Consider the following 57,671-nt stretch of genomic DNA (forward strand, 5'->3'; position numbering starts at 1 on the left):
ACGTTGCGATGCGGAATCGCCACACCCTTGGGCGTTCCCGTAGTGCCGGAGGTGTAGATGATGTAAGCGATATCGCCGGCGTTCGGCCCGGGTAGCGGTGCACCGGTATCGACGGCCGGGGCAAGGAGCTCGCTCGCGTCGATGACTGAGAGGTCGTGTCCGTCAAGCAGTTCGGCCAGCCCGGCGGTGGTGACAGCGGCGACCGGCTTGGCGTCACCAAGCACGAACTGTCGCCGCGCCTCGGGCACCGAGGGATCGATCGGCACGTAGGTGGCTCCGGTCTTGACCACCGCCACCATTGCCACGATCGCCTCGGCCGAGCGCGGCAACAGCAGCGCGACCCGTTGTCCGGGACCTGCGCCGCGGCTGGCCAACATGCGCGCCGCACGATCGGCCGCCTCGTCGAGTTCACGGTACGTCATCGACACGCCCTCGAACGTGACCGCCGCCGCGTCGGGGGTGCGTACGGTCTGCGTGGCGAACATCGACGCGATCGTCTCCGGGGTGCTCACCGACTGAGTCAGTACCGCGCGGTTGCCGACCTGGTCGAGGCGAGCGTGCTCGTCAGTGTCCAGAACATCCAGCGCCGACATCCGCCGAGTCGGGTCGGCGGTCATCTCGGCCAGCACCCGCTGCAACCGGTCGACCAAGTTCTGGATGCTGGCAGCATCGAAGACGTCGGTGCGGAATTCGACGCCGCCCCCGATCCCAGCAGGGTCACCCGCCTCGTTCCAGCGTTCCGCCAGATTGAAGGTCAGATCCATTCGAGCCGTCTCGGTGTCCACCGCCATCGGCTCGACCTGCAGATCGCCCAGCGACAGCCCTGCGGCGTCGCCGGCCTGCCAGCCAAAGTTCTGCCACGCCAACACCACCTGCACCAGCGGATGATGGGCCATGCTTCGGGTTGGCTTGAGCCGCTCCACCAGCACCTCGAACGGCACATCCTGATGCTCATAGGCGGACAGGCTCCGTCTGCGCACCTGCGCCAGCAGATCGGCGAAGGTGGGATTTCCGGTCAGGTCGACACGCAACACCAACGTGTTGACGAAGAAGCCGACGAGTTCGTCCAACGCGGTGTCACCACGTCCGGCGATCGGGAAGCCAACCGCCACATCATTGTTGGCACTCAGGTTCGACAGCAGCACCGCCAGCGCGGCCTGAATCACCATGAAGCTGGTCGCGTTGTGCTCGCGGGCCACCCGGGCGACCTGCTGCTGCAACTCAGCCGGCCACTCCACCTCCAGCCGGGCCCCACGATAGTCGGCAGCCACGGGATACGGCCGGTCGGTGGGCAGCTGCAACTGCTCGGGCATCCCGGCCAGAGCGTCTTCCCAGTAAGCCAGTTCGGCGGAAATGCGGCTGTCGGTATCGGCCAGATCACCCAGCCTCGAACGCTGCCACAGCGTGTAATCGACGTACTGCACCGCAAGGTCGGCCCACCCGGGCGCCACCCCGGCCGACCGGCTGGCATAGGCGACGCCCAGATCACGCACCAGCGGTGCGATGGACCAGCCGTCGGCAGCGATGTGGTGCACGACGGCCACCAGGATGTGTTCATCGTCCGCGACGCGGAAAAGCCTGGCCTGCATCGGGATTTCGGTCGCCAGGTCAAAGGTATAGCGCGTCGCCGTTTCGATGGCGTCCATCAACTCGGCGTCCGACCAGCTGGTGGCATCGATGACGGCCCAGCCGAAATCCGCGACATCGGCGGCCACAACGAGCTGCTGGGGTACGCCTTCGACCGCCGGGAACCGCGTGCGCAGGCTCTGCTGGTGGTCCACGACGTCGGCGAGCGCAGCACCCAACGCGTCGGGGTCCAACTGTCCGCGCAGCCGCAATGCCACCGGCAGGTTGTAGATCGGCGACGGCCCTTGGAGCTGATCAACGATCCACAACCGGTTCTGAGCGAACGAGAGCGGCACCACGTCCGGCCGCGGGCCGGCCACCAGGGGCTCGGACTTGCTCTCGTCCCCGGTGACCCGGGGCGCCAGCTGGGCAACGGTGGGTGCCTCGAACAGCGCGCGCACCGCCAGACCGGAACCCAGACTGTTGTTGACCGCCGCGACCAGGCGCATCGCCGACAGCGAATCCCCACCCAGGTCGAAGAACGAGTCGTCGACCCCGACTCGGTCGGTACCCAGCACCTGGGCGAAGATTCCGGCCAGAATCTCCTCGGTGGGAGAGCTTGGCGCACGGTAGTTTTCCGCGTCTTGGTAGTCCGGCGCCGGCAGTGCCCGCCGGTCCAGTTTGCCGCTGACGGTGAGGGGCAGCGCTGCCAACTCCAGCACCGCGGCCGGAACCATATAGGACGGCAGCTTTTCGGCGAGCGCGACCCGGATCTTGACCGGATCCGCGGTGCCGGTGAAGTAGCCCACCAGACGCGGGTCACCAGCACGATCCTCGCGGGCGATCACCACCGCCTGGTCGACCCCGTCGAGGCCGGCCAGCACGGCTTGAACCTCGCCGGGCTCGATGCGGTAGCCGCGGATCTTGACCTGCTCGTCGGCGCGCCCGAGATATTGCAGCTGTCCATCGGCACGCCAGCGCACCAGGTCGCCGGTGCGATACATGCGCGCGCCGGGCTCGCCGAACGGGCATGGCACGAACCGGGATGCCGTCAAACCGGTGCGGCCGATGTAGCCGACGCCAACGCCGCGGCCCGCCACGTACAGTTCGCCGACCACCCCCTCCGGCACGGGGCGCAACCGTTCGTCAAGGACGAACAATGCGACGGTCGGTGGCGGTGCGCCGATCGGCACCTCGGCTCCCACTGTCAACGGCGCACTCATCGACGCGTACACCGTGACCTCGGTGGGACCGTAGGCGTTGATGACCACCCGGCCGGGCGCCCACTGTTCCACCACTTCGGGTGGACAGGCCTCGCCGCCGAGCAGCAGCGCCACCGACTCGAGCCCCTCCGGGCGCAGTGCGGCTACCGCCGACGGCGTTTGGGTGAGCACGTTGACGTGTTCGCTGACCAACAGGGCGTGGAACTCGTCCGGTGAGCGGACCACCGCGTCGGGCACGACCAGCAGCCGCCCGCCACCGAGCAGCGCGGCCCAGATCTCCCACACCGAGAAGTCGAACGCATACGAGTGGCATTGCGTCCACACCTGGTTGGCTGGCAAAGCCGGATGCGCCGAGGCCGCCAGATGGGCCAGGTTGCGGTGGGACAGTGCAACACCCTTGGGGGTGCCGGTCGTGCCCGAGGTGTAGATGAGGTACGCGATGTTGTCCGGGGACGGCGCCGGCAGCGGCGTGCTGGGCTGGCGACCAACACCCTCGTCATCGATGTCGATGACGGCGACGTCGTGCCCGTGCAGCCGCGACCGCAGGACGGCGGTGGTGACGACGGCAACCGGCGCGGCATCGGCGAGCATGAACTCGACGCGGGTCTCCGGCAGCGCGGGATCGATCGCGAGGTATGCCGCCCCGACTTTGAGCGCGGCCAGCATCACGACGACGGCGTCGGCGGATCGGTCCAGCAATAGTGCGACACAATCGCCAGCTTCGACGCCGCGGCCAGAAAGCAGGTGCGCGTATCGGTTTGCCGAGTCTTCGAGCTCTTGATAGGTCATCGACACGTCACCGGAGGTCAGCGCGACGGCCCGCGGGGCGCGATTGACCTGCGCGGCGAACAACTCCGGAACCGAAACGGACTCTGACACAGACTCGCTCAACACTGCACGGTTGCCGATCGCGTCGAGATGCGCATGTTCAGCGGAGTCGAGAACATCGATCGACGACACGCGCTGGGCGGGGTCAGCGGTCATGGCCACCAACACCCGCTCGAGCCGCTTGACCAACGTCTCGATGCTCGCGGCATCGAAGACGTCGGTGCGGAACTCGGCCATGCCAAAGACCCCGGTCGGCTCGCCGGCGTGGGTCCAGCGTTCGGTCAACGAGAATGCGAGATCCACCCGGGCGGTATGGGTGTCGAGCGGCAGCTGGGTAACCTGCAGGTCCCCTAGCGCCAGCGCAATGTCTTCGCTGGTCTCACCCGGCAAGTTCTGCCAGGCCAGCATCACCTGGACCAGCGGATGGTGGTTGAGCGATCGAGTGGGGTTGATCCGTTCGACGACCACTTCGAACGGCACGTCTTGATGCTCGTAGGCGGCCAGACTGCGCGTACGCACCTGCGCCAGCAGGTCGGCGACAGTGGGGTCACCGCCGATGTCGACCCGTAGCACCAAGGTGTTGACGAAGAAACCCACCAGAGCGTCGAGGGCGGGGTCGTTGCGGCCCCCGATCGGGAATCCCACCGCCACATCGGAACTCGCGCTCATCTTGCCCAGCAGCAACGAAAGCGCAGCCTGAACCAGCATGAAACTGGTCGCATTGTGCTCGCGGGCCACCGCAGCGATCCGCTGCTGCAATTCGACGGGCCATTGCCACCCGACAGTGGCGCCGCGCTGGTCCGCTACCGTCGGATACGGCCGGTCGGTCGGCAATTGCAGCCGCTCCGGCATGCCGGCCAGTGCGTCTTGCCAGTACGCCAGCTGTGCAGCAATGAGACTGTTGCCATCGTCCAAATCGCCGAATTGCGCACGCTGCCATAGCGTGTAATCGACGTATTGGACTGGCAATTCGGGCCAGACGGGGTTCAAGCCAGCCCCGCGACAGACGTACGCTACCCCCAGGTCGTTCACCATCGGGCCCATCGACAACCCGTCGGCTGCGATGTGGTGAGCCACGGCCACCACCACATGGTCGTCGTCGGTGACCCGGAATAGCCGGGCCTGCATTGGAATCTCGGTCGACAGGTCGAATGAATGCAACGCGACCTTGCTCACGGCCTCATCCAGCTGGGCTTGTGACCAGCCAGCCGCATCGACGACGTCCCAACCAAAGTCAGCATCAGCGACGGGTACCACAACCTGCTGAGGTATCCCCCCTGGTGCGGCGAAGATCGTGCGCAGGCTCTCGTGGCGGCCCACCACGTCGGCAAGTGCAGCGCCGAGTGCCGCCGTGTTGAGCGGTCCGCGCAACCGTAGGCCCACCGCCATGTTGTACGTCGGCGACGGCCCCTGCAGCTGGTCGAGGAACCACAATCGGTTCTGCGAGAACGACAACGGGATGACCGAGGGCCGCTCCACGGGCCGCAACGGCTTCAGCCGATCGTCATCCCCGCCGATACGCGGCGCCAACTGTGCGACCGAGGGCGCCTCGAACAGGGCTCGCACCGAAAGGTGAGTATTCAGGCCGGTATTGACGGCGGCGATCAGACGCATCGCCGATAGCGAATCCCCGCCCAGATCAAAGAACGAGTCGTCCACGCCGACACGACTCAGGCCCAGGATCCTGGCGTAGATGCCAACCAGGATCTCCTCGACCGCTGTGGCCGGGGCACGGTAGGAGTCGGTGCCCGCGAACTCCGGCGCCGGCAATGCCCGGCGGTCGAGTTTCCCGTTGACCGTCAAGGGCAGTTCATCGATCACCATGATCGCGGCCGGAACCATGTACTCCGGCAGGCGTTCTGCCACCGCCGCGCGCAAGGCGGCGGGGTCGGGGACAGCCGAAGCACTGGTGACGTAACCAACCAGTCGCTTGTCACCGGGGCGGTCTTCGCGGGCGATCACGACCGCCTGCGCAACTCCGTCAAGCTCCGCGAGCACGGCGCGAACCTCACCCAGTTCGATCCGGTACCCACGGATCTTGACCTGCTCGTCGGCGCGCCCGACATACCGCAGCTCGCCATCGGCGCCCCACCACACCAGATCCCCGGTGCGATACATGCGCATCCCCGGCGCACCGAACGGGCAGGCGACGAAGCGCGACGACGACAACCCCGGCCGCCGCCAATACCCCAAACCAGCCTGCGGCCCGGCCACATACAAGTCACCGACAACGCCTGTCGGCACCGGGCGCAACCACTGGTCCAGCACGAAGAACGCCAAGTCCGGCAGCGGCCCACCGACCGGGCTGACGTCGGCGCCGGTGTCTTCCTTGACGATCTCCCGGAACGACGCGTGCACCGTGGTCTCGGTGGTCCCGTACAGGTTGAGCAGACGTGGCGAGCCGGGGTGACTGTCCAGCCACGCCCGAAGCCGCTGTGGTTCAAGCCTTTCACCGGCGAATATCACCGCATGCAGCTTCAGCTGACAGCTGACGTCGGGCTGCAGGGCGTCCGCGGTTTGTAGCGCATAGAAGGCCGACGGCGTCTGGGACAGGACGGTGACCTGTTCGGCAGCCAACAGGGCATGGAATTCCTCCGGTGCGCGGGCCACCGATTCGGGCACCACCACCAATCGGCCGCCGTACAACAGCGCGCCCCACATCTCACACACCGAAACATCGAAGGCCAGGGAATGCCAGAGCGACCACACCTGTCCCGCCATAGCGATATTGGCGTCCATGGCGGCTAGCAGCTGGGTCACGTTCTGGTGGGTGATGGCAACACCTTTGGGGACACCGGTGGTGCCCGAGGTATAGATCAGATACGCGATGTCATCGGGTGCCGGACCGGGCAGTGCCGTACCGGGTTGACCGGCAATAGCGGGGTCGTTCGCGTCGATGATGTGCAGATTCGCACCCGCAAGCCGCCCGGCCAACTCCGCGTTGGTGATCGCAGCCACCGGCGCGGCATCATCGAGCACCAACTGCATCCGCGCCGAAGGCACCGCCGGATCGATCGGCACATACGCCGCCCCGGTCTTGAGCACCGCCAGAATCGACACGATCGCCTCCGCCGACCGCGGCAACAACAACGCCACCCGCTGACCCGGACCAATCCCCCTGCCCACCAACATATGAGCGAACCGGTTCGAAGTCTCCTCCAACTCGCGATACGTCCAGGAACGCTCACCCCAGGTCAGCGCCAGCGCCTCGGGAGCGCGTGCCACCTGGGCGGCGAACATAGCCGGGATCGACGGCTGAATCGGAGCCGGTTGTTCCAGCGCAGCCCTGTTGCTCCACTGAACCACGTTCCCGATCTCGGCCTCGTCGAGCACGTCGAACGAGGACAGCGCACGGCCCGGGTCGGCGATCATGGCCGCTAGAACGCGCTTGAGGCGGCTGATCAAGGCTTCGACATCGGCAGCCTGGAACACATCGGTGTCGTACTCGGCGCGCAGCGTCAGTTCGACGCCGGGCAAGGCTTGTATCGCAATGGGGTAATGGTTGTATTCGCGGTGCGCGAAGTTCGTGACAGCCAATCCGTCGGTGCCGGACAGCTTCGCGGCGTCGATCGGATAGTTCTCATACACGAAGAACGTGTCGAACAGGTGATCCTGACCAGTCACCCGATGAATCTCGCTGAGCGCCAGATGCTGATGATCCAACGTCTGAGCGTGATCATTCTGCAGCTGATCAAGCAGATCGGCGGTCGTGGTCGCCCTGGAAATCCTGACCCGAACCGGCACCGTGTTGATCAACAGACCCACCATCGAGTCCGCACCCAACACCTCATCGGGCCGACCCGACACCGTCGTGCCGAACGCGACATCACGCTGACCGGTCAACGACATCAACACCCGCGCATACGCGCCCTGCAACACCGTGCTGACCGTCGTGTGACACGACCGCGCCAATGTGCCGAGCGACCGGGTCATCTCTTCGGACATGGCGGACGAGACCACGTCGCGCCGCCCCAGACTCGCCCGGCCCGCCGCACCCAACAACGTCGGAGTTTCGAAGCCGGCCAGCACCCGCCGCCATGCGGCACGGGCAGCATCGAGATCGCGACCGGTCAACCAACTGACGAACCGCCGATACGGCGCAGCCGGACCCAACCGCTGTCCGTAATAAGTGGCGAACACCTCGCCCAGAAGGATCGGCAGCGACCACCCGTCCAGCACGATGTGATGATTGGTCAACACAAACCGGTACTGATCAGCCCCGGTCCGAATCAACGCCGCCCGAAACGCCGGCTCATTGACCAACTCGCACACTGCAACACGTTCGGCCGCGCACACCTGCGCGATCTGCTCCTCGACGTCGTCGCCGTCGAGCTCGAAATACTGCCAGGGCACCACCGGATCGGCTGGGATGACCTGCACCGGCTCATCGAACCGTTGGGAGAAGCGGGCTGCAAGGTTGGGATGCCGGGCAACCACCTCCTGGACTGCCGTGCCCAGTCGCTCCTGATCCAGCGGACCACTCAAACTGACATACAGCTGAACCGCATACACATCGTCGCCACCCAGCGCCGCGCTGGCGTGAAACAACAACCCCTGCTGCAGCGGAGTCAACGGCAGAACATCGTCGATCCGCATCGGGCCACCGAAGCCCGTCGAGCTGCTCTTGGCGACGACAGGCTGCGGCTCGGCGGCAACCGGCTCCAGCTGGGCTCTTTCCCCACCGATCAGCACCGCCAACTGGGCGACCGTTGGCGACTCGAACAGTGCGCGCACCGAAAGCCGAGTATTCAGAGCGGTGTTGACCGCGGCGATGAGGCGCATCGCTGAGAGTGAATCCCCGCCGAGGTTGAAGAACGAGTCGTCCACGCCGACGCGCTTCACGCCAAGCACCTTGACGTAGATGTCGGCCAGCGCCTCCTCCACCACGGAGGCCGGGGCGCGGTATTGACCGGTGTCGGTGAACTCCGGTGCCGGTAATGCCCGCCGGTCGAGCTTGCCGTTGACCGTCAATGGCACCGCATCGATCACCACGATCGCCGCCGGAACCATGTACTCCGGCAAGCGTTCTGCCACGGCCGCGCGCAACGCGGCCGGGTCGAGGGCAGCCGGCGCTCCGGTGACGTAACCAACCAGTCGCTTCTCGCCGGGCCGGTCCTCGCGAGCGATCACAATCGCCTGGTCGACGCCGTCAAGCCCGCCCAGTACCGCTTGAACTTCGCCGAGTTCGATGCGATAGCCGCGGATCTTGACCTGCTCGTCGGCCCGCCCCACATACCGCAGCTGGCCGTCGGCACCCCACCACGCCAGGTCACCGGTGCGATACATCCGCGTCCCGAAACCGCCGAATGGGCATGCCACAAAACGTGATCCGGTCAACCCCGCGCGATCCAGGTACCCGACGCCCACGCCGTTACCGGCGACATACAACTCGCCGACCACCCCTGCGGGGACCGGGCGCAACCAACTATCGAGGACGAACAAAGCAGCCCCGGATATCGGCGGTCCGATCGGCACCGCACCGGATCCCGCCGCCAGCGGTGCGCTGAGTGCCACATCGACGGTCGTCTCAGTCGGACCGTAGGCGTTGATCATGACTCGCCCGGGCGCCCACTGATCCATCAGCTCGGTCGGGCACGGTTCAGCGCCGATGATCAGCGCCACCGAGTCGAGAACCTTGGGCGACAGCATCCCCACTTCGGACGGGGTGGTACTGAATACGCTCACGTGTTCGGCGACCAGCACCCTCTGCAGATCTTCTGGTGCACGGGCCACCGATTCTGGCACCACCACCAACCGCCCGCCGCCCAACAGTGCGCCGAAGATCTCTTGGACCGAGACGTCGAAGCCGTAGGACCGACACTGCGACCAGACCCGGGTCCGCGGCAGGGGTGCTGCATGCAGGGATTCCACCAACTGGGCAACGTTGCGATGCGTGATGGCAACACCTTTGGGGACACCGGTGGTGCCCGAGGTGTAGATCAGGTACGCGATGTCATCGGGTGCCGGACCGGGCAGTGCCGTACCGGGTTGACCGGCAATAGCGGGGTCGTTCGCGTCGATGATGTGCAGGTTCGCACCCGCAAGCCGCCCGGCCAGCTCCGCGTTGGTGATCGCAGCCACCGGCGCGGCATCATCGAGCACCAACTGCATCCGCGCCGAAGGCGCCGCCGGATCGATCGGCACATACGCCGCCCCGGTCTTGAGCACCGCCAGAATCGACACGATCGCCTCCGCCGACCGCGGCAACAACAACGCCACCCGCTGACCCGGACCAATCCCCCTGCCCACCAACATATGAGCGAACCGGTTCGAAGTCTCCTCCAACTCGCGATACGTCGTCGAGCGGCCATCGAAACTCAGTGCTGTCGCTTCCGGGTCCCGGGCGACCTGGGCGTCGAACAACGCGGGAATCGACAGTGCCACGAGCGCCGGCTGGGCCAGCACCGCCCGATTGCTCCATCGATCGAATTGGGCGTGCTCGTCCGCACCCAGCAGATCCATCGAGGCCAACGGCACCGTCGGGTCGGCGATCATCGTTGTCACGACACGGTTGAGCCGATCGATAAGCGCGTCGACGCCGGCCGCGTCGAACACATCGGTGCCGTACTCGACGCGCAGCGTCAGCTCGTCGCCCGGAATAGCTTGCAGTGAAAGCGGATAGTGGTTGGTTTCGTGGTGCGCGAAGTTCGTGACAGCCAATCCGTCGGTGCCGGACAGCTTCGCGGCGTCGATCGGATAGTTCTCATACACGAAGAACGTGTCGAACAGGTGATCCTGACCAGTCACCCGATGAATCTCGCTGAGCGCCAGATGCTGATGATCCAACGTCTGAGCGTGATCATTCTGCAGCTGATCAAGCAGATCGGCGGTCGTGGTCGCCCTGGAAATCCTGACCCGAACCGGCACCGTGTTGATCAACAGACCCACCATCGAGTCCGCACCCAACACCTCATCGGGCCGACCCGACACCGTCGTGCCGAACGCGACATCACGCTGACCGGTCAACGACATCAACACCCGCGCATACGCGCCCTGCAACACCGTGCTGACCGTCGTGTGACACGACCGCGCCAGCTCACCCAACGCCCGCGTGGTGTCCTTGGACAGCTGAAACGACGCGACGCCCCGCCCAGCCGGCACCCGGCCCGCCGGGCCGACCAACGTGGGGGTATCGAAGCCGGCCAGCACCTGGCCCCACGCCGCACGGGCGGCATCGAGATCGCGACCGGTCAACCAACTGACGAACCGCCGATACGGCGCAGCCGGACCCAACCGCTGTCCGTAATAAGTGGCGAACACCTCGCCCAGAAGGATCGGCAGCGACCACCCGTCCAGCACGATGTGATGATTGGTCAACACAAACCGGTACTGATCAGCCCCGGTCCGAATCAACGCCGCCCGAAACGCCGGCTCATTACCCAACTCGCAGACCGCAATTCGCTCCTCAGCACAGAGTGCTGCGATCTGCTCCTCGCCGTCCAGCTCGACGTACTGCCAGGGCACCTCCGGATCGGCGAGGATTATCTGGACCGGCTCGGCGTACTGCTGGGAGAACCGTGCCGCCAAATTGGGATGCCGGGTGACCACCGCCTGAACCGCGGTGCGCAACCCGTCCGGATCCAGCGGACCACTCAAACTGACATACAGCTGAACCGCATACACATCGTCGCCACCCAGCGCCGCGCTGGCGTGAAACAACAACCCCTGCTGCAGCGGAGTCAGCGGCAGAACATCAGCTATCCGCATACTGCCGCTGAAGCTCGTCGATCTGTTCCTGGGTCAGACAGGCCGCGATATCCGACGGCGTCAGCCCGCCGCCACCGCTTTGCACATGCGCGCAGATGCCGGTCAGCGCGTCAAACCACAACTGACTCAACCGGTTAACCTGCGCTTGATTCAGCGCCGACGGCGCCCACGTCCACGCTGCGGACAAGCACGGCCCGGCATCTGTGTCCACCGTGCCGGCATTGAGTTCCAAGGTGTGCATCAGCGGTATGGGCGGTTTCACGCTCGGACTGATGTTCGCCAAGCCGTCCCAGCAGATCTGCCAAGCTTCACCGGATGTTTCGGCCGACGTCGCACCCTGACGCCCCAAATAGTTGAAACCGATCACCGGATCGGCTCCGTCCAAGTCGACCTCGGTGTTCAGGTAGCGCAAGGTCCCGTAGTTCAGGCCCTCGGGGAGGTTTCGCAGCTGTTCCTTTGCGGCCTTGACAACCGCACCCAGCCTCGCATCGCCTGCCACCACCTGCGCCCAGCTCAACCCACCGACTTCCAGCGCCACCGGATACTTGGCGGTGAACCAGCCCACCGTGCGCGACAGGTCGACTGACTCGCCCGGGGCGGCCACCAACTCCTCGTCGCGCCCGTGACCCTCGACGTCGATGGAGATCGGCGTGCCTGCGGTCCCCAGGAATTCCGTTGTGGCCAAAGCGAACGCGATCAGCATGATCTCGTGCACACCGGCATGGAATGCCGCCGGTACCTCACCGAGCAGTGTCTGAGTGGTCTCGATATCGAGGATTGCCGCGAGGTTCCCGGCGGTCACCAACGTGTCCACGGTCGGGTCTACCTCAGGCAGCGCGGCGGGCGTGGCCCCGATCTGCCGCCACACGTCGGCCTCGGCCACGACATCGGCGCGGTGTGCGTGCTCATCGAGCAACGCCGCCCACCGGGCGAAGGAGGTCCCCGGCTCGGGCAGCATCGCCGGTTGACCGGCCCGGTGCTGGGCCCAGGCGAAATTGAGGTCCTCCAACAGGATTCGCCACGACACCCCATCGATCGCCAGATGGTGGATGATCGCCACCAACCGGTTCGTTGAAGTCACCCACACCGCGCTGAGCATGACGCCGGCGGCCGGGTTCAACTGCGTTCCGGCGTGCAACACCGCGTCGTCGGTGAGCACGTCGACGGTGTGCAGACGCGAACGGGCATCCACTGAGCCGGCCTCGGGCACTTCCAGCGACCAACCTCCGACATCATCGCGGTCGACCCGAAGCCGCAACATGGCGTGCCGATCCAACAAGAGCTGCAGCATCACCAGCACATCGGCCTCGGTGGTGCCTACGGGTGCCTGCACCACCACGGTCTGATTGAAGTGGGCAACCGGGCTGCCCGCGGCTTCCAGACTCTCGAGCCAGCGGATGATCGGGGTGGCGATCACCGGACCGACGCCGTCTGCGACCAGGTCGTTGTCGCCGTCAATCACCTTCGCGACCTGGGCCAGGCGTGCCACGGTCTGCTCGACGAAAACGTCGCGCGGACGGCATAACACGCCCGCGGCCCGCGCCCGGGCCACTACCTGCATCGACAGGATGCTGTCGCCACCCAACTCGAAGAACGACTCGTCCACGCCGACCCGCTCCAGCCCAAGGACTTGGGCATAGATCCCCGCCAGGATCTCCTCCACGGCGTCACAGGGCGCACGATAGGTGTCGGCATCCTGATACTCCGGGGCCGGCAGGGCCTTGGTGTCCAGCTTGCCGTTGACCGTCAGCGGCAACGCGTCGATCGCCACCACAGCGGACGGCACCATATAGGCCGGGAGTCGCTCGGCCACGGCCGCACGCGCAGCCGCCGGATCGGCGGAACCGGTGATGTAGGCCACCAGGCGCTTGTCGCCGGCGCGGTCCTCGCGGGCGATCACCACCGCCTGTTCGACACCGTCCAATTCGCTGAACGCAGCCTGGATTTCGCCCAACTCGATGCGATAACCACGGATCTTCACCTGCTCATCGGCACGCCCCACATACTCAAGCTCACCCTCGGCACTCCAACGCACCAAGTCGCCAGTCCGATACATCCGCGCCCCCGGCGCACCAAACGGGCACGCCACGAAGCGTGTTCCGGACAACCCCGCCCGGCCAACGTAGCCGTAGGACAACCCAGATCCAGCCACATACAGCTCGCCGACCACGCCCGCGGGAACCGGCTGCAACCAGCCGTCGAGCACAAAGAAACCCAGATTGGCCAGCGGACGCCCAATGGGGCTGACCACGTTGTCGGTGTCGGCCTCCACCACTTCGCGGAATGACGCATGCACGGTGGTTTCGGTGATCCCGTACATGTTGATCATCCGCGGCGACCCAGGATGGTTCTGTATCCAGGCCCGAATACGGTGCGGCTCAAGGGCTTCGCCGCCGAAGACCACCGCTTTGAGCGCGAGCTGCTGCGCCGCGTCAGCTGAGGGCACGTCGACGCTTTGCAAGGCGTAGAACGCCGTCGGAGTCTGGCTCAGCACATCGACCCGTTCGGACACCAACAGAGCGTAAAAATCTTCCGGCGACCGGACCACCGTGTCGGGAACGACCACCACCCGGCCGCCATAGAGCAGGGCACCCCAGATTTCCCACACCGAGTAATCGAAGGCCAGCGAATGGCACTGTGTCCACACCTGATCGGCCAGTTCCATCTCGGTGGCCAGCGCTTCAAGCAGACGGGTCACGTTGTGGTGCGGTATGGCCACGCCCTTGGGCGTTCCCGTGGTTCCCGACGTGTAGATGATGTACGCGATGTCGTCGGGGGCCGGCCCCGATAGTGCCGTACTGGGCTGGCCGTCAACGGCCGGATCGCCGAAGTCGACGACCAACAGATCCCGCCCGTCAAGCCGCGAACGCAGCTCAGCCGTGGTGATCGCAGCCACCGGCGCAGCATCATCGAGCACGAACTGCATCCGCGACTCCGGCACCGCCGGATCAACCGCGACGTAGGTTGCCCCGGTCTTCAGTACCGCCAGGATCGCCACAATCGCCTCGGCCGACCGCGGCAACAACAACGCCACCCGCTGCCCGGGTCCCGCGCCGTGAGCCACCAGCAGGTGGGCCAACCGGTTCGAGGTCTCGTCCAGTGTGCGGTACGTCCAGGACTGCTCGCCGCAGCGCAGCGCCACAGTTTCCGGAACGCGAGCCACCTGCTCGGCAAACAGCGCGGGAATCGAAACCGGCGCGCTCAACGACTCGGCAAGCACCGCCCGATTGCCCCACGCCCCAAGACAATCCCGCTCACCAGCATCCAGCACATCAATCGACGACAGCCGCCGCGCCGGATCTGCGGTCATCGCCACCAACACCTCGACCAGGTGCCGCGTTACCTCCTCGGCATCCCAATCCGCGAACAGGGGCCCTGACCCCAACGTGCTGAGGTAAAGCTCGTCGCCAAGCCCGGAGAAGGTAAACCCCGTGCTGCCCGCAAGACCGGAGTTGGTCATATTCGCCGATGCCGGGGCGCCGCCGAAATCCAGGGTGAAGGCGGCCGGGAAGAAGTTGATGACGATCCGGTCGGCGGTGTGCACACCGCGCTCGAGCGCATGCACCGGAAACCTCTGATGCCGTACGGCTTCGGAGATTCGGGTATCGACGTGCTTGCAGAAATCGCGCACCGACGACTCCGCGGGGGTACGCAACACGAGCGGCACCAGACCTGCAGCCATCCCGGGAAGTGTTTTCAGCTCGGGGCGGATTCGCCTGCTGACGGGGAAGTCGAACACCACATCGGAGCCCTGCGCGCAGCGCCCGCGCACCAAGAGCGCGCTGGCCGCGGCGATCACCGAGGTGCGGGGAATGTCCCATTCGTGAGCCAGCTCGTCGACTCGCCGCAGGACCGCCGGATCCAGCGGAACTGGCACCGAACGCCAACCCGGATCGGGTTCGTCGGACTCTTCCGGTAGCCGGTTGTCCAGTCCGCTCTCGGCGGGCAGGTTGGCGGTCCAGTAAGCCTGGTCGTCGCGATAGTCGCCGGACTCTTCGTATTCCACTTCGCATTCAAGCAGGTCCCGCAAGGAACCAAAGAACGCCGGCGGAATAAGATCGCCAGAAACGGTCGCGGAGTAAATCGATGCGACCCGATTAACCAGCAACCAAATTCCGGCACCGTCAATGACGATATGGTGGAAACACCCGAATATATAAAACTCTGCTGGCCCGGTTTCAAATAAGGCGTATTTGAACAGCGGGCCGGTGAACGGCATGGGCGTGCGCTGGATCGATAGCGCCGCCTCCTGCACGTCGCGTGCCGGGTCACCCGAACTGGTGAAGTCATAGAAATCCAGGTCGATGTCCGGATATTCGATCACCCGCTGGAAGACGTGGCCGTCCTCTTCGAAGAATGCGGCCCGGACCGGCTCGGCTTCCCGCGTCGCCCGCTGCAGCGCCCACTCGAAGGCATCGCGTTCGAGCACGCCCTCGACCTTCAGCAGCATGCCAAGTTGCCAGTCGGTCGCGGCTTGACCCGTCTCCTGTGCTAGCCAGATATCCAGCTGCGCGCGCGTCAGCGGAAGCGCATCCTCGTTGAACTCCATCAAAACTCCCAGAACCAAACCGCTCAACTAGTCGGACGCTCGGCTACCTGCCAGCCGGTCACGCAGACTCTTCGGTCGTATGTCGGGCCAGTTAGCTTCGATGTAGTCCAGGCATGCCGCGCGGTCAGCTTCGCCGTGTACGACCCGCCAGCCGGCTGGGACATCAGCGAACGTCGGCCACAGGCTGTGTTGCTCCTCGTCGTTGACCAAGACGACGAAACTGCCCTCGTCGTCATCGAACGGATTGGTGCTCACCGGGTCTCCCGACACTCTCGTCAATATGGGTAGAACAAGTTCCAAACCATACTTCGTGGGTATGACCCATGTCACGAAGTTCGGTGTGACTCACATCACCAGTAGCAACCTTCTGTGCAGTCAACCGCCCTAGTGACAGCGGTGGCCACCGGTTTCTCTCAGATGGCGCGGTTAGGTCTGGCACAGAGGCGTTTCGCCGCAGCGCCATCGCAGCGCCGATGTGAGGGCCGAATCTAGCTACGGTCGTTAGTGCCGCGCGCCAGCAAGCACGTGACGTCAGCGGCGATGTCCCCGACGAGCGAAATCCTCCAACCGATCGGCGGCGTCCGCGGCGCTCTTGGCGGGTTCGGTGATCCGGGTGGCGAGCGCACGCGCTCTGGTCACGTAGTCGGGGGCAAGGATGGTGCGCAGGTCCGCGACCAACGACTCCTCGGTGACGGTGGAAAACCGCCGCGCGGTGCCTACCTTCAGCCGCTTGACCGCGGCGCCATAGATCGCATGAACGAGATCCCAGAAGAGGATCAGCTGAGGCACTCCTGCGCGCATGCCGATGGGTGTGGTGCTCGAGCCCCCGTGATGGACAACCGCGCGGCAAGCCGGAAACACCGTCGCATAATTCATCAGGCCGACCACTTTGACGCGGTCGGAATGTGTGGCATCAGTGAAGTCGGTTCCGGCAGCACCGACCAGCGCCCGCTCCCCCAGCCGCGCACATGCCGCGTCGATCATCGCGATCGTGTCGGCCGGAGATTCGACCGGGATGCTGCCGAAGCCGAAGAAAATCGGCGGCGTCCCCGCAGCAATCCACGACATGACCTCGCCATCGTCGGCAGTGGGCAACTCGAGTGTCAGCGTCCCGACGAAGGGGCGCTGGGCCTCGAATCGCGCCCATTCGTCCGCGAGCCCGGGAAAGCATGCCTCGTCATACGCCTGGACTTCCAGCGACCCGTTATCGGTTATCCGCCACGGCGCCGACCGCGTCGCCTTCGGTAGGCCCAGCTCGTGACGCTGGGTGTCTTCGACTTTCTTCGTGCCGCGCCACGACATCCACCAAAACGCTCTGACGACCCCGCGGGCCAGGGGTGCCGGCAGGAAGGGAAGGACGCGGGCGTTGGGCCGCAGCGGAAAGTAATGCAGGGTGGCCAACGGAATGCCGTAGTGCTCGGCGACGTTGGAGGCGGCGTCCTCGAAATTGATACCGCTGAATATCAGGTCGGCCCCGTCGGCCAGCGACATCAGCGTCGCGCTCATGTCCTGCCAACCCTGGAACAGCGGCCCGGAGATTTCGGCCCGCGCCCTGGCCATCCGCCGGACTTTCCACGGGCTGCTGAAAAAGCACGTCCAATAATCGCGGTGCGCGTCCAGAATTGACCGCGAGTTCGGCCCGAATCCGACCGTGGCGGGCACTGCCGCCTTGCTGAAGTCGATCAGGTCGGGCGGAACCGCCATAGACACATCGTGCCCGCGGCGTACCAATTCTCGGCCGACGGCCGCGGTGGGCTCGATATCGCCGCGGCTACCCCAGGTTGCCAGCACAAACTTCATCGTGGATGCGTGATCTTCGCTGAGCTACCGCTACTGGGCGGCGCTCATGGCAAGGAATTCGCCGAGGTACCGGGGCGGTTTCAGGTTGAGCAGACGCGTGCGGTCGGCTTTGAGATCCTCGTAGGTGAGCGCGGCGACCTGATCGGGCGTGTACGGCAGAGTCGACTCCGGAATTCCCTTGCGGACGAACCCGACACCTTGGTCGCACTTGAGGACGCCGACCAACAGATCGGGGCGGGTGCTGCGGAGTTCGACGATGGCTTTCCACACGTCGCCGTTCCAGATGCCGATCTTCAGCGGCCCGGACTGCTGCGCCATGAACTCGTCCCACGACTCGGCGCGCCGGCCGGCCAACTCGAAGGGCGGGTTGCAATCGTGCAGGAAGATGACGCCGTCGTCTTTCAAATAGCGCACGGTGTTCTCGACATCGCGCACGACCTGTTCGTAGGTGTGTAGCCCGTCGATCAGCGCGACGTCGACGGGGTGTTGTTCGAGCAACGCGGTCTCGTTTTCGAAGAAGGCGTCGCTGGTCACCTCGAAATACTGCGTGACCCGCCCCTTGGCGTTGGCGAGCTCACGAGTGCGTTCGGTAAGACGGAAGGCCGGATCGACAGCGAACTTCACGTCGGCGCTGATTCGCTGAAAGGCCTGTCCGCGGGATACGCCGATCTCGAGATAGACGGGATTGGACCGCATGGCGAGCGCCTGCTGGACGGCCCTGATCCGGTTCACACCTGGCATTGCGTCCGCCAACATGACCAGACCCTGGTTGATATTCACGCGTGGTTCCTACCACAAAGATGTTGTGCAGCATGAGGGTTTCGGCCCACTGCCTGTTGCGGTAAGAATGGTCGGCTATGTCGCGTTCCTTCGAGATCGTCAGCGAATCAACCGCCAGTGTCGAGGCGATTCATGCGGCGTTCGCCCGCGGGGACTACTGGGCGGACCGGTTGGCCGGCGACACCGCATCCACCTTGGACTCGCTGATCGTCGACGCCGACGGCGCGGTGGACGTGCACATCACCCAATATCTTGGTCGACAGATGCTGCCGGGGCTGATAGCCAAAACTGTTCCCGGCGACCTGAAACTCCACTACCGCGAAACCTGGCGCGCAGCCGGTGACGGCCGGGTGCGAGGCGAGGTCAACGTGTCGGCGTCGGGTGGATTCGGATCGAGCCGCGCGGAGAATTGGCTGGCGCCGGTGGGCACTGCTTCGCAGCTGCGCACGGCGGTGAGGGTCGAGGTCAAGATCCCTTTGGTGGGCGGCCAACTCGAGAAGTCGATCGGTGCCGGTTTGGCCAAGAGCGTCCCCGCGACCTTGCACTACACCACGACGTGGATCGCCGAACACGGATAAACCACCTCTTATTGACGCGAGCGAATGTAACAATGCCTCGACCCGTAGACGCGTCCGCCCAGTTAAGTAGGTAGTGATCTTGCGCCAGGCGCACAGCGTTAGCCCTACCGATAACCAGCAGACTCAGCGCCCCGAACAGAAGACATTCCGCGCGGATATCGAGGGCTTGCGCGCTGTCGCCGTACTGGCGGTCGTCCTGTTTCACGCGGGCGTGCCGGGGATCGGCGGCGGTTATGTCGGCGTCGACGTGTTCTTCGTCATCTCCGGATTTCTGATCACCGGACTGCTCTGGCGTGAGGTGAGCGTTACCGGCACCGTGCGGCTGCGCAGCTTCTACGGCGCGCGAGCCCGCCGACTGCTGCCCGCCTCGGCCGTCGTCGGCATCGTCACCATGATCGCCTCGGCAATCCTGATGCCGCCCCTACTGGCTCGACCCTCGATCGGTGACGGCATCGCCAGCGCGCTCTATGTCAGCAATTACCAGTTCCTCGAACGGGGTATTGATTACTTCGCCAATCATGCGGCGACATCGCCCTTCCTGCATTACTGGTCGCTTGGCGTCGAGGAACAGTTCTACCTCGTGTGGGCGCCCATGTTGCTCGGCACTGCCTGGCTGCTCAGAGTGGTGCGCCGAGCACTACGACGTCCGCCAACCGTCGTCACGGCCTCCAAGCGCCCGTTCGTCGTGTTGCTGACGCTCGTCGTGATCGTGTCATTCGTACTGTCCTTTCTGGGGAGCTATATCCTGCCCGCCGCGGCGTTCTATTCGCTGCCCACCCGGGCGTGGCAGCTGAGCGTCGGCGGACTGGTTGCGTTGACCGCCGTTGGCTGGCAACGCCTTTCACCGCGGATCGTCACCACCATGAGCTGGGCCGGACTGGCCCTGATCGTGCTGGCCTGCGCGTGGTTGAGCCCCACCACCGTCTACCCCGGCGCCGCGGCCCTGCTGCCGACTTTTGGCGCAGCGATGGTCATCGCAGCCGGCTGCGCCACGCCGGCACACGGCGGTGGGTACCTGCTCGGGTTACCACCGATGCGAGCCATCGGCCGCATCTCATACTCCTGGTATCTATGGCACTGGCCCGTGCTCGTTCTCACCCCATTCGCGCTGGGCCACCCGCTCGGCCTAACCGGTCGGATCATCGCCGCGCTACTGTCCGCCCTACTGGCATGGCTGACTCTTCGTTATCTCGAGAACCCACTCCGATTCGCCGTGAAGGTCCGCAGTTCCGCGTGGCGCAGCCTTGGGCTGGGCGCGGTCGCGACCCTTGCCGCGGTGTCCGTCGGCGTTGGGCTCCTCACGTTGCTACCCGCCCCGGTCTCACACGGAGCGCCCGCAAAACCACTGGATTTCACCGAAGAATCAACGAGTGCAGGTGCCCCCCTCGCGGTCTACGATGCCGCGGTACGACGGGTCTTCACCCAGGTGCAGGCTGCCGTCGCAGCCTCGGCAGACCTCAAGTCCGTCCCGTCCAACCTGACACCACCGCTGAGTCAAACAGTCGATGAGAAAGCCACCCTGGGGTTCGACGGGTGCTTGCGCGGGCCATTCGACAACGGACAGCCTGAATGCGCCATGGGTGACACGTCGTCATCGACTACGGTCGCGCTGATCGGTGATTCCCACGCCGCGATGTGGGCTCCGGCGTTTCAACAGGTCGCAACCCAACGGCATTGGCGGCTTGAATTGCTCGCCAAAGGCGCCTGCCCGCTGTTAGATGTGCCAACCTCCAATCCGCTGAGCCGTTTGGCTGAGTTGGCCCAACACTGCGAACAGTGGCGCTCAGAGACCCTGAGCCGGCTCGAGTCTGAGCGCCCACGCCTGATCGTGCTGAGCCTGTGGCATGGCTATGGGACGACCGAATCGCTCTCGGGATACCGGGCATACGACGCCGCGTGGATCGACGGCCTTTCCCGCCTGGTAAAGCGACTGCGTGCCACCGGTACGCAGGTGCTGATGTTGGGCCCGATCCCAGATCCGCACTTTCATGTTCCAGCCTGCCTCTCGGGATTCCTCGATGACGTGCAAGCCTGCACCCCGACTCGATCGAGCGCGGTCGACGAAACGGGCATTGCAGCCGAAACCGCCGCCACCAAAGCGGGCGGCGGTCAATACGTCGACACCACCGACCTGTTCTGCACGACCGAACGCTGCCCCGTCATCGTCAGCAACACGCTTGTCTACCTTGATGCGAACCACATGTCGCCGGGATACGCCCGGGCGCTAGCCCCAGCAGCCGCGGCCTTGGCCGACCGAGCCCTCGCGCACGAGTAACGGCGAACACATCCAAAACCACCTCTCGCGGCAGCGCGCGGGTGTAACAATGCCTCGACTCAAATTGACGCATTCGCTGATTGCAGGTAGGTGACATTGGCCCACGCCGACAGTCTGAGAGCTAGCGAAGGACGGCAAAGTCGGCGCTCCGAACAGGACTACTTTCGCCCGGACATCGAGGGTTTGCGCGCAGTCGCGGTGACGGCCGTGGTGCTGTTCCACGCTGCGGTACCCGGCATCGGTGGCGGCTACGTGGGTGTCGACGTGTTCTTCGTCATCTCGGGGTTCCTGATCACCGGCCTGCTGTGGCGTGAGGTGAGCAGGACCGACACTGTGCGCCTACGCAACTTCTATGGCGCTCGGGCCCGCCGACTCCTCCCAGCGTCGGCAGCGGTCGGTGTCGTCACCGCGATCGGCGCGGCTGTCCTATTGCCCCCGCTACAGGCCAGAACGGTCCTTGTCGACGGCATCTACAGCGCGCTCTATGTCAGCAATTACCGCTTCGTCCTCCAAGGGGTCGACTACTCAGCCGCTTCCCTTCCGCCGTCTCCATTCCTGCATTACTGGTCATTGGGCGTCGAGGAGCAGTTCTACCTGGTGTGGGCGCCGTTGTTCCTCGGTACGGCGTGGCTGGTCAGGCGAAGGCACCGGGCTCGACAGGACACAAGCTCCCGCGGAAATCCCTCGCGCAGGGCGTATTTGGCCGTCCTGACGCTGGTTGCGACGATTTCTCTCGCACTGTCGCTGGCTATCTCGTACTGGGCACCATTTGTGGCATTCTTTTCACTGCCCACCCGAGCCTGGCAGCTAGCCACCGGCGGGCTGGTCGCTCTGACCGCCGGCCAATGGCGCCGCATGTCACCACGCGTCGCCGCGATCACCGGATGGGCGGGGCTGGCGGTCATTCTGGTCGCCTGCGTCTGGTTGACCGCGGCCACCCTCTATCCCGGTGTCGCCGCACTGTTGCCCACTCTGGGCGCGGCACTCGTGATCGGCGCCGGTTGCGCGACCCCGCAGCGCGGGTGCGGTCGCCTACTGGTCCTGCCACCGATGCGCAGCATCGGTCGGATCTCCTACTCGTGGTATCTGTGGCACTGGCCGGTGCTGATATTCGCGCCAATACTCCTGGGCCACTCGTTGGGGCTGGGGGCCAGGCTCAGCGCGGCGCTACTGTCGGCAGGGCTGGCAGTTCTAACGCTGCGATTCATCGAGAACCCACTGCGTTTCGCCCCTACGATCCGCGACTCTGCGGGGCGGAGCCTGTGTTTAGGCGCGATCGCAACTGTTATCGCAGTGTGCGCGGGAGTAGCACTGCTGCGCGTGGTGTCCGTACCGGTCGGGCTCGGCGCACCGGTTGCGCCACTGAACTTCAGCCAATTACCAAGGCCGCAAGCCAACTGGAACGTCGCCGATTACGATGCCGCGGTGCGCCAGGGTTTCGCCGAGGTGCAAGCCGCAGTTGTTGCCTCGGCCGACCTCAAGGTCGTCCCATCCAACCTGGAACCTCCGCTCGCGGACGCGGCAGCCGAACTTGGCGACCTGTACGTCAGCGGCTGTTTGCTTGCCGGTTGGCAGGCCAACCCACACGAATGCGCCGCGGGCGACACCTCGTCACCGACGACGGTGGCCGTTGTCGGCGACTCACACGCCGCCATGTGGAATCAGGCCTTCCGTAAAGTTGCCGACCAGCGGGGCTGGCGACTGGAGATGCTGGTCAAAGCGGGTTGCCCTTTGTTGGATTTGCCCATCCGAAGCCCGCAGTTGCATCGGGAGTACACCGAATGTGAGCAGTGGCGCCCTCAGGTCCTCGACCGGCTGAGGGCCGAGCACCCACGTTTGGTGGTCGTGAACATGTCGCGCCAATACGGCGTTGACTCCGGATACGCTTCCGGTATCGCCTCATACGGTCCGGCGTGGATCGACAGCCTGACAGCTCTGGTGCGGCAGCTGCGCGACACCGGCGCCGAGGTGCTGGTGCTCGGGCCGGTGCCCGATCCCCAGTCAGCGCCCACCTGCCTATCCGCCCACCTCGATGACGCAACGGCGTGCTCGCCCGCAAGAGCGACCGCCGTCAACCAGTCTGGTATCGCCGCCGAGGCGGCGGCGACCAAAGCCGGCGGCGGACAATACGCCGATCTCACCGATCTCTTCTGCACCGTTGACCGTTGCCCGGTCATTGTTGGCAACACCTTGGTCTACGTCGAAAAACACTTGACCATCGAATACGTTCGGCTGTTGACGCCTGTCATGGGCGCTTTGATGGACCGGGCGATCGCCGTGGGCCGGTAGAGAGCGAATCCACCTCTTATGGCCGCATCCAGGTGTAAGAATGCCTCGACTCAATTGACGCATCAGACTATTACGCAGGTAGGTGACATTGCCCCACGCCGACAGCCTTAGCGCCACCGAAGGACGGCAAAGTCGGCGCTCCGAACAGGACTACTTTCGCCCGGACATCGAGGGTTTGCGCGCAGTCGCGGTGACGGCCGTGGTGCTGTTCCACGCTGCGGTACCCGGCATCGGTGGCGGCTACGTGGGTGTCGACGTGTTCTTCGTCATCTCGGGGTTCCTGATCACCGGCCTGCTGTGGCGTGAGGTGAGTGGGACCGGCTCGGTCCGGCTTCGCAAGTTCTACGGAGCCCGCGCCCGCCGGCTGCTGCCCGCGTCGGCCACAGTCGGCATCATCACGATGGTCGCCTCGATCCTGCTGTTGCCGCCGCTTCGGGTCCCAACGGTTCTCTACGACGGCATCGCCAGCGCGCTCTACGTCGGCAACTACTGGTTCATCATCGACAACATCAACTATTTCTCCGACACCCTGTCGCCGTCGCCGTTCCTGCATTACTGGTCTTTGGGAGTCGAGGAGCAGTTCTACCTGGTGTGGGCGCCGCTCATCCTCGGCACCGCATGGGTCATCCGGCGGTTTCGAAGGAACAGAGCACGAGCCATCGCGTCGTCGCGACGCCCGTATCTCGTGGTCCTCGGACTGGTCACCGTCCTGTCTTTCGCGATGTCGCTGGTGATCACTTACGTCGTACCCGCGATGGCGTTCTTTTCACTGGCCACGCGCGCCTGGCAGTTGGCCATCGGCGGACTGGTAGCGCTGACCGCCCTTCACTGGCAGCGTCTCTCACCCCGGACGGCGGCGATCGCCGGCTGGGCCGGTCTCGGCATGATCGTGCTCGCCTGCGTGTGGTTCACCTCGGCCACACCGTTTCCGGGTACGGCGGCACTGTTGCCGACCCTCGGCGCGGTGCTGGTGATCGGCGCCGGTTGCGCCATCCCGTCGCAGGGCTGCGGGCAGTTCCTGGGCACCTCGCCAATGCGTTTCATCGGCCGCATCTCCTACTCGTGGTACCTGTGGCACTGGCCGGTGCTGGTACTCGCACCTGCCCTGCTCGATCACGAGTTGGGTCTGGCCGAACGGATCATCGCCGCCCTGCTCGCCGCGGGGCTGGCCTGGCTGACCCTGCGCTATCTCGAGAACCCGCTGCGCTTCGCCCCGAAGATCCGCGACTTCCCTTGGCGCAGCATCGGTCTGGGCGCGGCGGCCACCGCAATCGCGGTCGTTGTCGGCCTCGGGCTGTTGAAGGTCGTGCCCACCCCGGTCGGTCCCGGCGCACCGGCCAAGGCCGTGGCCTTCACCGCCACGCCGGCGCTGGCGGCGGGTTCCGATACCCGCGCCTACGACGCCGCCGTCGTGCAGACCGTCGCTCAGGTGCAGACTGCGCTTGCGGCTGCTCTCGACGTCAAGGCCGTCCCGTCGAATCTGAATCCGCCGCTCGACAACTTGTCTGGCGAGCAGCGCAACATCACCTACAACGGCTGTCTGCGCACACCGTATGAAAGCGGACAGCCCGACTGCGTGATGGGTGATACGACATCGCCAACTACCGTGGCCCTGATCGGCGACTCACATGCCGCGATGTGGATGCCGGCCTTCCAAGAGCTCGCCACTCAACGGCGTTGGCGGCTGCAACTAATGGCCAAGGAGGCCTGCCCGATCATGGACGTGGCGGTCGGCACGGCCTTCCGCCGCCTGATCGAATCCTTTCAATTCTGCGAACAATGGCGCGCCGAGGTCATGGCCCGGCTGAAGGCCCAACCGCCCCGACTGGTCGTGGTGAGCGTGTTTCGCGGGTATGGGTTCGACGAGGAAATGACCGGCTTCAAGGCGTACAACCCCGCCTGGATCGAGAGCCTGACGCGACTCGTGCGACAGCTCCGCGACACCGGCACACAGGTGCTGGTGCTGGGCCCGATCGCAAGCCCGCACTCAAACGTGCCGATCTGCCTGTCCGGCCATCTCGATGACGCGACGGCCTGCGCGCCGTCCCGGTCGACCGCGGTGAATCAATCCGGCATCACCGCCGAAGCTGCCGCGACCGCGGCCGGCGGCGGTCAATACGCCGATCTGAGCGACCTGTTCTGCACCACAGAACGCTGCCCCGTCATCGTCGGCAATACGTTGATCTATATGGACGTGAGCCACTTGTCCACGCCCTATTCCCGGCAATTGGCACCGGCCATGGGGGCGTTGACCGACCGCGCGCTCGCTCGCGGCCAGTAATCAGGAGGCTTTATCTTGTCAAGATCAGTGCTCATAACCGGCGGGGCGGGATTCATCGGATCCACTCTCGCGCGCCGTCTCGTCGAGGCGGGCTACGACGTGGCCGTGATGGACATCCTCCACCCGCAGGTGCACGCCGCGGGCGCAGCAATCGACCTGCCGACCTCGGTGCGGTTGTTCACCGGCGATGTCACTCACGCACCCGACTGCGATGCCGTGCTGCGCCTGTTCAAGCCAGCCCAGATCGTGCATCTGGCAGCGGAAACCGGTACCGCACAGTCGCTTTCGGAGGCTAACCGCCACGGTTCGGTCAACGTCGTGGGAACGACGCAACTGCTCGATGCGCTGAGCCGCTGCGGGCATGTGCCCGACCAGCTGGTGTTGGCGTCGTCGCGGGCCGTTTATGGCGAAGGCGCCTGGCAATCCGGCACCGACATCTTCTACCCGCACCCGCGCAGCCATGCTCAGCTCGCCGCGGGCATCTGGGACCCGCAAGGCCCCACCGGCGATCCCGCCATTCCGCTTGCGAGCAGCGCAGAACGTACCAGTCCCCGGCCCACCAACATCTATGCCGCGACCAAGCTCGCCCAGGAACACATCCTGGCGGCATGGGCGACAGCGCATGACACCAAGCTCAGCGTGCTGCGTCTGCAAAATGTCTACGGACCGGGCCAGTCGTTGACGAACTCCTACACCGGCATCGTCGCGCTGTTCGCCAGGCTGTCCCGGGAGAAGCAGGCCTTGGAGGTCTACGAGGACGGCAGGATCGTGCGCGATTTCGTCTACATCGACGATGTGGTCGAGGGGCTCTTCGCAGCTATCGAAAGTCCCGCGGCGCCGTCGCGCTACATCGATATCGGGTCGGGTGTCGCGACCACCATCCATGAGCTCGCGCAACAACTCGCAGCGATCTGCGGCGCTCCCGAACCGGTGGTCGTCGGAAAATTCCGCGACGGTGACGTTCGCGCGGCGCGGTGTGACATCGAGTCGGCTACCAACGAACTCGGCTGGCGTCCGAAGTGGTCTCTCGAAGAAGGCATGCGCGCACTCCTCGACTGGATCGGCAAATAACCGAGCGCCCGCTCAACCCCCGCTCAACCTCCGAAGAGATAGGTCATCGTCTTGAGTTCCTCGGTTGCGACCAAGTCGTCGCTACTCGACCCGAAGCCACGCCGCTCACGCTATGGTCAATATTCGTGATCGAGCTTGACGGAGTAGCAAAGACATTCGACGGGAACGTCCTGGCGCTGCAGGACATCAGCTTTTCCGTCGCCACAGGGTCGATCTGCGCTTTGCTCGGTCATAACGGCGCCGGGAAGACCACCACGATCAACATTCTCTCGACGTTGATGCGGCCGACCTATGGCAACGCAATCGTGGCCGGGTACGACGTCGTCCGAGATCCTGGCAAAGTCCGTGCATCCATTGGAATGACCGGGCAACACGCCGCGCTGGACTGGCAGCTCACTGGCCGGGAGAACCTGATCATGTTCGGCCGGCTGCACGGTATGCGCCGCAAAGACGCGCGTGCGAGAGCCGACGCGTTGATAGAGCAGTTTGATTTGGCGCATGCTGCCGACCGGACGGTAGTCACCTATTCAGGTGGCATGCGACGACGCGTCGATATCGCCGCCGCCCTGGTGGTCAAGCCCGAGGTGCTCTTTCTCGACGAGCCAACGACCGGATTGGATCCGCGCAGTCGCCGGACGGTTTGGGATCTGGTGTCGTCCTTGGCAGCCGACGGAGTGACGGTATTGCTCACGACTCAGTATCTCGAAGAAGCCGACAGGCTCAGCGATTCCATAGTCGTCATCGATCACGGCCGGGTGATCGCAAGCGGCACTGCCGAAGATCTCAAGAGTCGGGTCGGATTCAGCTACTGCACAGTGAGTCCCGTCGATCCCGCCGATCTGGCCAAGATCATGGCCGCAGTCGCCGACCTCAGGGGCGCCGAGGCCGACGAGGAAGCCAACACCGTTTCGGTGCTGGCAACCAGCGGTGTCTCGACACTCAGTGAGGTATTTCGCCGCGTCGACCAGCTCGATATCGAGCTGGCTGATATCTCACTGCGCAAACCCTCCCTTGACGAGGTGTTTCTACATCTCACGAATAGTGTCACCGCGTGACCGCAGTTGCTGTTCTTACCGAACGCATCGTTCGAAACACGCTACGCAGCGATTTGCCGTTCGCAGTTTTGGCGCCCACCGGCAACTTTGTCATCTTCAACCTTGCACTGCGCAATGTGATTGATACCGGCGGAATTGCCTACTCCCAGTACCTACTTCCGGTCATCATCGTCCAAGTCACGTTGCTGGGTGCACTGACAACCGTCGACCGTGCCGGCCGAGACAATCAGTCCGAGCTCGGGGTTCGGCTCCGCACCTTGCCGTTCTCCGCATTGGCTCCGCTGACTGCCCGCATGTTGTACTGCCTCATCCGCGGAGTCATCGGCCTCCTCGCCTCAATCGCCGTCGGATATGCGTTCGGCTTCCGAATGCTGGGCGGACTCGGCTGCGGGCTTGCCTTCTGTGCCCTAGTCCTGACATTGACCCTTGCGCTATCGCTCGCTGCAGACGCAGCGGGCGTGTGGATCTCAGGGTCCCCGGTCGCCAGGGATGGCGGATCGAGTCAACTTCTCCTGGTGCCTCAACTGCTTCTCGTCATGCTGTCCACCGGAATGGCGCCGGTCGACTCGTTTCCCGACTGGTTGCACGGGTTCGTGCAATATCAGCCGGTTTCGCAAGTGACCGAAAGCCTGCGTGGGATCGCCGCCGGCCAAGTCGATCTCGGCAATCTGACGACCACCTTGGCCTGGTGTCTAGGGCTGCTGCTGGTGTTCGGGGTGATTGCAGTACGGATGCAAAGGCGGACGCAATGATCGCGCACCAACCGCTGCGAGGCTCACTAGTCAACGAGAGTCTGGTATTCGCGGGCCAGCTGCTCACCCACTGGCGCCGCGCGCCGCTGATCCCGATCCAATCAGTGCTGTTCCCAGCGTTTTTGCTGATCACCTACTATCTGCTGGTCGGAAAGTCGGTCTTGAGAATGACGGGCACCGACAGTCTCTATGGTTTGGTGCCGACATGCGCCATCGCCGGTGCCTTTTCCGGGGCACTCGCGGCGGGGCTGACCCTCCCCCTCGAACGCGATAACGGACTGCTGAGCCAGTTTTGGGCGTTACCGGTACACCGCGCCAGCGCTCTGACCGGCAGGCTGATCGCCGAGGCTGCCCGCACACTGGTGAGCACTGTTGTCATCACCGCGGTCGGCGTCGGGCTCGGCCTTCGATTCCACGGCAACGTGCTCAATTTCCTCCTGTTCTTGCTGGTGCCCGTTTTGGTGGTCATCGCCTTTTCGATGGCCGTGATCGCAATCGCGGTGCGCGCCAAGGACGGGACCATGCTGATCTGGTTGGGGCTGCCGGCGATCACCGCCGTGTTCGCCAGCTCTGGCTCTCCGCCCGTTGAATCGTTGCCTTCGTGGATGTGGCCACTTCTTCGGCTGCAGCCGATGGAGCCGATCGTCGAGTCCATGCGGACGCTAGCCCAGGGCAGTTTCCCAGTCGTGCCTCTCCTGCAGGGCCTGCTCTGGACGGTGGTAGCAGTTGCGGTGGTCGGGCCGCTAGCTGTCCGCGGCTACCGCGCCGCGGCCGAGTCGGGAGGCGCTCGCGGTTGACACAGGCCGAAAGCGTTAGTGCTTCCGAGGAACAGCAGAGCCAACATTCGGTGCGGTCGCGATTCCGCCCGGACATCGAGGGCTTGCGCGCCGTCGCGGTGACAGCCGTGGTGCTCTTCCACGCCGGTGTTCCGGGTGTCAATGGCGGGTTCATCGGCGTGGATGTGTTCTTTGTGATCTCGGGCTTCCTGATCACCGGACTGCTCTGGCGTGAAGCGAATTCCACCGGCACCGTGCGGCTGCGCAGCTTCTACGGGGCGCGAGCCCGCCGACTGTTGCCGGCGTCGGCTGTAGTGGGCATATTCATCCTGATTTCCTCCGCCGTGGCGCTGCCCGTTCTGCAGGCCCGAAGCGTCATTTGGGATGGCATCGCCAGCGCTCTCTATGTGAGCAACTACCGGTTCATCGAGGAGGGCGTCAACTACCTGGCCGTCGCACAGCCACCGTCGCCGTTCCAGCATTACTGGTCGTTGGGTGTCGAGGAGCAGTTTTATCTGGTGTGGCCAGCTTTGATCCTCGGCATGGCTTGGCTGATCCGTCGTGGGCGCCGACGCACCAAGAACGAGGCCACCGCTTCCCAGCGCCCCTATCTGGTGGTATTGGCGATCGTCGCGGTCACCTCATTCGCGCTGTCGCTGGCCATCACATATATAGCTGCCCCCGTAGCGTTCTTTTCACTGCCCACCCGGGCCTGGCAGCTGGCCGCCGGCGGACTCATCGCGCTCACCGATGAACACTGGCGACGGCTGCCGCCTTGGGCCGCCGCAATCACTGGCTGGGCCGGACTGGTGGCGATCCTCCTGGCTTGTGTCGAGCTGAGTTCGACCACCCTGTATCCGGGTGTCGCCGCGTTGCTGCCCACGCTGGGCGCGTTGTTGGTAATCGGCGCCGGCTGCGCCGCACCCACACAGGGCTGCGGCCGCTTGCTGGGATTGCCGCCGATGCGAGCCATCGGCCGGATCTCGTACTCGTTGTACCTATGGCACTGGCCGATTCTGCTGTTCGCGCTGTGGTCATTGGCGCCTGCACTCGGCCATACGCTGTTGTTCGGGCTGGCCGGGGTGTTGGTCTCTGTCGGGCTCGCAGCGCTCACATTTCGGTTCATCGAGAACCCTCTGCGATTCGCTCCTAAGATCCGCAACTCTCCCCGGCGCAGTCTCCTTCTCGGCGGTGGGGCGACTGCGGCCGCAGTCTGTGTAGGTGTGGTCCTGCTCGTATTGTCGCCGCTCCCAGTCGCCCGCGGCCCTGCAACGAAGCCGGTCACTCTCACTTCTTCAGCTCCTCCCGCCGGTGCGGGCATGGCCGCCTATGACGCGGCAGTGCAGGAAGTGTTCGCGGAGGTTCAGGCCGCGGTCTCAGCGTCGGCCAACCTACGAGCCGTGCCATCCAACGTGGACCCGCCACTTGCCGACGCAACGCCCAAAGACGCACTGGGCGCACCCAGCGGCTGCCTGCGTGGATTTTTCGAAGTCGGTCAGCCCGAGTGCGCGGTAGGTGATACAGCATCGCCTACCAGGGTGGCCGTACTAGGCGACTCGAATGCTGCAATGTGGACTCCCGCATTCCAGCAAGTTGCCGATCAACGCCGCTGGCGGCTCGAGATCATGGCGAAAGCCGACTGCCCGTTCCTAGACCTGAAGATCAACAACCCCGCAGTTGGCCGTGAATACACCGAGTGCAAGCAGTGGCGCGGCCAGATAATCGATCGCTTGAAGGCGGAGCACACGGAATTGGTCGTGTTGGCCATGACACGGCTCTACGGCCCTAAACACGGCTGGGACTCGGGTTTCACCGCTTTCGACCAGGCGTGGCTCGATGGCCTAACCAGCATGGTGCAGCAGTTGCGCAGCATCGGCGCCGAGGTACTGGTGCTGGGCCCTATCCCAGATCCACGGTCAGTGGTGCCCGACTGCCTGTCGCGTCACCTCGAGGACGCGACAGCGTGTTCGCCGGCCAGGTCGGCAGCAGTGAACGACTCCGGCATCGCGGCAGAGTCGGCCGCAACCAACGCCGCCGGGGGACAGTACGCGGACCTGACGCCTCTGTTTTGCACCAGCGATCGCTGCCCGGTCATCGTCGGCAACACGTTGGTCTACGTCGACTTGTTCCACGTGACGCGCCAATACTCGCGGTTGTTGGCACCGGCGATGGCAGCACTGGCGCAGCGCGCACTCGCACTCAACTGATCAAGACGTCTGTCGTCACGGTACTTGGCCAGGGCACCACGAACGCGCGAGACCTTCGATAGCATCTGCCGCAGCCGCAGCCCCTTCGGCGGGCTTCTGCATCCTGAGGGCGACCTCGCGGGCCCGGTCGCGATACTCCGGGGTGAGGATCCGCCGTAGGTCTGCCACCAAAGTCTTATGGGAAAGACGCGAAAAGCGCCGACTGATACCAACTCTCAGTCGTGCGATCATCGCGCCCCGCATCCGCCGATCGGGCGCGGACCAGAGCACCAGATGGGGAATACCGGCCCGAAGAGCCGCCGCCATCGTGCCCGCACCGCCGTGGTGAACCACCGCGCGGCACGCCGGAAAGCTCGCGGCGTAGTTCATCGTCTCTACCACCTTGACGTGGTCTGCATGGGGGTCCGTGCTGAATCCGCTTGAGCCAGCACACACCAGGGCACGCTCACCCAACTGCGCGCACGTCTGGCTGATCATGGCGATCGTATCGGCAGGTGACTTCAACGCCATACTGCCAAAGGCGAAACAGATCGGTGGTGTACCCGCGGCGATCCACGACGCGACCTCGTCATCGGCTTCGGTGGACATCTCCAGTGTCAGGGTTCCGACAAAGGGCCGTTGGTGCTTCCACCTCGCCCATTCGGTTGCCAGGCCGGGGAAGCAGACTTCGTCATAAGCCTGGAGTTCCAACGTTCCGCGTTCGGTGATCCGTCTCGTGGCGGCACGGGAATCCTTCGGCAGCCCCAATTCACGGCGCTGCCTTTTCTCGGCGTTCCCGGCCACCCGCGACGTGATCCACCAAAAGGCAGTCATTGTCACCCGACTCAACGGCGCCGGTAGGAACCACAGAAAGTTCCCGTTCGGCCGCAGCGGAATGTAGTGCAGTGTGGCCATTGGGATGGCGTAGTACTCGGCGACATTGTCGGCAAGGTCCTCGAAGACCTGGCCGTGGAACAGCAAGTCCGCCCCTTCGGTCACCGACATCAGCACCTGGCCGAGTTCCGAGCGGCATCGTTCTTGGAATTCCCAGTCATCCTGGTACATCTTTCGCAGACTCTTGAGCTGCCACGGGCGGTGGGCGGATTCCCCGGATTGGTTCGCGCCCGCGTTCTTTGCCAGCGCCGTCTGCGAATCCGGCCCGTATGCGACGGCCGTGAACCCGGCCGATTCGACGAAGCCGATCTGGTCAGGCGGGACCGCGACCAGCACATCGTGTCCTCGACGCACCAGTTCGCACCCGACCGCCAGCGATGGCTCCACATCGCCTCGAGTTCCATACGCTGCCAACACAATTTTCATCGAGGCGTCTCCGGCTCAGGCTGCATCGGTTGAGATACCGGGGATCGCCCTCCTCCCGACACGTCGCCCGAGGGTCGCCCCCTCTTTTCGAAACGACGCTTGAGAGAAATCGCCGGCTTCTCGACGACGAACCAACTGAACGTGGCCAGTGGCACGGTAACGATGGTTGCGACCAATGCAAAGACGACGGGATTCAGAACGGCAAGCCCACAGATGACCAGCAATTGCTGTACCGGCCACGCATAGACGTAGACACCGTAGGACAGATCCGTCCGGAGGCGAAATCGTTTGTCCTGGATGAGCGCACCCGTGACGATGACGGCGTAGGCCAGTGGAATTGCGGCGAGCACCCGGTAATTGGGCAAGAAGCTCGCCGCCAGAACAATGACCGCACTGAGCGTTACGAGTGACCACCGCGCTGGAAGCACATTTCGGACCTGATAGATGAGGGCGCCGGCCCAGAACATGACAGCGAAGCGGGCAACGATCGCCTGCACGAAAAGCACGGCAGTGGCCGGGTCCATGCTCTGCTGCGTCTCCGCCAGGTTCGCGAACACACTCCATGCCGGCAGTCGGGCAGACCACAACAGCGCCAACGCCAACAACGCCGGAATGAACCACTTCCGGCGTAGCAACCCGACCACACCGAAGACGGCGACGGCGACGTAGCACAACACTTCCCAGATCAGGGTCCACAGTGAACCGTTCCAGACTCCCGGCACCGGAATACCGCTTGGGGTACCACCGATGCCTTGCTGAGTCAGCATCACTCCGAGATTTGCGATCACGTACTCAAACGGCGCACGCGACAGCAGCAACTTGGTGGCTGAGCCGCCCTGGACGGCCACCCCGATCGGAGCGATGACAAACGCTGTGACGATCAGGCAGAACCACAAACCGGGCAGGATGCGTAGAGCTCGAGCGACGAAGTAGTCACGGACCCGCGGCCGCCTGAACCAGCTCCATGTGATGAGGAACCCTGAGATGGCGAAGAACCCGTCGACCCATACGTCTCGGAGAAGCTGATGAGCCGGCGCGAACGACAGCTCGCGTCCGGTGATCGCCCACGAGTGGTACACAATGACGCCCGTGGCCATCGCCAATCGGCATGCATTGAGTGCGTTGCGCCGCGGATCGAATAACCTTCCGATGCTCTTGCCGCCGGCGACCACGGGACTGCTCGCGGCCGCGGATGTGGGGTCTGCGGTCATCTGAACCGCTCCCTAGCCCAATTCTTCGAGGTACCACGGGTTGGCCCGTGCCCACTCGATGGTCCGGCGGATCCCTTCCTCCACGTCGACCTTCAGGCGCCAGCCCAGCTCCCGCTGCGCCTTCGTCGAGTCCGGGATACGACGGGGAATGTCTTCGTATCGGCCGCCGAAACGTTCAGTCGTGTCTACGGGTTCGGCGCTCGATACCGAGTCGACACTGGCGATCTTGATCGCCAGATCCACCGCGTCCCGCATACTCGTCTCGATCATGCTCCCGACGTTGAAGGCCTCGCCGATCGCCGTATCACTGTCGGCCGCGAGCAAGGTGCCAGCGACCGCGTCATCGACATAGGTGAAGCAGCGGGTCTGGTCTCCGGAGTCGTAGAGCAACGGCTGGCGGCCGTTGAGGATGCGGTGAATGGTCTGCGACACCACGAAGATCGGATTCTGCCGCGGGCCATACACATTGAAGTACCGGACGACCGTCACGGGCAACCCGTAGGCGGCGTGCATCGCGAAGACCAGATGCTCGGCCATGCCCTTGCTGGTGCTGTAGCTCCACCGCGCAGTCTTCGTCGAACCCAGCACCCGATCGTCGTCCTCGGCGAACGGCGGGTTGGGATTCTTGCCGAACACTTCGGAGGTGCTGGCGAATACCACACGAATTCCATTGCGGTGGCTGAGTTCGAGCACGTTGCGGGTCCCGATCACATTGACGTCGAGAACCTGAAGCGGATCGTTCATGTAGTTCTTGACGCCGACAACCGCGGCCAGATGGAACACGGTGTCGACATCGGGAGTCAGCGCATTCTCGAGGGCAGCCAGGTCGGTGACATCCCCTTGTACGAACCGGAAGTTCGGGTGGCTGTCGAAGTCGATACTGGTGTCACGGGTGTTCTTGGCGAAGTCGAAAATGGTGACGCTGTCGCCACGGTCCAGCAGCGCGGTCACCAAATGCGTTCCGATGAAACCGTAGCCGCCGGTCACGACGACATTGGACATAGTTGCTCTTTCGTTCTACGTACGGTGTGAAGTACCTGTCGGCCGCTTATCGGCCGATCCCCTTATAGATGAATCCGGCCGCCCGAGCGGCGGCCGGGTCGAAGCTGTTGCGCCCGTCGAGGAAGACACAGCGATCGGCCGCGAGATCCGCGAGACGGACCAGCGGAATCTGGTGGAACTCCCGGTGCCCCGCCAGGACCACGAGGGCGTCGGCATCCTTCACCGCGGACTCGATGTCAGGGCTCAGCGGGATCTTCGTCACGGTGTGTGCTTCCTCGTCCGGCACCCACGGATCATGCACGGAGAGCTGACAACCCGACTCTTCGAGCAGCGCGACGACGTACTTCGTCGGCGTGAGCCGACAGTCACCGGTGTTGTTCTTGAACGCGATCCCCAGTACCGCGATCTTGCTGTTCTCGATCGTCTTGCCCTGATCCGCAAGGAGTTGGGTGAGCAACCCGTACGTATAGCTGGGCATCGTGTCGTTGACGGTCCTTGACGTCTTCGGCACCTGCAGATCCAACCCGAGCGTCTCCCCGAGGTGGTTGACGAACCATGGGTCCTTCGTCAGGCAGTAGCCACCGACACCCATGCTCGGCATCAGGATGTTGACGTTGTGAGTGCCCTTCGGCATCGAGTTGGCCGCGGCGATGACCTGCAGGACATCCATGTCGAGGCGATCGCAGACCTTAGCCAGTTCGTTGGCCATCGCGATGTTGAGGTCGATCCAGAGATTGTCGGCGAGCTTGACCATCTCGGCGGTCCGAGGGTCCTCGACGATGATGGACTCCAGCCCGAGGGCATGGCGCCACAACGTGGCGCAGCTGCGTGCGCTGCGCTCGTCGACAGCACCGACGACGACGGGAATGGATGTCAGTTCCCGGATGGCTTGCCCTTCTGCCAGTCGCTCGGGGCAGAATGCCAACCCGAAGTCCACCCCGGCCTTCAGCCCGGACGCCTCTTCCAGGATCGGCCGAACGAGAGTCTCGGTGGTGTCGGGCGGTACCGTGCTTTTCAGGATGACGAGGTGACCCTCACGCAGGTGCTCGCCCACGGCTCGGGCCGCCGCCTTGATGTCGTCGACGATCGGTTCGTAGTCCGGCCCCAGCGGCGTACCCACTGTGACGATGACGAAGTCGTTGTCCGCGATGACGCTGAAGTCCGACGTAGCGCGAAGCCGACCGACCTTGACGCTTTCGGCGACGAGCTCGCCGAGGCCGGGCTCGGGCACCATCGTTCGACCCTGGTTTATCTCGTCGACGACATTGGGTCGCACATCGATGCCCGTCACGGGCCAGCCGCGATCAGCCAGAACTGCGCCGATCACCGTGCCGATGTAGCCGAAGCCCACAACCGCGATCCCCGACCGCATGCCCCGGACCAAGAGGTCAATCTCAGCGTCACTTCGCCCGAACGCGCCTCTCGCCATTGCCGTTCCTAGCTCCTTCAACTACCCCGTGCGCGTCCTGGATCGAACCGGGCTTCACGACCAGCGGGTCGCTCGGCAGCCTAATCCAATATTGACGCCGTCGACCCGAAATTCGGACGGCCGGCAAAAGTGATCACGCACCACACCTGACGCGTGCAAATTCCTCCACCCGATCAGCTGCAGCAACGATGCTGTCGGAGCGTGTCGTCATCCGCGGCGCGATCTCGCGGGCCCGCGCGGCGTACTCCGGGGCCAGAATCCGGCGCAGGTCCTTGGACAGCGTTTTCTCGGTCGTAGTGGAAAAGCGCCGACCAGCCCCGACTTTGAGCCGTTTCAGCTGAGCCGCGAAAAATGGCTGGTCAGGCAACGTCCAGAGAACCAACTGAGGCACACCCGCCCGTAGGCACGCGGCCAGGGTGCCCGAGCCGCCGTGGTGTACGACCGCGCGGCAGGACGGGAAGATCGTCGCGTAATTCACCTGGCCGACCACCTTCACGTGGTCGAATTGTGGGACGTTGCTGTAGTCAGTACCACCCGCGCCGACGATCGCGCGCTCCCCCAACCGGGCGCACGCCGCGGCGATCATAGCGATCGTGTCGGCCGGTGATCCGATCGGGACGCTGCCGAATCCGAAGAAGATCGGCGGCTTCCCCACGGTGATCCATGACGCCACGTCCGCATCGGATTCTGTCGGCGACGCCATGGCCAGCGCGCCGACGAACGGTCGCTGGTCGCCCCATTTCGCCCATTCGCCGGCCAAGCCTGGAAAGACCAACTCGTCATAGGCCTGGATTTCCAGCGAACCTTTGTCCGCGACGCGACGCGACGCAGGATTGGTGGCCGCGGGCAATCCCAATTCGCGGCGTTGGGCGTCCTCGCCCTTGCGGGTCCCGCGCCACGTGGTCCACTCGTTCACCGCCATTGCCATGCGACTAAGCGGTGATGGCAGCACCGGCAGAAGCTGCCCGTGCACGCGATACGGGAAATAGTGAAGGGTCACCAGCGGAAGGTCGTAGGCCTCGGCGACGTTGACGGCTGGCTGCTCGAAAATGAGCCCGGTGAGCAGCAGGTCAGCACCCTCGGCCACCGAGGCCAGCGTGCTGGTCATGTCTGCCCAGCACTCGCCGGCGAATTGCGCGGTTTCGCTGGCCATCCTGTTGAGCTCCTTGAGCTTCCAAGGAGTCCGGCCGTACACCGTGAAGTATCGCCACTGCAGCTCCAGGATTTCCTTCGAATCCAGCCCGTAGGCAACCGCTGCCAGCCCCGCCGCCTCGGCGAAACCCACCAGGTTGGGCGGTACGGCCATGCGGACGTCATGCCCTCGGCGCAGCAGCTCGCGGCCGACCACCACGGCGGGCTCGATATCGCCGCGCCCGCCGTAGCTGGACAGCACAAATTTCATCGCCGGGTCTGGCCTCTCGGTCGTCCTGCGCACACTGTCAGGAGCAACGGACATTATTACTTGTTTTTTGACGAGCCAGTAAGCGTTCGGCCATGCCGTCGGCTCAACGTTGGTACGATCCCGAATCGCCGAGCCCAGGCCAATTTTTGGGCCATCACGCTGAGGAGCTCGATTTTGGCTGACGGCGCATCGAGTGCGCGCGAGATGGAACGCGTCGAGTGGGACGTGATCGTCGTGGGCACCGGAATGGGCGGCGGGACGCTCGGTTACTCCCTAGCCCGTACGGGACGCCGTGTGCTGTTCGTCGAAAAGGGACGCTCGACGCTGCCCGGCACACCGGGAACGATTCGCTCGGCGATGCCGGAACTGGCTGAGCCGGCGGTAACCCGTTCCGCCCGGACCTATTACGACGCCTTGGCTCGCGGTGGACGCTCCATGGACGAGGTCGAAGACATCAGCGGCCGCTCCGCCAAGCACTTTGTGCCGTTCATCGGCAGCGGAACTGGCGGATCCTCGGCACTTTACGGCATGGTCTGCGAACGGTTCTTCGCCCGGGACTTCACTCCGCGGCAAAACTTCGCCCATCCCGGCGACTCGACCGTGCCGGAAGAGTGGCCCGTCACCTATGACCAAATGCGGCCCTGGTACTCCGAGGCAGAGAAGCTGTTCCGGGTTCGCGGCCAGCCCGATCCCCTTCGACCCGATCCGAGTGTCAATCTGCCTGCCGCACCTCCATTCTCGAACGATAACCAGCCGCTGGTGGATTATCTGACCGGGCGCGGGTTACATCCCTATCACTTGCCCATGGCCTGCGACTACACCGACGACTGTGCCACGTGCCAGACCTACCTGTGCGCCCGGTCGTGCAAGAACGACGCGGCCCGCAACTGCGTATTGCCGGCGGTGGAAGAACACGGCGCTCACCTACTGACCGAATGTCGGGTCGTGCGTATTGACGCCGACCGCAGCAGCGTCCGGCAGCTGATCTGCGAGCATCCCTGCGGCCAACTGACCTTGAGAGCGAAGGTGGTGGTGCTCGCCGCCGGTGCGCTCGCCACCCCCGTACTGCTGCTCAACTCCCGATCGGGGGACTGGCCGCGCGGGCTGGCCAATGGCTCAGACATGGTGGGCCGCAATCTGATGCGCCATCTGCTCGATCCCATCATGATCTGGCCGGAACCAGGCTCCAAGATCACGGCCGCCAACAAGGAGATCGGGCTCAACGATTTCTACTTCCACCAAGGCCAGAAGTACGGGACCGTGCAGTCGTTCGGTGCGATACCGCCGATGGAGTGGCTGCTAAACCGTCCCGGCCCGCAGGCGAGGGCATTACGTCTGATGCGCCCGGCGGTGCGCCAAGTCTACGAGAAGTTTTTCACTGGCGGGCTGATCCTGGCCGCGATGATGGAAGACCTTCCCTATCTGGACAACCGGGTGCTGCTGTCCGACCGCGCAGGCTCCGACGGACGGCAGCCGATACGGATGCAGTACCGAATGCATGCAAACGAGTCCGAGCGCCATGCCGCCTTCTTACGGTTGTTCAAAGATCTATTGAAACCCTTTCGCACCCGAGCTCTGGGTAGCGGAGAAGCGAATTCGAACTTGGGCCACGTGTGTGGCACGTGCAGGTTCGGTACGGATCCCGCATCCAGCGTGCTGGATCCGTACAACCGTACGCACGAACTGGACAACCTTTACGTGGTCGACACCTCGTTCTTTCCGTCCAGCGCCGGCCTGAACCCGAGCCTCACGGTTGCGGCCAACGCGTTACGAGTCGCAGCACATCTGAACCAGGCACACTAAGCCCTGTGACCATCTAGCACCGAAGCACGCACCAGCACAGCACGCGCACGGCCGAAACCCGCCGTTTTACATACAGAATCGCGGTCCGTCTGCAGCGTGTGCCAAGGTATGCGTCCCGGTTAGCTCGGCTCGCGGATCGGCAGACCGGCGGCTCGATACACCGCGTCGATAACGCTCATGTTTTCCAGGGCATCCTGCGGCGACGTCCGCACCGTTTCACCGCGCAGCACCGAACCGGCGAAAGCTTCCAACTGGAAGGAGTAGGTGGGGCGGCGCGAAAAACGCTCGGCTCTCTTTCCGTTGGCCGACCGTATTTCGAGCCGCGGGAAGAGGTTAGGCGCCGCCGGGCTGAACCAGCGCAGCTCGCCGTCATCACCAACCACTCTGGCGCTCGCCCGAAACAGGTTCGCCGACCATAGCGCGCACTTCAGCCGGCCGGTATGGCCGCCTGCGTAGCGCAATTCAGCCTTCATGGCCCGGTCCACCATGGGCTTCTGGAGCTTCGCCTGGGCCGAAACGACTTCAGGGGTGGAGCCGCCGAAGGTGCGGGCCATATTCGTCACATAGCTGCCGGCGTCCATCATCGCGCCCCCGCCGAGGGCGTAGTTGTAGCAGTTGGCCTTGAACGTCGGCAGCATCACACACAGCGTGACGTCGACGCGCTGCAGTTTGCCGATCTCTCCCGATGCAATGATCTGCTCGACGCGCCGCGTCAACGGATGGTGACGGAATTGGATCGCCTCCATGACCACACGATCCGACTTGGCCGAGAGGTCGGCGATTTCCTGAGCCTCGGCGGCATTGGCCGTGAACGGCTTCTCGACCAATACGTGCTTGCCTGCGGCGAGCGCAGCTTTGGTCCACTTACCGTGCAAGCTGGTCGGCACCAGGACGTAGATGGCGTCCAGGTCCGGATCGTCGATCAGCGCCTCGTAGCTGCCGTAGGACTTGGCAATGCCGTGTTTGGCGGCGAACTCGTCGGCGCTGGTCTGATCACGCGCTCCCACCGCAGCCACCACCACATCGTGGTTGCCCTTTGCAGGGTTGATCATGGTCGTCGGGGCGAAGCTTGACGCGCCCAAGATGCCGATCCGTACCCGGCTAGCGCTGTCCGGCATTGGCTCTCTCCTACTGAGTGACCGACGGCGGTCAGCAGGGCCGACGACCCTGCACTTCACCACCGACGAGATACTAGAAGAGGATCTAACTAATGTGGCCGGATTCGCGTAACTGCAGTTATGGCCTCAAGTTGGCTGGCGAACGGGAAGTCCCGCAGCGTGGTAGATCGAATCGATGACGGTCATCGTCTCGATCGCGTCATCGGGTGTCGTCAGCACCGGCGCGCCCCGAAGCACTGCAGCGGCGAACGCATCGAGCTGATAGGCATAGGTGGCGCGCCGCGGGAATCGCTCCACCCGCTTGCCGCCGCCGGATCGCACCGTAAACCGATGAAAAAGCTGGGGCAGCAAGGGATTGAGCACATATAGCTCGCCCTGGTCGCCAGTCACCCGCAGACTTATCCTCAGCAGATCGGTCGACCACATCGAACATCGAAGCGAGCCGGTGTGCCCGGCTGGAAAGCGCAGCTGAGCCACCATCGCCCGATCCACGTTGCTGCCACGCAACTTCGCCTGTGCCGAACAGACTTCCGGGGTAGCACCACCGAACGCCCGCAGCATGTGGACCGCATAGCAACCGGCATCCATGGTGGCACCACCGGCAAGGGAGTAGTCATAGCGGATGTCGGAGAACTTCGGCAACGGAAAGCAGAAGGCGATATCCAGTCGCTCGAGGATGCCCAGCTCCCCCGAAGCGATGATCTCTTGAGCACGCAACGCTAGTGGGTGATACAGGTAGTGAAACGCCTCCATCACCACCCGATCCGATGCTGCGGCAAATTCGGCGATCTCTCTGGCTTCGGCCGCATTGGCTGCGAAGGGCTTCTCGCACAACACGTGCTTGCCTGCCTCGATGGCGGCCCGAGTCCATTTGCCGTGCAAGCCATTCGGCAACGGGTTGTACACAGCGTCCAAGTGCGGGTCGGCAATAAGCGCCTCGTAGCTGTCATGCACCCGGGCGATGCCGTGTTTGGCTGCGAACGCCTGTGCGCGCGACACGTCCCGCGCCGCCACCGCGGCCACCACGACCTCGGCATTGTCCTTCGCCGGATTGATCAGGGCTGCCGGGGTGATCGTGGCCGCCCCCAGGACCCCGATCCGCACAATGCCGGTCACTAGTTGCCGAACCCGAGCTCGGTCAATGTCGCAATCGCCCGCCGACACCACAACCTCGCGGGCGCCGTGTCAGACACTGGCACTGTGTCAATCATAGGAAAGGCGCTCCTTACTAACCCCGCGTAACTAGCACTGTTGGGCCGCGTCCAAACTTTGAGTTGGGCCGTGGTGAAGGGTACGCCAACGCCGAGAATTCCTAGCACCGCTTTCGGCCTACGCTTGCGGGTCACAGTAAGAGCTCTGGCCCGCGCCCAACACCGCCCCTTCGTGGTTAGACGCGTACGTCTCTGGCTGACCGATCGTCCATCAGCAGCGGATAGCATCGCAAACGTGACTCTATTCGTGCGCGAGTACGGTCCGGCCGACGGGCCTACAATCATCTTCCTTCACGGCGGGCTGATGAGTGGCTGGACGTGGGAGCCCGTAGTCGAACGGATGCAGCAATACCGTTGCCTGGTCCCGGATCTGCCCCAGTATGGCAAGAGCTTTCATCAGGGACCGTTCGATATGGGTCGAGCTGCCAACGCTGTCGCGGAGATCATCCGTACGCGGGCAAGCACTGGCCGAGCACACGTGGTTGGCTTTTCCCTCGGAGCACAGGTGGGCGTACAGCTGCTGGCGACCGAGCCACAACTTGTCGACCGGGCGGTACTCAGTAGCACCGTCATCAACACGCTGCCTGCGGTCCAGCTCACGCGGCGGTTGGCACGGCGACTAGCCCAGACCGCGTGGTTTCGATGGACTGTCATCGACCGCTTCTGGGACGAACGCCAAGCGGCCGACAACGTTGACTATCACGACGACGCACGCCTGAACGCGGGCGATCAGCTTGCCGACATCGCCGGGGCGTCCGCGGGATTCACACTGCCCCGGGGGCTCGGGAAGTCGCAAGTACCAACCTTATTCGTAGCGGGCAGCGACGAGCTGCGCCTCGTCCGGCGCTCCGCGGCGAAACTCGCCCAGTCGATGCCCAACGGAGTGGAGAGAGTCGCAACCGGGATGGGCCACGACTGGCCGCTGCGCAGTCCTGACCTTTTCTGCCGAACTGTCGCCGCCTGGGTCTGCCGCGCTCCACTACCTCCCGAGCTCGTATTGCCCGCCTCAGGTGGTCGTGGTTTATCGAAAGCCAAACTACGCCAAAGACGTAGCGTGTAGGACCGGCCCACCTGAGAACCGCGAAGTTTCGCCTCTACCGCAAGAACGCCTGACGTTAGCGCTCCGAGGCGAGGACCCGCGAACTCACTTCTTGCGCCACAGCACGCCCGTTCCGTCGATATCGACGATTTCGGCGGTGATCCCGTGCTTCTCGCGGTAATCGGTGACGGCCATCTCGCACGCTTTCACGGCCAGATAGTCGTCGACGATGCAGAAGCCGCCAGGCGACAGCCGCGGGTACAACCCGTCCAGTGCCTGAATCGTGGACTCGTACAGGTCGCCATCGAGCCGCAACACCGAGATGGCATCGATCGGGGCGTCGTGCAGCGTGTCCTTGAACCAGCCGGGCAGGAAACGGACTTGGTCGTCCAGCAGGCCGTAACGTTCGAAATTCTTCTTGACGTCGGCTTCCGACACCCCCAAGATGCCCGAAACTAGTTCTGCGTGAATCCCTTTGTCCGCCTTGTAATTATCGGTGTCAGAGCGCGGGACCCCTTGGAAGGAATCACACAACCACACGTTGCGGGTCGTATCCCCATAGGCCGCGAGGACCGCGCGCATAAGAATGCACGCGCCGCCGCGCCACACACCGGTCTCCACGAGATCACCAGGGACGTCTTCGGCCAGCACCGTCTCCACGCACTCCTGCAGGCTGGTGAGCCGCTTCATGCCGATCATCGTCTCGGCTTCGGCCGGCCAGTCCAGCCCCGCCTCACGGTAATTCTGATCGCGCACGCCCGCACCCCTGAGCTTGGGGCCGAAAGTATTTGCCGCCTTGAGAAGGAGACGTCGGCGCAACGGCCAGTCCGAGGGCATCCGCTCATGCATCCCGAACCTGGTCAGGTTGCGTCGCAGCAGGTCGAGGTACAGCGAACGCACGTCGTAATCGGTGATGGTCAAGACTGCCCTATCTCGCATGTCAGCATTTCGGCGCTGAGTCTAAACTTGCAGACACGTCAGTTTGCGGCGTTTTCCCCAGATCGATCCTTAGGTCAGCCAACCCGCTTGCGACGAGCGAAATCTTCCAGGAGATCAGCCGCCCTCGTCGCGCTGTCGGCCGGCCTGATCATCCTGGCGGCAAGCTCGCGGGCACGGGTGAGGTAGGCCGGGGCCAGGATGGTGCGCAGATCGGCGACCAGCGTTTTCTCGGTCGCCGCGGTGAACTTCCGAGTGGCGCCCACCTTCAGGCCTTTGACCGCAGCACCCCAGATCACCTGCACATCGGCCATATACAGGACCAATGTCGGCAGCCCGGCGCGCAGGCCCGCCGCGGTGGTGCCGGCGCCGCCGTGGTGCACAACGGCCCGACACGACGGGAAGATCGTCGCGTAGTTCACCGCGCCCACCACCTTGACGTGGTCGAACTGCGGGACGTCACTGAAATCGGTCCAACCGGCGCACACCAGCGCCCGCTCGCCCACCTGCGCGCAGGCGCCCGCAATCATGGCGATCATGTCGGCGGGCGACTCGACCGGGATGCTGCCGAACCCGAAACAGATTGGCGGGGTTCCCGCGGCGATCCAGGACATGACATCGTCGTCGGCTTCGGTCGCCAACTCGAGAGTCAGGGTGCCGACGAACGGCCGCTGGCCATCCCACCCTGCCCACTCATCTGCCAATCCCGGAAACAAGGCGTCGTCGTAGGCCTGGATTTCCAGCGATTCGAGTTCAGCGATCCGCCCCGGCACAGGCCCCGTCGCAGGCGGCAGGCCCAGTTCCCGCCGCGCCAAACCGACGACGTTCTTCACCGAAAGCCAGACCACCCATTCGTAAACCTTCATCGCCGCGCGCAGCACCGGCCCAGGCACACGCGGCAAGAGCTTGCCGTTGACCCGCATCGGAAACCAGAACACCGTCGCCAGCGGGACACCACAGTATTCCGAGACGTCGAACACGAGTTCCTCGTAACTGACGCCACTCACCAGCACGTCGGCCCCACCCGCTACCGATGCGAGCGACCTGCTCATCTCGGTCCACGCCCGCATACCCGGCTCGCGCGATTCGCGGAGATACTTCTGCACCTCCCGGAAACGCCAGAAGTTACGGAAGAAATAGCCCCAGAAGTCGCGGGTGTCCTCCAACCACGCCCGGGTATCGGGTCCGTAAGCGACCGCAGCGAGGCCGACGGATTCCGCCGATCCGATCGAGTCTGGCGGAATGGCCATGAGCACGTCGTGACCGCGGCGCATCAGCTCGCGGCCGACGGCGATGCCGGGCTCGACATCCCCACGGGTTCCGTAGAAAGCCAGCACAAATTTCATCGGATGCTCCCGACCCGACCCGGCTACGCCCACGTGCCCTTGCGCCGGTGAACCAGCGCAAGGGTCTCGAGGCCGAGCTTCACAACGAACGGCGGCAACAAGCGGTCGAGATTGCGGTAGCGGCCGGCATCCTTGAACACCTGCCGGAACCCGCGTTCGCTTGCCCCGTAAGCCGCGAAGACGCGATCCAGCTCGGCCTCATCCCACGACCCGTCTCGCGCGGCCGCGGCAAGCGATTCGTAGACCGTGCCGATCCAGTCGGTGCCGAATGGCTCGGTCACCTGGCCGCGGGTTTGATGGTGCCGCAAATCCGGGGTCAGGAACTCGTCGACTTCGGCCTCATCTTTGGCGTCGAGATCGATCGCGATCGCCGTGGAGATTCGCTTCAATTCCCGGCGCCAGTCTTCGAGGAGATTGGAGTATTCAACGAACACGCGCGGTACGTCACGGGTGTCCCGTTCGGCCAGCAGACTGTATTTCAGCCACCAGGCACAGGTGAGCTCCGGTGAGGAGTCGACGTAATTTTGCTGGTTGGCACGCTTCTCCAGAGATCCGATGATCTCGTCCGGATGGCGTACCGCGACTACGGCCGCGACGTCGAAGCCGGCCTGACGCGCGGCCTCGAACCAGATCCGGGACACCGCGGTCGTTTTCGGTTCCTTGATGATCAGGACCGGGGCGGGCGGCAAGCTGGCGAGGTAGTCCTTGAGCTTGGCCACCCAGGCGCCGTTCTTCTCGGCGGCGAACGCGCCGTCCTGGTAGGAATCCAGGGCCGTGTCGTACCCGGAGCTGTCGTGATCATGCAGGATCGCCTGATTCAGATGGATGACGGCGCGCGCCTCGAAAAACCCGCGCGGATTCTCCGAGGTAGCGCCCAACAGGCCGGGCGGAAGCGAGCCGCCGCACAGGGAGAGAACTCGCGCCAGCGCCGAGGTTCCGGACCGGCCATTGCCCAACACAAAAAGAGCCACCGGGCGACTCCGAGCCCCCGGTTGCGGGGTATCTCGAGGATTCTCGGCACTGGGCCGGCTTGTCATCACAGCGGCAGAATAGGGTTCTCGTGAGCGCTTCGACAAGGTGTTGAGCCGTTGCGGTGCACCACCCAACCTCGCCAAATCACAACAACCCGTCGGCTACTCTGACGCTCGTGTCAATCCAGGACCGTCCTGCGCAAGCACCCGATGATGCGCGGCGGGACAACCTGCTCGTACTGATGGATCAAGCCTTCTATGCGGGCCATCACGCCGCCGGCCAGCAGGAAGTGATGCAGGTCGGCTGGGTCTATCACCACCCAGTCGACATCGAGGGATTGGAGCGTTTTCGCGACAAACTCGGTCAAGGAATGATGGGACGGCTCATCGAGCGGTCACCGCTGCCGTTCGGCCGGTGGCGGTGGGTATCGGACCCCAATCCGGCCCCACTGGATATCGCCGAGGCCGTTCGCCCGCGGGATGAGCTCGGCGACTGGTTCGACGAGCGCACCCAACTACCTATCGACCCGGAATCGGGACCCGGCTGGCGGATCAGCGTGGTCCGTCTCAGCGACGGCTCGACCGCCATCAGCTTGGTGCTGTCTCACTACGTCATCGACGGCATCGGTGCGGCCGTCGCGGTGACCCAGGCGCTCCTCGACCTGCCCGTCGATCTTGGCTATCCGCCCCCTCGGTCGCGCTCTCGGCTGCAGGCCTTGGTTCAAGACGCCCGCGGAACCGCACGGGATGCCCCGGATACGGTGCGGGCATTTCTCGCGGCGGTGAAAGAGGCCCGCCGCCGCCAGCAGGATGTTGTGCACTCCCAGGCCCAGGCATCATTGCCTGGCCCGCCGACCAGCGGCGCCGACGACCTCATGATCGTGCCCAACATCTGGATCCGGATCCGGCTGGACGAGTGGAATGCGCTTGCGGAAACTCTGGGCGGCACAGTGAGCGCGCTGGCTGCGGCGTTCACCGCGAGACTCGACCGGCACATGGGACGCACGCATGGGGATGCCGACAATGTCAGAATGCTGCTCACCGTCAATACCCGCACCATGGACGATGCGCGGGCGATCGCCGTCTCGTTTGTCCGGGTCGGCATCGACCCGGAGTGCGTGACGGCCGATCTGACTCCCGCCCGCGCCGCGATCAAACAGGCGCTCAAGGACGCAAAAGACACCCCCGACGAATCGGCGGAGCTCGTTGCCCTGACGCCGTTCACCCCCAAACGGGCGTGGAAGCATCTGATGGACTACGCGGTCAGCGACCCGGAGCAACCCGCGGTGTGCTCGAGCCTCGGCGATACGGGTCCGGCCGCAAGCCGCCCCGACGGCACGCTGTCCGACGGGATGTTCGCTCGAGGAGCGAGCCAGAACGTGACGCGCGGCTGGCTTGAACGAGCGGGCAGCCAACTGCACGTCTTTGTCGGCACCTCGATGGAGATGAATCAGGTCGGCGTGTGCGTGCGCGGCTACCAACCAGGTGCTGTGACAACCAGGTCCCAGTTGCGGGAGTTGGCCGAGCGCGCACTGACTGAATTCGGCCTCGCCGGCGAGATCGATTAGCGGATCGTGCGCCGAACCCCCATAGATATGAGAGTCGGTGGCACTGCGTCCTACCGCTTGCGGGCGCGTCAATGTGGCCTGCCTGCCAGCAACATAACAGTTAGCCATTACCGCGGCTTTACGCACGCGTAAGCCGTAAGCTCCGCTGTTGCATCACGAAAGAGCCCATACGGAGGCCATCAGCATGATTGACTCTCGTCAAGATCGGTCGTGCTCTCGGCAACCCCGCTCGTTTGCGGAGATCGCCGGACGGGCGGACTGTGACGCCCGCCACGCGGACGCTAACCTGAGGTACCGCGTCGATGTGTAGCTGTGCTTTCCATCCGACGGCTGGTACTACGAACGGAAGCGCTTGGAAGATGGGAAAGGTCGTCGTGCGGTGATCGATGGAAGTTTGCCCGACGTTGAGCAAACTCAGCCCGATGTCACCGACTGGCCCCGCGATGACACCGCTGAGCAGCCTGCCGACCAATCGCCGCCCCCGCCGCCCGCCCGGAGCGAATCCCGGAAGGGCCGTCGAAATCGAGGACTTGCGTTCACGTTGCTGAAGCGCCTGTGGATTCCGCTGCTCGTGATCGCCGTACTCGCTGCCGGCGGACTGACGGTGTCGCGCCTGCACGGCATCTTCGGATCAGAGACAGGCCTCTCCTACAGCGATACCAAGAACGAAAAGGCCAAACCTTACAACCCGAAGAAGATGAAATACGAGATCTTCGGACCGCCTGGGACCTCGGCCCAGATCAGTTATTTCGACGAAAACGGCAACCCGGTGCATACAGATGCGACACTGCCATGGTCGTTGGAGTTCCCGATCTCCGCCGCGGCAGGCATCGGAAGCATTGCCGCCCAGGGTGATAGCGACACCATTGGCTGCCGGATCTCGATAGACGGCGACGTGAAAGCGGACAACACCACGACGCACGAAGTGAGTTCCTTCGTCTCCTGTCTGCTGAAGGCCGCATGAGTAACCACCAGCTGGAAACAAGCCGGCCTTTCATTGCGCACAACATCCGCCGGTTCTCGGTGCTGGTCATCTTGGGGTGGATGGCGATCATCGTCGGCTTGACCCTCGGCGTACCAACCCTGGAGCAGGTCGAGGCTGAGCACGCGGTATCGCTGAACCCCACCGATGCACCGTCTTATAAGGCGGCGATGCGAATCGGCGGAGCTTTCGATCAGTCCTACGCCGGTAATGCCGCCGCGATGATCGTCCTTGAAGGCCAGCAGCCGCTCGGCGATGACGCTCACGAGTACTACGACCGTATGATCCGCCAGTTCCGAGCCGATACCAAGCACGTTCAGAACATCCAGAACTTCTGGGGTGACCCCCTCACCAGGGGCGCCGCGGAGAGCGACGATGGTAAGGCCGCATACGTCCAGGTGCTGCTTTCCGGCAAACCGGGCGAGGCGTTGGCCAACGAATCGGTCCAATCCGTGCAGCACATCATCGAGCAGACCCCCGCGCCGCCAGGCGTCAAAGCCTACGTGACCGGTCCCGCCGCGCTTGCCGCCGATATGAGCCGCGCCGGCAACAGCACGGTCACCACGATCACGTTGGTGAGCATCGCGGTGATTTTCCTGACGCTGCTCATCGTCTACCGTTCGCCGCTCACCGTGATCGTGCTGCTGTTCGTCGTCGGAATACAACTGTCAGCGGCCCGTGGCTTTGTTGCGTTACTCGGCCATCACGAGATCATTGGACTTACCACCTTCGCGGTAAACCTGTTGGTAGGCCTGGTGATCGCGGCCGGCACGGACTACGCAATCTTTTTCATCGGCCGATATCATGAGGCGCGTCTGGCCGGCGAAGACCGGCAAACGGCGTTCTACACCATGTATCAAGGTGTCGCGAAGGTGGTGCTGGCCACCGGCCTGACGGTGGCCGGAGCGACGCTCTGCCTCAGCTTCACCCGGTTACCTTTCTTCCAAGCCCTCGGCGTTCCCTGCGCGGTAGGCATCTTGGTCGCGGTCGCGGTTGCCCTCACGCTGGTGCCGGCCGTGATTGCGGCGGGAAGCCGCTTTGGTCTGTTCGAGCCCAAGCGAAAAGTCACAGCTCGTGGATGGCGGCGAATCGGGACGGCGATCGTTCGCTGGCCTGGACCAATCCTGGTCGCTTCGTTGGCGATTACCCTTGTCGGACTTTTGACGCTGCCGGGATTCAAACCCGATTACAACGACCAGCACTTTCTTCCCAAGAACATCCCGGCTGCCGAGGGAATTGCTGCGGCATCACGACATTTTCCACCGTCGGCGATGATGTCACCTGAGATCTTGATGGTCGAGACCGATCACGACCTCCGCAATTCGGCAGACTTCTTGGTGCTGAACAAACTGGCGAAAGCAGTACTTGCTATACCGGGTATCGAGAAAGTCCAAGCCATAACCCGGCCCGAGGGAACGCCGATCGCGCACACCACGATTCCCTACCTGATGAGCGCGCAACAAGCCGGCCAGCAGCAATTCATGTTCTTTCAGAAACAGCGCATGTCAGATCTGCTCGCGCAGGCCGATCAATTGGGACAAACCATCACCATCATGTCGAATATGTATGACTTGATGAAGCAGCTGTCGACAACCATGCACAGCATGGTCAAAAGCACGCATGAAATGTCTGACATCACGATGGAATTGCGTGATCATATCGCCGACTTCGAGGATTTTTTCCGGCCCATACGAAATTATCTGTATTGGGAACCGCACTGCTTCGACATTCCGCTGTGCTGGTCGATCAGAAGCATTTTCGACGTCCTCGACGGCGTCGACGGACTGACCGAGAAGCTGGCGCAGCTGACCGCGAATCTCGACCAGATGGACGTGATCATGCCGCAACTGCTCGCGCAGTTCCCGGAAATGATCGCAATCATGACCAGCATGAAAGCAATGCTGCTCACGATGCACAGCACCATGTCCGGGGTCTTCGGCCAGATGGACGACAACGGCGCCAATTCGACCGCCATGGGTAAAGCCTTCGACGCCGCGCAGAACGATGATTCGTTCTACATTCCACCGGAAGTCTTCAAGAACGAAGATTTCAAGCGGGTCATGAAGATCTTCATCTCGGCGGACGGCAAAGCCACCCGCATGCTCATTTCTCAAAAAGGTGATCCCACATCGCCCGACGGCATCGGCCGGGTCGACGCCATAAAAAGTGCGGCCGAAGAAGCACTAAAGGGCACCCCACTGGAAGGGTCGCAAATCTCTCTGGCCGGCACAGCGGCTTTGGTGAAAGACACGGTGACTGGAACAAGATACGATCTGATAATCGCGGTCGTTTCAGCACTGTGCCTGATATTCGTCGTGATGCTGATCGTGACGCGAAGTCTGATTGCCGCAATGGTTATCGTTGGTACGGTACTTATCTCGTTGGGCGCATCCTTCGGTCTGGCCGTTTTCATTTGGCAGTATCTGCTCGGAATACAATTGCACTGGTCGGTCTTCGTGATGACGGTGATCATTCTTCTGGCAGTCGGATCTGACTACAACTTGTTGTTGGTCGCCAGAATGAAGGAAGAATTGGGCGCCGGCATCAATACGGGGATCATTCGGGCAATGGCGGGCACCGGCAAGGTCGTGACAACCGCCGGCCTGGTATTCGCGTTCACCATGGCGTCGATGATCGTCAGCGACGTGATCAGCATCGGCCAGGTAGGCACGACGATCGCCGTCGGTCTGCTGTTCGACACCTTGGTCGTGCGCGCATTCATGACACCGTCCATCGCCGCCCTGTTAGGCCGCTGGTTCTGGTGGCCGCAACTGGTTCGGCCCCGCCCCGCCAGCACGATGCTCCGGCCGACAGGACCGCGTCCGTTGGTGCGCGCGTTGTTGCAGAACCAAGAGAAGTAAGTGTCGGCCATCCAGACCAAGACAGAGCCGACCCACCAGCTCAGTCGGCCGTTGATCGCGCGGTCGATCCGAACGCTGTCGCCTCTCATCATTGCGGTCTGGGTGGCGGTCACGGTTTATGTGACGTTCTTCGTCCCTTGGCTGGAGACCGTCAGCCGGGACCATTCCGTGCCGATGGCCCCACAGGACGCCCCGGCAGTGGTGGCCATGCACCGGATGGGCAACGAGTTCAAAGAGTCCACCTCCGACAGTTTCGCCATGCTGGTGATGGAGGGCCAGCAGGAACTCGGCGACGAGGCACACACGTACTACGACGGACTGATTCGCGCGCTGAAGAGCGATACGAAGCACGTCGAACATGTGCAGGATTTGTGGGGAGATCGACTCACCGCGGCGGGTGCGCAAAGTAAAGACGGCAAGGCCGTCTACATCCAATTGAATCTGGCCGGCAACCAGGGCACAACGTTGGGCCAACAATCAATTGCCGCGGTCCGCAACATCGCCGAACAGACTCCGGCGCCGCCCGGTATCAAGGTCTACGTCACCGGGCCCGCCGCGCTCGTGTCGGACATGCAACATGCCGGCGACCACTCGATGATCAAGATGACTGCCGTCGGGGCCGTCCTCATTTTTGCGGTCCTGCTTCTCGTCTACCGATCGATCCTCACCGTTCTCGGTCTGTTGCTCACCGTCGGTATCGAAGTCCTCATCGCCCGAGGGACCGTCGCGTTTCTCGCCGACCACAACGTCATCGGTCTCTCGACATTCGCGACCAGCCTGCTGGTTGCCCTGGCGATGGCGGCCGGGACCGACTACGGAATCTTCTTCTTCGGCCGGTACCACGAGGCGCGCCACGCCGGCGAAGACATCGAAACCGCCTTTTACAGCACCTTCCGCAGCGTCGCCCCCGTCGTCTTGGGCAGCGGTCTGACCATCGCCGGAGCGATGCTGTGCCTGAGTGTCACCCGGATACCCATCTTCCAAAGCATGGGCGTGCCATCCGCTGTCGGCATGTTCGTCGCCGTCGCGGTGGCCGTCACACTGGTCCCATCGCTGCTGGCCGTCGGAAGCCACCTCAAATTGTTCGACCCGAAGGTCCGGCTCAAGAACCGCCGGTGGCGACGAATCGGAACGGCGGTCGTTCGCTGGCCGGTTCCCATCCTCATCACGACCATAGCGATCGCGCTGGTCGGGCTGCTCGCGCTGCCGGGCTACCAGACCAGTTACAACGATCGCTTGTACATACCGCAGGATCTACCGGCAAACGTGGGAAACGCGGCTGCCGATCGCCATTTCTCCCAGGCCCGGATGATGCCCGAAATTCTGATGATCGAATCCGATCACGATATGCGGAACCCCTCGGATTTCCTCATATTGCACAAACTGGCCAAAGCTATTTTCCAGGTTCCAGGCATATCTCGGGTTCAGGGCATAACACGGCCCGAGGGAACACCGATCGAACACACCTCCATACCCTTCCTCATGGACATGCAGAATGCGGGCATGCAGAGCAGCCTGAACTTTATGAAAACCCGCATGAATGACCTGCTCGAACAGGTCAAAATGATCGATAGACAAATCGCGCTGATGAAGCGTATGTATGAACTGCAAAAGCAGCTCAACGGCATCACCCACGACTCGTTCATCACAACGAAAGAGATGTCGCAAGTCGTTACTGTTCTCATGGGCAGCTCGGCAGACTTCGACGATTTCTTCAGGCCTATTCGCGCCTATTTGTACTGGGAACCGCACTGCTACAACATTCCGCTCTGCGTAGCGGTGCGATCGATATTCGACTCGATCGACGGCATATCCGCACTCAACGACAAGATGAAGGAAATGCTGGTTCAGTTCGGGACATTGGACCAGCTGATGCCCCAGCTTCTCGCACAGATGCCGCAGATGATCGCAATCATGGAATCCATGCGGGACATGATGCTGAAGATGCACAGCACCATGTCCGGGTCATTCGGTGTATTGGACGATTCGAACTCGAACACCCTTGCCATGGGGCAGGCGTTCGACGCGGCGCAAAACGACGATACCTTCTACCTTCCGCCCGAGGTCTTCCAGAACCCGGATTTCCAGCGGGCGATGAGCGCCTACCTGTCCCCCGATGGCAAAGCAGCGCGATTCATCATCTCCCACAAGGACGAACCCGCGTCCCCGCAGGGCATCGCAAGTATCGCCAAGATCAGGACCGCGGCGGAGGAAGCTCTCAAGACAACACCGCTGCGGGGCTCCAAGATCTATATCGCCGGCACCGCAGCGACATTCAAGGACTTCAGCGACGGCTCCAAATACGACCTCTGGATCGCGGCCGTGGGCGCACTCTGTCTGATCTTCATCATCATGCTGCTCATCACCCGTAGCTTGATTGCCTCCCTGGTGATCGTGGGCACGGTGGCGCTGTCGCTGGGCGCTTCATTTGGGCTCTCGGTACTGCTCTGGCAGTACATTCTGGGCATCAAATTGCACTGGATGGTATTGCCGATGTCGGTGATCGTGCTCTTGGCGGTTGGCTCGGACTACAACCTGCTCTTGGTATCCCGAATAAAAGAAGAACTCGGCGCGGGCATCAACACCGGCATCATCCGCGCCATGGGCGGCACCGGCAAGGTCGTGACCAACGCCGGGCTGGTGTTCGCGTTCACCATGGCTTCGATGGTGATCAGCGATCTGCAGATCATCGGTCAGGTCGGCACCACGATCGGCCTGGGCCTGCTATTCGACACCTTGGTTGTACGGTCGTTCATGACACCGGCGATCGCCGTGTTGCTCGGACGCTGGTTCTGGTGGCCGCAGCGGGTTCGGCCACGCCCGGCCAGCTTCATGCTCCGGTCGCAAGGAACGCGTGCGTCAGTGCGGACGTTAATGCTGCCGCACGAAGACCGCGACGACGATGCGCTAACTACCGAAATCCCAAGGACTTCGGTCTGATTCGCTAGCCTGCCGCGGACGTCGCCCGAGTCTCCAGCCGCACGTAGTTCTGCAGTGTTTCGTCGGCGGCGGCGGGCACGAACCCGGTGGACTCGATTTTTGTCAGGTCGAGAACACCGCTGGCCGGGCGCGGCGACACGGGATTGGTGGCCGACGCGAAGTACTCGGCGGTGGAGACGCCGCTCACCCTGTTCGGATCGTGGCCCGCCAGCTCGAAGGTGCGGCGTGCCACATCGGCCCATGAGGTGATCGGGCCGGACCCAGTCATGTTGTACGTCCCGTACGACGCACGGCTCTCGGCCAGGTGCCGGATCGCGCGGGCCAGCTCCGAAGTGAATGTCAAACGACCGAGCTGGTCGTCGACCACCGATGGGTCAACGCCCCGGTCGGCAAGAGAAAGCATGGTGCGCACGAAGTTTCGCCCCTCACCGATCACCCACGAGGTACGCAGGATGTAGTGCCGGTCAAGGGTTGCGATGATCTGATCGCCGGCGGCTTTCGTCTGTCCGTACACACCGAGCGGGGCCATCGGATCGTCCTCGCGGTAGGGCCGCGTCGCGGTGCCGTCGAACACGTAGTCGGTCGACACATGCACGACAGTCAGTCGGTGCGCCAGCGCCACCCGCGCTAGATTCGCGACACCCGTGACGTTGGCGGCCCACGCGGCGACGCGCCCTTCGGCGGTCTCGGCGACGTCCACGGCCGTGTAGGCCGCGGCGTTGATGATCGTGTCGTACTCACGCCACGGGCGCGCCGAACCGAGATCGCCGGACGTGAGATCGAAGTCCGGCAGGTCGACGAACTCGACATGCGAAACGCCCGCGTAGGACTCGCGCAGGGCGCGACCCAGCTGACCGTTGGCGCCGATCACCAGGATCTTGCGCGGCTGGACGGGAACGACCTCGGACAAGGGGCCCTGGGCGCGGTCTTTCGCGGACAGCTCAGCTCGGTCCAGTGGAATCGGCCAGTCGACGGCGATGGTCGCATCCGCCGGATTCAGCGAGGTGTAGATGCCCTCCGGCGAATAGTGATCGTTGACGAGGTAGGTGTAGGCGGTGTTGGGCTCCAGCGTCTGAAATCCGTTGCCGACGCCCTGCGGCACGAACACGGCACGCGATGGATCAAGTTCGGCGGTGACCACCGTCCCGAACGTCGGGCCGTCCCGCAGATCTACCCACGCGCCGAAGATCCGCCCGCTCGCGACAGAGATGTACTTGTCCCAGGGCTCGGCGTGGATGCCGCGGGTGGTGCCTGCCGATTCGTTGAACGAGACATTGTTCTGAACCGGCCCGAAGTCGGGCATGCCGGCGGCCACCATCTTCTCGCGCTGCCAGTTCTCCTTGAACCACCCGCGATTGTCGCCATGGACGGGAAGATCCCAGATGATCAGTCCCGGAATGGCTGTCGAGGTTGCGCGCAGCGCCTTACCGAGCTCCGTCATTACTCGCGCTCTCCTGTCATTGCCCGAGTCGGGCGTAGAAAGCCTCGGTGGCATCTTTGGCGGGCGCCCACCAATTTTCGTTGTTGCGGTACCACTCGATGGTCGCCGTCAGCCCGTGCTCGAAGTCAGGATATCGCGGCCGCCACCCGAGCTCATCACGCAGTTTGGTCGCATCGATGGCATACCGCAGGTCGTGACCGGTGCGGTCCGGGACATTTTCGTAGGCGTCGGCGTCTTGACCCAGGATCGTCAGGATCAGTGCGACGACCGTTTTGTTGTCCTTTTCGCCGTTGGCGCCGATCAGGTATGTCTCGCCTATCCGGCCCTTCTCCAGGATCGCCAACACCGCCGACGAATGATCGTCGGCATGGATCCAGTCACGGACGTTGAGACCTTCGCCGTACAGCTTGGGACGGGTGCCGCGCAGGACGTTGGTGATCTGGCGGGGGATGAACTTCTCGACGTGCTGGTAGGGGCCATAGTTGTTGGAGCAGTTCGAGATCGTCGCTTGCAGACCATAGGAACGCATCCACGCACGCACCAGCAGGTCACTGCCTGCCTTGGTCGACGAATACGGTGACGACGGGTTGTACGGGCTGGCTTCGGTGAACCGGACCGGGTCGTCCAGCGCCAGGTCACCATAGACCTCGTCGGTCGAGATGTGGTGGTACCGAACGCCGTACTTGCGGACCGCCTCGATCAGCGTGAACGTGCCGATCAAGTTGGTGTGCAGAAAAGGCTCCGGGTCATCGAGCGAATTGTCGTTGTGGGTTTCCGCGGCGTAGTGCACGACGCTATCGGCAGAGGCCACCAACTTGTCGACCAGCTCGGCATTGGCGACGTCGCCGTGCACGAAGGTCACCCGCTCTTCGGGCAGCCCGGCCAGCGACTCACGGTTGCCGGCATAGGTGAGTTTGTCCAGCACGGTGATGTGATGGTCGGTGTGCTCGACCGCGTAGTGCACGAAGTTCGATCCGATGAACCCCGCACCTCCAGTGACGAGAAGCTCAGTCACTAGAAACCTCGCTCCAGCAGGCCCAGCAGGTAGGAGCCGTAGCCCGACTTCACCAGTTTCTCGGCGCGCTCGCGCATCTCATCCTCGGTGAGAAACCCTTGTCGCCAGGCGATCTCCTCGGGAACGCCGATCTTCAGACCGGTTCGGCGTTCGATGGTGCGCACATAGTCAGCCGCGTCGGTCATCTGGTCGAACGTGCCGGTGTCCAGCCATGCGGTGCCGCGCGGCAACACCTGTACCCGCAACCGTTCCTGTTCCAGATAGGCGCGATTGACATCGGTGATCTCGTACTCACCGCGATCACTCGGCGAGAGATCACGGGCGATATCCACGACGTCATTGTCGTAGAAGTACAGCCCT

Annotated in this window: 33 protein-coding genes (2 of these 33 running past the window's edge); 15 read left to right on the forward strand and 18 right to left on the reverse strand. The window is 63.7% G+C overall.

Annotation, left to right across the window (positions count from 1 at the left end; all coding sequences use genetic code 11):
• The 5 genes from G6N38_RS30420 to G6N38_RS03405 form a co-directional block, all read right to left on the reverse strand.
• Window positions 1-11,324: the 5' portion of a non-ribosomal peptide synthetase gene (locus G6N38_RS30420; RefSeq protein ID WP_170314143.1), read on the reverse strand. 4,264 nt of this gene lie to the left of the window's left edge; only the first 11,324 of its 15,588 coding nucleotides appear in the window; its start codon is at window positions 11,322-11,324; its stop codon lies beyond the left edge, outside the window.
• Window positions 11,311-15,873 carry a non-ribosomal peptide synthetase gene (locus tag G6N38_RS03390; RefSeq protein ID WP_163746253.1) on the reverse strand — a complete coding sequence of 1,521 codons (4,563 nt, stop codon included), beginning with the start codon at window positions 15,871-15,873 and terminating at the stop codon, window positions 11,311-11,313. The genes G6N38_RS30420 and G6N38_RS03390 overlap by 14 nt, the downstream gene beginning before the upstream one ends.
• Before the next feature lie 27 nt (window positions 15,874-15,900).
• On the reverse strand, window positions 15,901-16,128 hold the full coding sequence (locus tag G6N38_RS03395; RefSeq protein ID WP_163746254.1) for an MbtH family protein: 228 nt from the start codon (window positions 16,126-16,128) through the stop codon (window positions 15,901-15,903).
• 276 nt (window positions 16,129-16,404) lie between these two features.
• Window positions 16,405-17,673 carry a glycosyltransferase gene (locus G6N38_RS03400; RefSeq protein ID WP_163746255.1) on the reverse strand — a complete coding sequence of 423 codons (1,269 nt, stop codon included), beginning with the start codon at window positions 17,671-17,673 and terminating at the stop codon, window positions 16,405-16,407.
• A gap of 30 nt (window positions 17,674-17,703) precedes the next feature.
• Complete coding sequence (locus G6N38_RS03405; protein WP_163751768.1) at window positions 17,704-18,429, reverse strand: class I SAM-dependent methyltransferase; 726 nt, start codon at window positions 18,427-18,429, stop codon at window positions 17,704-17,706.
• A 101-nt stretch (window positions 18,430-18,530) separates the two neighbouring features.
• On the opposite strand from G6N38_RS03405, the gene G6N38_RS03410 reads away from it, so the two are divergent.
• The 9 genes from G6N38_RS03410 to G6N38_RS03445 all read left to right on the forward strand — a co-directional run bounded on the left by G6N38_RS03410 (window position 18,531) and on the right by G6N38_RS03445 (window position 31,737).
• A complete protein-coding gene (locus tag G6N38_RS03410; protein ID WP_163746256.1) occupies window positions 18,531-19,031 on the forward strand; it encodes a DUF2505 domain-containing protein in 501 nt (166 codons plus the stop codon).
• A gap of 79 nt (window positions 19,032-19,110) precedes the next feature.
• Window positions 19,111-21,306 (forward strand): acyltransferase family protein, encoded by a 2,196-nt coding sequence (locus G6N38_RS03415; protein WP_246227653.1) that lies wholly within the window; start codon window positions 19,111-19,113, stop codon window positions 21,304-21,306.
• Between the two features lie 114 nt (window positions 21,307-21,420).
• A complete protein-coding gene (locus tag G6N38_RS03420) occupies window positions 21,421-23,595 on the forward strand; it encodes an acyltransferase family protein (protein ID WP_246227941.1) in 2,175 nt (724 codons plus the stop codon).
• 82 nt (window positions 23,596-23,677) lie between these two features.
• Complete coding sequence (locus tag G6N38_RS03425; RefSeq protein WP_163746257.1) at window positions 23,678-25,876, forward strand: acyltransferase family protein; 2,199 nt, start codon at window positions 23,678-23,680, stop codon at window positions 25,874-25,876.
• Between the two features lie 27 nt (window positions 25,877-25,903).
• A complete protein-coding gene (locus G6N38_RS03430) occupies window positions 25,904-26,947 on the forward strand; it encodes an NAD-dependent epimerase/dehydratase family protein (protein WP_163746258.1) in 1,044 nt (347 codons plus the stop codon).
• Between the two features lie 125 nt (window positions 26,948-27,072).
• The gene (locus G6N38_RS03435; RefSeq protein ID WP_163746259.1) at window positions 27,073-28,002 is read left to right on the forward strand and encodes an efflux ABC transporter ATPase subunit, DrrA-related; all 930 of its coding nucleotides are present in this window, start codon (window positions 27,073-27,075) and stop codon (window positions 28,000-28,002) included.
• Window positions 27,999-28,754 carry an ABC transporter permease gene (locus G6N38_RS30180; protein ID WP_170314144.1) on the forward strand — a complete coding sequence of 252 codons (756 nt, stop codon included), beginning with the start codon at window positions 27,999-28,001 and terminating at the stop codon, window positions 28,752-28,754. The genes G6N38_RS03435 and G6N38_RS30180 overlap by 4 nt, the downstream gene beginning before the upstream one ends.
• Window positions 28,751-29,551 (forward strand): ABC transporter permease, encoded by an 801-nt coding sequence (locus G6N38_RS30185; protein WP_170314145.1) that lies wholly within the window; start codon window positions 28,751-28,753, stop codon window positions 29,549-29,551. The genes G6N38_RS30180 and G6N38_RS30185 overlap by 4 nt, the downstream gene beginning before the upstream one ends.
• Entirely contained in the window at window positions 29,548-31,737 is a 2,190-nt protein-coding gene (locus G6N38_RS03445; protein ID WP_163746260.1) for an acyltransferase family protein, read from the forward strand. Before G6N38_RS30185 ends, G6N38_RS03445 begins: the two co-directional genes overlap by 4 nt.
• 15 nt (window positions 31,738-31,752) lie before the next feature.
• Here the strand turns inward: G6N38_RS03445 and G6N38_RS03450 are convergent, their stop codons facing one another.
• From G6N38_RS03450 to G6N38_RS03470, 5 genes are all read right to left on the reverse strand, one after another.
• On the reverse strand, window positions 31,753-33,036 hold the full coding sequence (locus tag G6N38_RS03450) for a glycosyltransferase (protein ID WP_163746261.1): 1,284 nt from the start codon (window positions 33,034-33,036) through the stop codon (window positions 31,753-31,755).
• The gene (locus G6N38_RS03455) at window positions 33,033-34,247 is read right to left on the reverse strand and encodes an acyltransferase family protein (protein ID WP_163746262.1); all 1,215 of its coding nucleotides are present in this window, start codon (window positions 34,245-34,247) and stop codon (window positions 33,033-33,035) included. The genes G6N38_RS03450 and G6N38_RS03455 overlap by 4 nt, the downstream gene beginning before the upstream one ends.
• A 12-nt stretch (window positions 34,248-34,259) precedes the next feature.
• Window positions 34,260-35,249 carry an NAD-dependent epimerase/dehydratase family protein gene (locus G6N38_RS03460; protein ID WP_163746263.1) on the reverse strand — a complete coding sequence of 330 codons (990 nt, stop codon included), beginning with the start codon at window positions 35,247-35,249 and terminating at the stop codon, window positions 34,260-34,262.
• Between the two features lie 46 nt (window positions 35,250-35,295).
• Window positions 35,296-36,621 (reverse strand): nucleotide sugar dehydrogenase, encoded by a 1,326-nt coding sequence (locus G6N38_RS03465; protein WP_246227657.1) that lies wholly within the window; start codon window positions 36,619-36,621, stop codon window positions 35,296-35,298.
• Window positions 36,622-36,811: 190 nt separating this feature from the next.
• Window positions 36,812-38,080 carry a glycosyltransferase gene (locus G6N38_RS03470; RefSeq protein ID WP_163746265.1) on the reverse strand — a complete coding sequence of 423 codons (1,269 nt, stop codon included), beginning with the start codon at window positions 38,078-38,080 and terminating at the stop codon, window positions 36,812-36,814.
• Here G6N38_RS03470 and G6N38_RS03475 point away from each other — a divergent pair.
• Window positions 37,994-39,883 carry a GMC oxidoreductase gene (locus G6N38_RS03475; RefSeq protein WP_246227660.1) on the forward strand — a complete coding sequence of 630 codons (1,890 nt, stop codon included), beginning with the start codon at window positions 37,994-37,996 and terminating at the stop codon, window positions 39,881-39,883. The two genes, G6N38_RS03470 and G6N38_RS03475, sit on opposite strands and share 87 nt — an antisense overlap.
• 119 nt (window positions 39,884-40,002) lie before the next feature.
• On the opposite strand, the gene G6N38_RS03480 is transcribed toward G6N38_RS03475, so the two are convergent.
• Together G6N38_RS03480 and G6N38_RS03485 are read right to left on the reverse strand one after the other, a co-directional pair.
• Window positions 40,003-41,001 carry a Gfo/Idh/MocA family protein gene (locus tag G6N38_RS03480; protein WP_163746266.1) on the reverse strand — a complete coding sequence of 333 codons (999 nt, stop codon included), beginning with the start codon at window positions 40,999-41,001 and terminating at the stop codon, window positions 40,003-40,005.
• Between the two features lie 126 nt (window positions 41,002-41,127).
• On the reverse strand, window positions 41,128-42,117 hold the full coding sequence (locus G6N38_RS03485) for a Gfo/Idh/MocA family protein (protein ID WP_163746267.1): 990 nt from the start codon (window positions 42,115-42,117) through the stop codon (window positions 41,128-41,130).
• Between the two features lie 330 nt (window positions 42,118-42,447).
• Here G6N38_RS03485 and G6N38_RS03490 point away from each other — a divergent pair, with 330 nt between their 5' ends.
• Complete coding sequence (locus tag G6N38_RS03490; RefSeq protein WP_163746268.1) at window positions 42,448-43,272, forward strand: alpha/beta fold hydrolase; 825 nt, start codon at window positions 42,448-42,450, stop codon at window positions 43,270-43,272.
• Window positions 43,273-43,356: 84 nt separating this feature from the next.
• Here G6N38_RS03490 and G6N38_RS03495 read toward each other — a convergent pair whose 3' ends face one another.
• The 3 genes from G6N38_RS03495 to G6N38_RS03505 all read right to left on the reverse strand — a co-directional run bounded on the left by G6N38_RS03495 (window position 43,357) and on the right by G6N38_RS03505 (window position 46,570).
• The gene (locus G6N38_RS03495; RefSeq protein ID WP_163746269.1) at window positions 43,357-44,172 is read right to left on the reverse strand and encodes a TylF/MycF/NovP-related O-methyltransferase; all 816 of its coding nucleotides are present in this window, start codon (window positions 44,170-44,172) and stop codon (window positions 43,357-43,359) included.
• Between the two features lie 92 nt (window positions 44,173-44,264).
• Window positions 44,265-45,533, reverse strand: coding sequence for a glycosyltransferase (locus G6N38_RS03500; RefSeq protein WP_163746270.1), 1,269 nt, complete (start codon window positions 45,531-45,533; stop codon window positions 44,265-44,267).
• A gap of 23 nt (window positions 45,534-45,556) precedes the next feature.
• On the reverse strand, window positions 45,557-46,570 hold the full coding sequence (locus tag G6N38_RS03505; protein ID WP_246227942.1) for a sulfotransferase family protein: 1,014 nt from the start codon (window positions 46,568-46,570) through the stop codon (window positions 45,557-45,559).
• A gap of 110 nt (window positions 46,571-46,680) precedes the next feature.
• On the opposite strand from G6N38_RS03505, the gene G6N38_RS03510 reads away from it, so the two are divergent.
• From G6N38_RS03510 to G6N38_RS03525, 4 genes are all read left to right on the forward strand, one after another.
• Window positions 46,681-48,072 carry a condensation domain-containing protein gene (locus G6N38_RS03510; protein WP_246227663.1) on the forward strand — a complete coding sequence of 464 codons (1,392 nt, stop codon included), beginning with the start codon at window positions 46,681-46,683 and terminating at the stop codon, window positions 48,070-48,072.
• 544 nt (window positions 48,073-48,616) lie between these two features.
• Complete coding sequence (locus G6N38_RS03515; protein ID WP_163751773.1) at window positions 48,617-49,036, forward strand: MmpS family transport accessory protein; 420 nt, start codon at window positions 48,617-48,619, stop codon at window positions 49,034-49,036.
• Window positions 49,033-51,915 (forward strand): MMPL/RND family transporter, encoded by a 2,883-nt coding sequence (locus G6N38_RS03520; RefSeq protein WP_163746272.1) that lies wholly within the window; start codon window positions 49,033-49,035, stop codon window positions 51,913-51,915. Before G6N38_RS03515 ends, G6N38_RS03520 begins: the two co-directional genes overlap by 4 nt.
• Before the next feature lie 9 nt (window positions 51,916-51,924).
• On the forward strand, window positions 51,925-54,855 hold the full coding sequence (locus tag G6N38_RS03525) for an MMPL/RND family transporter (RefSeq protein WP_163751774.1): 2,931 nt from the start codon (window positions 51,925-51,927) through the stop codon (window positions 54,853-54,855).
• Between the two features lie 4 nt (window positions 54,856-54,859).
• Here the strand turns inward: G6N38_RS03525 and G6N38_RS03530 are convergent, their stop codons facing one another.
• The 3 genes in view from G6N38_RS03530 to rfbA are tightly spaced (at most 16 nt apart) and all read right to left on the reverse strand, a layout consistent with a single transcriptional unit that may run on beyond the window.
• On the reverse strand, window positions 54,860-56,296 hold the full coding sequence (locus G6N38_RS03530) for a sugar nucleotide-binding protein (protein WP_163746273.1): 1,437 nt from the start codon (window positions 56,294-56,296) through the stop codon (window positions 54,860-54,862).
• 16 nt (window positions 56,297-56,312) lie between these two features.
• Window positions 56,313-57,311, reverse strand: coding sequence for a dTDP-glucose 4,6-dehydratase (rfbB, locus tag G6N38_RS03535; protein ID WP_163746274.1), 999 nt, complete (start codon window positions 57,309-57,311; stop codon window positions 56,313-56,315).
• Window positions 57,311-57,671 carry the final stretch of a glucose-1-phosphate thymidylyltransferase RfbA gene (gene rfbA / locus G6N38_RS03540; protein ID WP_163746275.1) on the reverse strand. 509 nt of this gene lie beyond the right edge of the window, so only the last 361 of its 870 coding nucleotides appear in the window; its start codon lies beyond the right edge, outside the window; its stop codon occupies window positions 57,311-57,313. Before rfbA ends, rfbB begins: the two co-directional genes overlap by 1 nt.

Origin of the sequence: Mycolicibacterium helvum (assembly GCF_010731895.1) — a bacterium.
In the GTDB taxonomy this organism is placed as follows: domain Bacteria; phylum Actinomycetota; class Actinomycetes; order Mycobacteriales; family Mycobacteriaceae; genus Mycobacterium; species Mycobacterium helvum.

Coding starts and splice junctions, on each gene's coding strand:
- G6N38_RS03390 (WP_163746253.1), bottom strand. CDS start 15,873: ATGGAGTTCAACGAGGATGCGCTTCCGCTGACGCGCGCGCAGCTGGAT.
- G6N38_RS03400 (WP_163746255.1), bottom strand. CDS start 17,673: ATGAAGTTTGTGCTGGCAACCTGGGGTAGCCGCGGCGATATCGAGCCC.
- G6N38_RS03405 (WP_163751768.1), bottom strand. CDS start 18,429: ATGTTGGCGGACGCAATGCCAGGTGTGAACCGGATCAGGGCCGTCCAG.
- G6N38_RS03410 (WP_163746256.1), top strand. CDS start 18,531: ATGTCGCGTTCCTTCGAGATCGTCAGCGAATCAACCGCCAGTGTCGAG.
- G6N38_RS30185 (WP_170314145.1), top strand. CDS start 28,751: ATGATCGCGCACCAACCGCTGCGAGGCTCACTAGTCAACGAGAGTCTG.
- G6N38_RS03450 (WP_163746261.1), bottom strand. CDS start 33,036: ATGAAAATTGTGTTGGCAGCGTATGGAACTCGAGGCGATGTGGAGCCA.
- G6N38_RS03455 (WP_163746262.1), bottom strand. CDS start 34,247: ATGACCGCAGACCCCACATCCGCGGCCGCGAGCAGTCCCGTGGTCGCC.
- G6N38_RS03460 (WP_163746263.1), bottom strand. CDS start 35,249: ATGTCCAATGTCGTCGTGACCGGCGGCTACGGTTTCATCGGAACGCAT.
- G6N38_RS03465 (WP_246227657.1), bottom strand. CDS start 36,621: ATGCGGTCGGGGATCGCGGTTGTGGGCTTCGGCTACATCGGCACGGTG.
- G6N38_RS03475 (WP_246227660.1), top strand. CDS start 37,994: ATGCCCTCGGCGCAGCAGCTCGCGGCCGACCACCACGGCGGGCTCGAT.
- G6N38_RS03470 (WP_163746265.1), bottom strand. CDS start 38,080: ATGAAATTTGTGCTGTCCAGCTACGGCGGGCGCGGCGATATCGAGCCC.
- G6N38_RS03480 (WP_163746266.1), bottom strand. CDS start 41,001: ATGCCGGACAGCGCTAGCCGGGTACGGATCGGCATCTTGGGCGCGTCA.
- G6N38_RS03500 (WP_163746270.1), bottom strand. CDS start 45,533: ATGAAATTTGTGCTGGCTTTCTACGGAACCCGTGGGGATGTCGAGCCC.
- G6N38_RS03505 (WP_246227942.1), bottom strand. CDS start 46,570: ATGACAAGCCGGCCCAGTGCCGAGAATCCTCGAGATACCCCGCAACCG.
- G6N38_RS03520 (WP_163746272.1), top strand. CDS start 49,033: ATGAGTAACCACCAGCTGGAAACAAGCCGGCCTTTCATTGCGCACAAC.
- G6N38_RS03530 (WP_163746273.1), bottom strand. CDS start 56,296: ATGACGGAGCTCGGTAAGGCGCTGCGCGCAACCTCGACAGCCATTCCG.